Source organism: Bacteroidia bacterium, from assembly GCA_041391665.1.
Classification (GTDB): Bacteria; Bacteroidota; Bacteroidia; order J057; family J057; genus JAGQVA01.
Genome location: JAWKNO010000001.1, coordinates 1 through 57,671 on the forward strand (window position 1 = coordinate 1; position 57,671 = coordinate 57,671).

General features: G+C 46.1%; 50 protein-coding genes. 24 read left to right on the forward strand and 26 right to left on the reverse strand.

All coding sequences use genetic code 11. The features are described from left to right. A partial coding sequence (locus R3D00_00005; GenBank protein MEZ4771526.1) for a putative PEP-binding protein occupies positions 1-1,310 on the forward strand: 1,310 nt, incomplete at its 5' end. 96 nt (positions 1,311-1,406) lie between these two features. Here R3D00_00005 and R3D00_00010 read toward each other — a convergent pair. The 3 genes from R3D00_00010 to R3D00_00020 form a co-directional block, all read right to left on the reverse strand. Then, the gene (locus R3D00_00010) at positions 1,407-1,682 is read right to left on the reverse strand and encodes a hypothetical protein (protein ID MEZ4771527.1); all 276 of its coding nucleotides are present in this window, start codon (positions 1,680-1,682) and stop codon (positions 1,407-1,409) included. 13 nt (positions 1,683-1,695) lie between these two features. Further along, positions 1,696-2,070 (reverse strand): hypothetical protein, encoded by a 375-nt coding sequence (locus R3D00_00015; GenBank protein ID MEZ4771528.1) that lies wholly within the window; start codon positions 2,068-2,070, stop codon positions 1,696-1,698. An 81-nt stretch (positions 2,071-2,151) separates the two neighbouring features. Beyond that, positions 2,152-2,517: a hypothetical protein gene (locus tag R3D00_00020; protein MEZ4771529.1), complete on the reverse strand. Its 366-nt coding sequence runs from the start codon at positions 2,515-2,517 to the stop codon at positions 2,152-2,154. Between the two features lie 345 nt (positions 2,518-2,862). On the opposite strand from R3D00_00020, the gene htpG reads away from it, so the two are divergent. Continuing rightward, the gene (gene htpG / locus R3D00_00025; GenBank protein ID MEZ4771530.1) at positions 2,863-4,719 is read left to right on the forward strand and encodes a molecular chaperone HtpG; all 1,857 of its coding nucleotides are present in this window, start codon (positions 2,863-2,865) and stop codon (positions 4,717-4,719) included. Positions 4,720-4,780: 61 nt separating this feature from the next. Here the strand turns inward: htpG and R3D00_00030 are convergent, their stop codons facing one another. Next, positions 4,781-5,158 carry a gliding motility-associated C-terminal domain-containing protein gene (locus R3D00_00030; GenBank protein MEZ4771531.1) on the reverse strand — a complete coding sequence of 126 codons (378 nt, stop codon included), beginning with the start codon at positions 5,156-5,158 and terminating at the stop codon, positions 4,781-4,783. 145 nt (positions 5,159-5,303) lie between these two features. On the opposite strand from R3D00_00030, the gene R3D00_00035 reads away from it, so the two are divergent. Next, complete coding sequence (locus R3D00_00035; protein ID MEZ4771532.1) at positions 5,304-6,620, forward strand: FAD-binding oxidoreductase; 1,317 nt, start codon at positions 5,304-5,306, stop codon at positions 6,618-6,620. Positions 6,621-6,717: 97 nt separating this feature from the next. Here R3D00_00035 and R3D00_00040 read toward each other — a convergent pair whose 3' ends face one another. From R3D00_00040 to R3D00_00085, 10 genes are all read right to left on the reverse strand, one after another. Further along, the gene (locus R3D00_00040; protein MEZ4771533.1) at positions 6,718-7,692 is read right to left on the reverse strand and encodes a tetratricopeptide repeat protein; all 975 of its coding nucleotides are present in this window, start codon (positions 7,690-7,692) and stop codon (positions 6,718-6,720) included. A 183-nt stretch (positions 7,693-7,875) separates the two neighbouring features. Further along, positions 7,876-10,317 (reverse strand): tetratricopeptide repeat protein, encoded by a 2,442-nt coding sequence (locus R3D00_00045; GenBank protein ID MEZ4771534.1) that lies wholly within the window; start codon positions 10,315-10,317, stop codon positions 7,876-7,878. Between the two features lie 318 nt (positions 10,318-10,635). Continuing rightward, positions 10,636-11,214 (reverse strand): WG repeat-containing protein, encoded by a 579-nt coding sequence (locus R3D00_00050; GenBank protein ID MEZ4771535.1) that lies wholly within the window; start codon positions 11,212-11,214, stop codon positions 10,636-10,638. Positions 11,215-11,238: 24 nt separating this feature from the next. Then, on the reverse strand, positions 11,239-11,913 hold the full coding sequence (locus tag R3D00_00055) for a response regulator transcription factor (GenBank protein ID MEZ4771536.1): 675 nt from the start codon (positions 11,911-11,913) through the stop codon (positions 11,239-11,241). Positions 11,914-11,980: 67 nt separating this feature from the next. Further along, positions 11,981-12,769 carry a sensor histidine kinase gene (locus R3D00_00060; protein ID MEZ4771537.1) on the reverse strand — a complete coding sequence of 263 codons (789 nt, stop codon included), beginning with the start codon at positions 12,767-12,769 and terminating at the stop codon, positions 11,981-11,983. 45 nt (positions 12,770-12,814) lie between these two features. Next, positions 12,815-13,474 carry a hypothetical protein gene (locus R3D00_00065; GenBank protein MEZ4771538.1) on the reverse strand — a complete coding sequence of 220 codons (660 nt, stop codon included), beginning with the start codon at positions 13,472-13,474 and terminating at the stop codon, positions 12,815-12,817. 9 nt (positions 13,475-13,483) lie between these two features. After that, complete coding sequence (locus R3D00_00070) at positions 13,484-14,026, reverse strand: hypothetical protein (protein ID MEZ4771539.1); 543 nt, start codon at positions 14,024-14,026, stop codon at positions 13,484-13,486. 132 nt (positions 14,027-14,158) lie between these two features. Next, positions 14,159-14,785 carry a hypothetical protein gene (locus tag R3D00_00075; protein MEZ4771540.1) on the reverse strand — a complete coding sequence of 209 codons (627 nt, stop codon included), beginning with the start codon at positions 14,783-14,785 and terminating at the stop codon, positions 14,159-14,161. 5 nt (positions 14,786-14,790) lie between these two features. Then, positions 14,791-15,450 (reverse strand): DUF2461 domain-containing protein, encoded by a 660-nt coding sequence (locus tag R3D00_00080; protein ID MEZ4771541.1) that lies wholly within the window; start codon positions 15,448-15,450, stop codon positions 14,791-14,793. A 22-nt stretch (positions 15,451-15,472) separates the two neighbouring features. Beyond that, complete coding sequence (locus R3D00_00085) at positions 15,473-16,822, reverse strand: hypothetical protein (GenBank protein MEZ4771542.1); 1,350 nt, start codon at positions 16,820-16,822, stop codon at positions 15,473-15,475. 51 nt (positions 16,823-16,873) lie between these two features. On the opposite strand from R3D00_00085, the gene R3D00_00090 reads away from it, so the two are divergent. Beyond that, positions 16,874-17,542, forward strand: coding sequence for a DUF4159 domain-containing protein (locus R3D00_00090; protein MEZ4771543.1), 669 nt, complete (start codon positions 16,874-16,876; stop codon positions 17,540-17,542). Here R3D00_00090 and R3D00_00095 read toward each other — a convergent pair. From R3D00_00095 to R3D00_00120, 6 genes are all read right to left on the reverse strand, one after another. After that, entirely contained in the window at positions 17,536-18,837 is a 1,302-nt protein-coding gene (locus tag R3D00_00095) for a glycosyltransferase (protein MEZ4771544.1), read from the reverse strand. The genes R3D00_00090 and R3D00_00095 overlap by 7 nt on opposite strands. Positions 18,838-18,866: 29 nt before the next feature. Further along, entirely contained in the window at positions 18,867-19,325 is a 459-nt protein-coding gene (locus tag R3D00_00100; GenBank protein MEZ4771545.1) for a hypothetical protein, read from the reverse strand. A gap of 119 nt (positions 19,326-19,444) precedes the next feature. Beyond that, entirely contained in the window at positions 19,445-19,954 is a 510-nt protein-coding gene (locus tag R3D00_00105; protein ID MEZ4771546.1) for a YkgJ family cysteine cluster protein, read from the reverse strand. A gap of 328 nt (positions 19,955-20,282) precedes the next feature. Continuing rightward, complete coding sequence (locus R3D00_00110; GenBank protein MEZ4771547.1) at positions 20,283-20,723, reverse strand: hypothetical protein; 441 nt, start codon at positions 20,721-20,723, stop codon at positions 20,283-20,285. Between the two features lie 173 nt (positions 20,724-20,896). Beyond that, positions 20,897-22,918: an excinuclease ABC subunit UvrB gene (gene uvrB, locus R3D00_00115; protein ID MEZ4771548.1), complete on the reverse strand. Its 2,022-nt coding sequence runs from the start codon at positions 22,916-22,918 to the stop codon at positions 20,897-20,899. 80 nt (positions 22,919-22,998) lie between these two features. Beyond that, positions 22,999-24,081, reverse strand: a complete 1,083-nt coding sequence (locus tag R3D00_00120; GenBank protein MEZ4771549.1) for a trypsin-like peptidase domain-containing protein — start codon at positions 24,079-24,081, stop codon at positions 22,999-23,001. A gap of 195 nt (positions 24,082-24,276) precedes the next feature. Here R3D00_00120 and R3D00_00125 point away from each other — a divergent pair, with 195 nt between their 5' ends. The 12 genes from R3D00_00125 to R3D00_00180 all read left to right on the forward strand — a co-directional run bounded on the left by R3D00_00125 (position 24,277) and on the right by R3D00_00180 (position 36,618). Continuing rightward, positions 24,277-24,504 carry a hypothetical protein gene (locus tag R3D00_00125; protein MEZ4771550.1) on the forward strand — a complete coding sequence of 76 codons (228 nt, stop codon included), beginning with the start codon at positions 24,277-24,279 and terminating at the stop codon, positions 24,502-24,504. 140 nt (positions 24,505-24,644) lie between these two features. Continuing rightward, positions 24,645-26,579 (forward strand): tetratricopeptide repeat protein, encoded by a 1,935-nt coding sequence (locus tag R3D00_00130; protein ID MEZ4771551.1) that lies wholly within the window; start codon positions 24,645-24,647, stop codon positions 26,577-26,579. Next, positions 26,572-27,321, forward strand: coding sequence for a LytTR family DNA-binding domain-containing protein (locus tag R3D00_00135; protein ID MEZ4771552.1), 750 nt, complete (start codon positions 26,572-26,574; stop codon positions 27,319-27,321). The genes R3D00_00130 and R3D00_00135 overlap by 8 nt, the downstream gene beginning before the upstream one ends. Positions 27,322-27,400: 79 nt before the next feature. After that, positions 27,401-28,861, forward strand: coding sequence for a hypothetical protein (locus tag R3D00_00140; protein ID MEZ4771553.1), 1,461 nt, complete (start codon positions 27,401-27,403; stop codon positions 28,859-28,861). Next, positions 28,842-30,266, forward strand: coding sequence for a T9SS type A sorting domain-containing protein (locus R3D00_00145; GenBank protein ID MEZ4771554.1), 1,425 nt, complete (start codon positions 28,842-28,844; stop codon positions 30,264-30,266). Before R3D00_00140 ends, R3D00_00145 begins: the two co-directional genes overlap by 20 nt. Positions 30,267-30,503: 237 nt before the next feature. Beyond that, positions 30,504-31,388 (forward strand): Rpn family recombination-promoting nuclease/putative transposase, encoded by an 885-nt coding sequence (locus R3D00_00150; GenBank protein ID MEZ4771555.1) that lies wholly within the window; start codon positions 30,504-30,506, stop codon positions 31,386-31,388. Between the two features lie 177 nt (positions 31,389-31,565). Continuing rightward, positions 31,566-33,104 (forward strand): sodium:solute symporter family protein, encoded by a 1,539-nt coding sequence (locus R3D00_00155; GenBank protein ID MEZ4771556.1) that lies wholly within the window; start codon positions 31,566-31,568, stop codon positions 33,102-33,104. 1 nt (position 33,105) lies between these two features. Next, entirely contained in the window at positions 33,106-33,240 is a 135-nt protein-coding gene (locus R3D00_00160) for a hypothetical protein (protein ID MEZ4771557.1), read from the forward strand. A gap of 54 nt (positions 33,241-33,294) precedes the next feature. After that, positions 33,295-34,257, forward strand: coding sequence for a hypothetical protein (locus R3D00_00165; protein ID MEZ4771558.1), 963 nt, complete (start codon positions 33,295-33,297; stop codon positions 34,255-34,257). A 205-nt stretch (positions 34,258-34,462) separates the two neighbouring features. Further along, positions 34,463-34,813 (forward strand): YciI family protein, encoded by a 351-nt coding sequence (locus R3D00_00170; protein MEZ4771559.1) that lies wholly within the window; start codon positions 34,463-34,465, stop codon positions 34,811-34,813. 56 nt (positions 34,814-34,869) lie between these two features. Beyond that, positions 34,870-36,096: a sigma-70 family RNA polymerase sigma factor gene (locus R3D00_00175; GenBank protein ID MEZ4771560.1), complete on the forward strand. Its 1,227-nt coding sequence runs from the start codon at positions 34,870-34,872 to the stop codon at positions 36,094-36,096. 45 nt (positions 36,097-36,141) lie between these two features. Further along, on the forward strand, positions 36,142-36,618 hold the full coding sequence (locus R3D00_00180) for an acyl-CoA thioesterase (GenBank protein MEZ4771561.1): 477 nt from the start codon (positions 36,142-36,144) through the stop codon (positions 36,616-36,618). A 6-nt stretch (positions 36,619-36,624) separates the two neighbouring features. Here the strand turns inward: R3D00_00180 and R3D00_00185 are convergent, their stop codons facing one another. Continuing rightward, on the reverse strand, positions 36,625-38,130 hold the full coding sequence (locus tag R3D00_00185; GenBank protein MEZ4771562.1) for a tetratricopeptide repeat protein: 1,506 nt from the start codon (positions 38,128-38,130) through the stop codon (positions 36,625-36,627). Continuing rightward, entirely contained in the window at positions 38,120-39,475 is a 1,356-nt protein-coding gene (locus R3D00_00190; protein ID MEZ4771563.1) for a hypothetical protein, read from the reverse strand. The genes R3D00_00185 and R3D00_00190 overlap by 11 nt, the downstream gene beginning before the upstream one ends. A 72-nt stretch (positions 39,476-39,547) precedes the next feature. Here R3D00_00190 and R3D00_00195 point away from each other — a divergent pair, with 72 nt between their 5' ends. Next, positions 39,548-40,045 carry an SRPBCC family protein gene (locus tag R3D00_00195; protein MEZ4771564.1) on the forward strand — a complete coding sequence of 166 codons (498 nt, stop codon included), beginning with the start codon at positions 39,548-39,550 and terminating at the stop codon, positions 40,043-40,045. A gap of 18 nt (positions 40,046-40,063) precedes the next feature. Further along, positions 40,064-40,705 (forward strand): class I SAM-dependent methyltransferase, encoded by a 642-nt coding sequence (locus R3D00_00200; GenBank protein MEZ4771565.1) that lies wholly within the window; start codon positions 40,064-40,066, stop codon positions 40,703-40,705. A 12-nt stretch (positions 40,706-40,717) separates the two neighbouring features. On the opposite strand, the gene R3D00_00205 is transcribed toward R3D00_00200, so the two are convergent. Beyond that, positions 40,718-41,818 carry a VIT1/CCC1 transporter family protein gene (locus tag R3D00_00205; protein MEZ4771566.1) on the reverse strand — a complete coding sequence of 367 codons (1,101 nt, stop codon included), beginning with the start codon at positions 41,816-41,818 and terminating at the stop codon, positions 40,718-40,720. A gap of 32 nt (positions 41,819-41,850) precedes the next feature. Continuing rightward, positions 41,851-42,870 (reverse strand): metal-dependent hydrolase, encoded by a 1,020-nt coding sequence (locus R3D00_00210; GenBank protein MEZ4771567.1) that lies wholly within the window; start codon positions 42,868-42,870, stop codon positions 41,851-41,853. 225 nt (positions 42,871-43,095) lie between these two features. Here R3D00_00210 and R3D00_00215 point away from each other — a divergent pair, with 225 nt between their 5' ends. Continuing rightward, positions 43,096-48,837, forward strand: a complete 5,742-nt coding sequence (locus tag R3D00_00215) for a PKD domain-containing protein (protein MEZ4771568.1) — start codon at positions 43,096-43,098, stop codon at positions 48,835-48,837. On the opposite strand, the gene R3D00_00220 is transcribed toward R3D00_00215, so the two are convergent. Together R3D00_00220 and R3D00_00225 are read right to left on the reverse strand one after the other, a co-directional pair. Then, the gene (locus tag R3D00_00220) at positions 48,800-49,291 is read right to left on the reverse strand and encodes an NUDIX domain-containing protein (GenBank protein ID MEZ4771569.1); all 492 of its coding nucleotides are present in this window, start codon (positions 49,289-49,291) and stop codon (positions 48,800-48,802) included. The genes R3D00_00215 and R3D00_00220 overlap by 38 nt on opposite strands. Positions 49,292-49,448: 157 nt before the next feature. Next, positions 49,449-50,825 (reverse strand): MATE family efflux transporter, encoded by a 1,377-nt coding sequence (locus R3D00_00225; GenBank protein MEZ4771570.1) that lies wholly within the window; start codon positions 50,823-50,825, stop codon positions 49,449-49,451. Between the two features lie 174 nt (positions 50,826-50,999). Here R3D00_00225 and R3D00_00230 point away from each other — a divergent pair, with 174 nt between their 5' ends. The 5 genes from R3D00_00230 (at position 51,000) to R3D00_00250 (ending at position 57,640) form a co-directional block, all read left to right on the forward strand. Next, a complete protein-coding gene (locus R3D00_00230; GenBank protein ID MEZ4771571.1) occupies positions 51,000-51,485 on the forward strand; it encodes a hypothetical protein in 486 nt (161 codons plus the stop codon). Positions 51,486-51,528: 43 nt separating this feature from the next. Further along, a complete protein-coding gene (gene nusA / locus R3D00_00235) occupies positions 51,529-52,803 on the forward strand; it encodes a transcription termination factor NusA (protein ID MEZ4771572.1) in 1,275 nt (424 codons plus the stop codon). Between the two features lie 188 nt (positions 52,804-52,991). Then, the gene (gene infB, locus R3D00_00240) at positions 52,992-56,051 is read left to right on the forward strand and encodes a translation initiation factor IF-2 (GenBank protein MEZ4771573.1); all 3,060 of its coding nucleotides are present in this window, start codon (positions 52,992-52,994) and stop codon (positions 56,049-56,051) included. A 17-nt stretch (positions 56,052-56,068) separates the two neighbouring features. Continuing rightward, positions 56,069-56,857 carry a Nif3-like dinuclear metal center hexameric protein gene (locus tag R3D00_00245; GenBank protein MEZ4771574.1) on the forward strand — a complete coding sequence of 263 codons (789 nt, stop codon included), beginning with the start codon at positions 56,069-56,071 and terminating at the stop codon, positions 56,855-56,857. A gap of 21 nt (positions 56,858-56,878) precedes the next feature. Next, positions 56,879-57,640 (forward strand): C4-type zinc ribbon domain-containing protein, encoded by a 762-nt coding sequence (locus R3D00_00250; protein MEZ4771575.1) that lies wholly within the window; start codon positions 56,879-56,881, stop codon positions 57,638-57,640. The last annotated feature ends 31 nt before the right edge of the window (positions 57,641-57,671 follow it).

Here is a 57,671-nt window from a genome sequence, read left to right on the forward strand (position 1 = left end):
GCATTCTCACCACTCATGGTGGTATGACTTCTCACGCAGCGGTAGTTGCCCGCGGTATGGGCAAATGCTGTGTCTCCGGCGCAGGCGAATTGCACATTAGCTATAAAGACCGCACGCTCACGATCGGCAATCAGGTACTCAAAGAAGGCGACTGGATTTCCATCAATGGTACCGCGGGTCATGTCTATAACGGCCAAATCCGCACCAAAAAACCCGAACTAAGCGGAGATCTGGGTACGCTGATTACTATCGCCGAAAAATATTCCCGCATGGGTGTCTGGGCCAATGCCGATACCCCACACGACGCACAGGTTGCCCGCAGTTTTGGCGCGCAGGGTATTGGTCTCTGCCGCACAGAACATATGTTTTTCCAGGAAGACCGGATTATGCTCATCCGCGAGATGATTCTCGCCGATGATCTCAAAGGGCGACAGGAAGCCCTCCGGCAACTCCTGCCTATTCAGCGGGGCGATTTCGAAGGATTATTCGAAGCTATGAACGGGCTGCCGATTACCATTCGCCTCCTGGACCCACCGCTCCACGAATTCCTTCCTCATGAAGAAGAAAATCAGCGGGAAGTGGCAAAAGATATGGGCATTCCCTTTGAAAAAATTAAGGATAAAGTAGAGGCACTTTCCGAACTCAACCCGATGCTGGGACTTCGCGGATGCCGACTGGGAAATCTTTTCCCCGAAATCACCGAAATGCAATCGCGTGCCATTATCGAAGCCGCGCTGAATATCCAGGCTAAAGGCATAAAAGTGATTCCCGAAATCATGGTTCCGCTCGTAACCACAGGTCGCGAAATCGACATGCAGGCTGAAATCATTCACCGGGTAGCAAAAACTGTATTCGCAGAAAGAGGCGAAACCGTCAATTACCTCGTCGGTACGATGATCGAAACGCCACGCGCAGCCATCGTCGCCGATAAAATCGCCGAACATGCAGATTTCTTCTCCTTCGGTACCAATGACCTTACGCAAATGACCTTCGGATTTTCACGCGATGATATCGGAGAGTTCCTTCCATTTTATCTGAAAACCGGCATTCTTCGCGCTGACCCGTTCCAGTCTCTTGACGAATATGGCGTTGGTTATCTCATCGCAGAAGCGGTGAAAAAAGGGCGGGAAACAAAAGAACATCTCCGAATCGGTATTTGCGGAGAACACGGCGGCGACCCCAAATCTATCGAATTGTGTGAAAATATCGGTCTTTCCTATGTCAGTTGTTCCCCTTACCGGGTGCCCATTGCAAGGCTGGCCGCAGCACAGGCTGCTATCAAAGCAGAAAAGGTAAAGGCAGTAGTCTGATCACGATATCATTAGGATAACATAAAGTACGCGAATAAGGCACGAGGGACACAAAGGATTCTGATTTCTTTGTGTCCCTCGTGCCTTACTTAAATTTTATTCAATCAAAAGTGTAACGATGTCTCCTACTTTCAAAATGTTTACTATACCATTTTGCGACTCTTTTTTTGCTATTCTTTGCATTTCTTCATTAGTAATATCCAATGGAATGGGTAAACTATTTGCCCGTAATCGGATAGTTTGCGCAAAATTATTAGTTTTGTTTTCAGGAGATAATGGATTCACTTCTACAGTGAATGTAAATTTTCGCTCTGATAAATTATCAGATTTATATATCACTTCTCTATTTAAATACACTTTTGCACTTTTCATTTTGATAGATTTTTCAATTAGCACCGGGAAAAAACATATTTGAAACTTCTTTCAGGAAATTAGGAGAACTTAACAAAACTTTTTCGGGTGAAGCAGTTGTTTGAGTTCCGTTATCTCCGTCCACAATCAGAATATCAATTTTTACAGAACCAGCGATCTGAATATCTGGCCATTTCAGCATACCATCTCGCATGATTTGCTGAACAAGATTTAAGCCTATTTCCTGCTGGGACAATATACCTGAAGTGAGCGGAACCATTATATCCTCATTGATTTCTTTGCCTAAAATTGAAATATTCCCGATTTCTTCACTCGGGTAGTGATTCAGATTAATCAGAAGAAAACATTTTTTTAGTATTCTTACCCGATACAAAAAATTGTCGTTCATGAATATATCAAAAGCTATCATTATTGTAAAATGTTAAGTTTGAAAGAAATATGCTTATTGAGTTCTATTCTCTAAAATCCTTTATAGAGTGGGTTCAATTGACCGGCACACTAGTAAACAACTCTGGTAAATATCATAACAATATTCTGCTCCAATAAGAAGGCAAGCCAAATAACCAGCTGCACAAGCTACTTCACAAGCATTTATGTCCTCCGCATTATTTCCCAATGAATATCGCCCATTGATTCTTTGAAATCCATCTGTGCTTTCTATTAATCTGGTAATCTGTTCAGCATTCATCTGATCAAATGAATATTTCAATCTTAATACTTCAATTTCAGAAATGATTTCACTTTCCTCCAGTGGCACGCCTTGATATATTGAAAAACTTAGCTTATCCATTACTTGAAGGAACCCGGAATCTTTGATCAAACGGTCAGCACTCACGTCCGATTTTGCAATATCATGCAAAATGGGGGGGGGCAACATTGTCAACACTACATGAAAATGCAATAAAGACGATACTGAGGAGAATGGAATGAGATGAAAAAAGTGGGTTTTTCATAATCTTTAATTTAAGGTTAAAAAATCTGACGAGAACCCAATAAGCATATCTATCATCTAATATACGAAATATGAAATAAAATCAACTGACACGGTGAATAAAACTCCTACTTTTTATCAGTTAATTATTAATCCACCCTGCCACTTTGTCATAAAAATGCCGGAGGTATTAAATTTGCAATCAGTTCTGTGAACTGATTATTACAAACTTATACATCGTTTAGATTTATGGAAAGAGGCAATATATCCGTCAGTACCGAAAACATTTTCCCCATCATCAAAAAATCGCTGTACTCCGAACAGGAGATTTTTTTGCGTGAACTTATATCCAATGCTGTTGATGCTACCCAAAAACTGAAGTTTCTCTCCACCAAAGGAGAATTTCAGGGCGAACTGGGGGATCTGAAGATCAAAGTAAAACTGGACAAAGAAGCAAAAACCCTGACGGTAAGCGACGCCGGCCTTGGGATGACTGGTGATGAAGTAAAAAAATACCTCAATCAGGTAGCTTTCTCCGGAGCGGAAGAATTTTTGAAAAAATTTCAGGACGCCAAAGAGAAAGAAGATATCATCGGCCGGTTTGGCCTCGGTTTTTATTCGGCTTTTATGGTAGCCGCTCAGGTTGAAGTGGTTTCCAGATCATGGCAGGACGGGGCAGAAGCTGTACGCTGGGTATGCGATGGCACCACAGAGTTCACGCTTGACTCCGGAGAAAGAGAAACACGCGGAACCGATGTCATCCTTCACATCGCAGAAGGCGAAGAAGAATACCTCGAAACAGCCCGCATCAGCAATATCCTCGACCGGTTTTGCAAATTCCTCCCGATTGAGATTGAATTTGAAGATTCGGTCATCAACAATCCGCATCCCCTTTGGAAAAAAGCTCCTTCCGACCTCGAAGATAAAGACTACCAGGATTTCTTCCGCGAACTTTACCCCTATGCTGAAGAGCCATTGTTCTGGATTCATCTGAATGTGGATTATCCTTTTAACCTGACCGGGGTTCTCTATTTTCCTAAAATTCGTCAGGATATTGATCCGAGAAAAAACAATATTCAACTGTATTCCCGTCAGGTATTTATCACCGATGAGGTAAGCCAGATTGTTCCCGATTATCTGATGTTGCTGCAGGGGGTTATCGACTCGCCCGATATTCCGCTCAACGTTTCCCGGAGCTATTTGCAGGGAGATTCCAGCGTAAAACAAATCAGCAGCTATATCACCCGGAAAGTAGCAGACAAATTGCACGAAATCTATAAAGAAGACCGGGGTAAATTCGAAGAAAAATGGCGCGATATCTCTGTATTTGTCAAATACGGGATGATCACCGACGACAAATTCTACGAAAAAGCTGACAAGTTCTGCCTGCTGGAAAATGTAAATGGCAACCTTTATTCTCTGTCAGAATACAAAGACAAAATTTCGCCCAAACAGACAGACAAAGACGGAAATCTCGTATATCTCTACGCTACGGACAAACGCATTCAAGATATGTTTATCCACGCGGCAGAGGAAAAAGGATACGACATACTGCATATGAATGGTGTCATCGACGCTCATTTTATCCAGCAACTTGAGCGCAAGTTTGAGAAAACCCGCTGGGTCAGAGTGGATTCCGACACACTGGAAAAACTGATTCCAAAGGAAGTCGCAGATTCAGCAGAAGAAAAACCCAAAAAGGGCAAAAAGAAAGCTACCGATCGCATGCTTTCCGAGGATGAAGAGAAAAAAATCAAAGAAAGTTTTGAAAAAGCCGTTTCCGGAAAACAAGGACTGAACATTGTTACTGATCGGCTGGGAACAACACAACTGCCGGTGTTGATCACCCGCCCCGAGTTTATGCGGAGGATGAAAGAAATGGCGGCTGTAGGCGGAGGCGGTATGAGTTATTTTGGAGAAATGCCAGACTCGGTAAATGTAGTGGTAAATACCCAGCACCCGCTGGTACAGAGCATTGCCGACGCAGAAGAAGATTCGGGCATGGCAAAACAACTGCTCGATCTCGCTTTGCTCTCGCAAAATATGCTTGAAGGAAGAGAACTTACAGACTTCATCAAACGCAGCGTCGAAATGCTGCAAAAATAAAAAAAGAAACCCCGGCCTTCCAGTCGGGGTTTTTGCCTTAATGTAAGGATGTCAGGGAAGTTTAGCGCACCACGATAAATTCGCCGTGAATGGTTTCTTTCGATCCCGAACCAGCGGCTTCAAAGGATATCGTGTAAGAATAATGCCCTTCGGGTACAGGGTCTCCGTTAAAGGAACCGTCCCAACCCTTTTCAATTTCTTTGCTTTCGTGAAGGAGATGGCTCGCTTCATCGAAAATCTGCAAGGTGTAGTCCTTCAGTTCGCATTGCAGCTGAACTGTAAAATAATCATTGATCCCGTCTCCATTGGGGGAAATCGCCCTTGGAATATAGGTGAGACAGGAGCCGTGGTCTTCTCCAGGCGTTGCCGGCTGGGAAAGGATGGTATAGGAATTTAGGGAGCAAAGAACGAATAGCAGAGTCACTACTAATTTGTTCATCGTTTTTGTTTTGGTGAAAAGCGATAACACAAATATAATGTATGCTTAATATCATTCTTATATAACCCCGCTGAACGGGGAAAAATCCCGCATGAATGAACCATTTGTAACCATTAATGAATAGAGATTTTTTACCTTTGCCTGTGTGAAAAAAACTACAACCAATTGGGGTAAATATCCTGTGGCAGAAGGCCCGCTGATTTCATTCCGTGAGGGGATGAAACCGGTGGAAAGTCACTGGATAACCCGCGGAATGGGCAGGTGTTACGGAGATTCTTCGCTGGGGGAAACGATGTTTTCCAGCCTGAAAATGAATCGTTTTCTGGCCTTCGATCCGGAGGCGGGAATCCTCACGTGCGAGTCCGGCGTTACGTATGAAGACATTCTGGAAACCTTTGTCCCAAAGGGCTGGTTTCCGCCCGTCACACCCGGAACCAAGTTTGTCTCCATGGGCGGTGCACTCGCTTCTGATGTTCACGGCAAAAACCACCATCGCGAGGGCTCCATTTCCCGTTACATATCTTCCTTCGATCTTTTGTTGCATGACGGCAGGATCATCACCTGTTCCCGACAGCAAAATGCAGATATTTTCTATGCCACGGCAGGCGGCATGGGGCTGACCGGGATGATCCTCCGGCTTACCATTCAGCTAAAGCGCATCGAAACCTCCGCCATACGGATGGACTCGGTGAAAGCCGCCAATCTGGAGGAAATTCTCGGCATGTTTGACCGCTTTGAAGCGGACACCTACTCGATGGCGTGGATAGACTGCCTCTCCGGAGGAAAAAGGGTAGGGCGGAGCATCATGATGAAAGGAGAACACGCCAGCCAGGCAGAAGTCACAGGCACAGCCTGGGAAAAGACCCCTTTGTCCATTCCCAAAAAGTTGAAACTCACCGTGCCATTCGATTTCCCCGGATTTGTGCTCAACCGGTTTTCGATCCAGGCGTTCAACACCCTGTATTACCACAAACAACTGCGCAAAGAGCGGAGAATCATCACCGACTACGACACCTTCTTTTATCCACTTGACGCCATTCACCACTGGAACCGCATTTACGGGAAAAGAGGATTTACCCAGTACCAGTTGGTCATTCCCAAAGCCGCAGGCGAAAAAGGTATAAAACTCATCCTCGACACCTTGCGGCAGGCAGGTATGGGATCATTTCTCGCCGTATTAAAACTGCTGGGCAACAGCGAAGGGCTGATTTCCTTTCCGATGGAAGGATATACTTTGACGCTGGACTTCCCGATTGAGCAGCGGCTGTTTCCCTTCCTCGACCGGCTCGACCAGATTGTAATGGATTTTGGCGGACGGATATACCTCACCAAAGACGTGCGTATGCCCGCTGAGGTATTTGCAAAAACCTATCCGGCCCTGCCGGAGTTTCGCCGCATTGTGCGCGCACTCGACCCGGAGGGGAGAGTAAGGTCGTTGCAGTCGGAGAGGTTGGGGGTTTAGGACGAGACTGAGATTAAAGCCTATCAATTGAAAATTCTTCTCAGCATGGTTCTGATGAAAGAGGGTAAAGGAACCCTGGTATATCTGAGGTACTGGCTTAGGAGTCACTTATCCTATCCAGCCATTTTTTTACTGTGACAGTATTAGGATGACCGACTCCAAGCACATTTAAAAAGACTATATAAGCAGAAGAAAACAATTGTCGGGCTTCTTCTATTCTGCCCAGATCTAAATAGACGGTAGCCAGGTTGGAGCTACTTCTGGCCACATTCGGATGCGCCTCCCCAAAGTGCTTGCGATCCGATGCCAGGGCCGATTCCAGGAGGGCGGCAGCGGCCTCATACCGCCCCAGATCCTGATAGACGGTAGCCAGGTTGGAGCTCCTTATGGCCACAGTCGGATGTTCCTCCCCAAAGTGCTTGCGATCCGATGCCAGGGCCGCTTCCAGGAGGGCGGCAGCGGCCTCATACCGCCCCAGATCCTGATAGACTAAAGCCAGGTTGGAGCTCCTTATGGCCACAGTCGGATGCGCCTCCCCAAAGTGCTTGCGATCCGATGCCAGGGCCGCTTCCAGGAGGGCGGCAGCGGCCTCATACCGCCCCAGATCCTGATAGACTACAGCCAGGTTGGAGCTACTTATGGCCACATTCGGATGCGCCTCCCCAAAGTGCTTGCGATCCGATGCCAGGGCCGATTCCAAGAGGGCGGCAGCGGCCTCATACCGCCCCAGAGCCTGATAGACTAAAGCCAGGTTGGAGCTACTTATGGCCACATTCGGATGCGCCTCCCCAAAGTGCTTGCGAGCCGATGCCAGGGCCGATTCCAGGAGGGCGGCAGCGGCCTCATACCGCCCCAGAGCCTTATAGACTAAAGCCAGGTTGGAGCTCCTTCTGGCCACAGTCGGATGCGCCTCCCCAAAGTGCTTGCGATCCGATGCCAGGGCCGATTCCAGGAGGGCGGCAGCGGCCTCATACCGCCCCAGAGCCTTATAGACTAAAGCCAGGTTGGAGCTACTTCTGGCCACAGTCGGATGCGCCTCCCCAAAGTGCTTGCGAGCCGATGCCAGGCCGATTCCAGGAGGGCGGCAGCGCCTCTACGCCCAGAGCCTTATAGACTAAAGCCAGGTTGGAGCTCCTTCGGCCACAGTCGGATGCGCCTCCCAAAGTGCTTGCGATCCGATGCCAGGGCCGATTCCAGGAGGGCGGCAGCGGCCTCATACCGCCCCAGAGCCTTATAGACTAAAGCCAGGTTGGAGCTACTTCTGGCCACAGTCGGATGCGCCTCCCCAAAGTGCTTGCGAGCCGATGCCAGGGCCGATTCCAGGAGGGTGGCAGCGGCCTCGCCCCGTCTGATGACGGTAGCCAGGTTGAGCTGGCCATTCGGATGCTCCAAAGTGCTTGGATCGATGGCGTTCAGGCGGCAGCCCATACCGCCCCAGATCCTGATAGACTAAAGCCAGGTTGGAGCTCCTTATGGCCACAGTCGGATGCGCCTCCCCAAAGTGCTTGCGATCCGATGCCAGGGCCGATTCCAGGAGGGCGGCAGCGACCTCATACCGCCCCTGATCCTGATAGACTAACGCCAGGTTGGAGCTACTTATGGCCACAGTCGGATGTTCCTCCCCAAAGTGCTTGCGATCCGATGCCAGGGCCGATTCCAGGAGGGTGGCAGCGGCATCATACCGCCCCAGATCCTGATAGACTAAAGCCAGGTTGGAGCTACTTATGGCCACAGTCGGATGCGCCTCCCCAAAGTGCTTGCGATCCGATGCCAGGGCCGATTCCAGGAGGGCGGCAGCGGCATCATACCGCCCCAGAGCCTTATAGACTAAAGCCAGGTTGTTCTTTAATACATTTACCTCTTTCCCATAGGTTTGAATATGAGATAAGAGGGCTTCCCCGTACACAACCAGGGGAAATTTTTCGATGGGATTGTCTTTGCTTTGATCTATAGATAAGATGCTGCTTACTCCCTTGATGATGTCCCTACAGTTCTCCTCATCCGGAGAAAACTTATACCGGATAAGCTCCTGAATCATTTGGTGGCAGCGATACCTCCCAGTTTCCTTCTCCCGCGTGATCCATCCTTTTTTCCATAACCCACGCAAGGCTTTTTCAAAATCATCCTTCTTATCAGGATCTATATTAAATAGTTGGAGCATCGTTTCCCAGTCCACAAACACCGAGGGAAGTACCGCCCATTGGATTAGTTGCTGCTGCTCATCTTCTGTAAGTAAAGAAAGGGAGAAAGCCCCCATCAAATAGCTATATACCGCGATTTCCCGCTTGCTATGGTGGGACCAAACCGATTGAGAGAGTTGTTCAAACTGTTTGTCACTGAGCCGTTGTAGTATCCCGGCGGGACTGAGGGAAGGATATTCCATACAGAGCCTGGCCAGTAGTTCAATCGTTAAGGTGTGGCAACCAATATGCGTGAGGAGATCCTGTACATCCTGAGAGCAATTTTTCCCTTCGGGATACAACGTTGTAAAGAGCCTTTCTGCTTCTTCCAGGGAGAGTTCGTCCAGGTAGTGGGTGGAAAAAGGGGCCAGTTCTAAGCGAGAAGTTGTGAGAATTTTCCAACGTGGGGCTTTGGGAAGCGCATCATGAATGTCTAAGATCGATGCACCTACATTGTCGATCACCAGGAGATTGGGGCCTTCCTGTTTATTCATTTCTGCCACCACCAGCTCAAACCGGTCCTTCTCAGACATTTCCGTATCGAAGGCAAGTCCCAACTTGGCAAATAAGCTGGTGTTATTGGCTATGGATGAGTAAGCCGATCCGGAAGTCGGATCAGAAATATTGGGATCCTGAAGAACGTTTACCCAGGCAATATGTCGGTATTCATTCTGGTGTCGGTACACATATTCCTTGGCCAGGGTCGTTTTTCCGATTCCTCCGAGTCCATTTAAGAGCAATACCGAAGACTCTCTTTGGAGCAAATGCATCAGCGTACGAAGGTCTTGTTCCCGGCCTACAAACTCGCTGCGTTTCAACGCCCGGGGAACCTGACTACTTAGGTCTATCGCCCCTCCTTGCGGTACAGGCAAGCGCCACTGCCGGATTTCCGGATGAGATACAAATAAAGCCCATGGATTAAGAGAGAAATCATATCCCTGGTCACCCCATTTGAAGGTGGCACGGTAGTTTGTCCCAAGCTTGTTGGCGGGATCTACTACAGCGAGGGCCTTATCAAAAGCATCTCCCAGGGCCAACCCTTTGCCTATTCCCTGATACAAACGGATTCCAAATTTGTGAGCCAGATCATCATCTATCGGATAATGCGTGGCAATCACCGCAGGAATGCCTATGTCCTTTAGCACCTGAATCTGACCCGCTGTAGCGCAGGCATTCAGCACCACGAGCTGAAGTTTAGGCGCATTTTTTAACAAATCCCTGAGTCGTTCCCTATGCAAAGATGCCGCTTCATCGGATGAGTCTTCCAACTGAAGTCGGGTTCCATTGGCATGGCCGGAAAAATGAAAAATAGCCAGATCCTCGTGAAAGTGGATGAGATCTTCCATCATCCATTCGGGATGGGAAGAGGGAGCCGCGTACACAATTCCCCCCTCAGCAAAGAAGTTTCCCAAAGATTCCTGAATCCCCAGCTTTTCAGGCTCCAGGGCCTCAAGGAAACGATGGGGATGATGCAAGTCATTGGCAAAGGCCAAAAAGACGACAGGCGTTGAATTCATCAGATAGAGGTTTTGGGAGAAATATATCCTAACGTATTACTGCTAAAATTGAGTAGACACTCAAGGTAGAAATTTCCCCCGAATTAACAATCCCGGACTTGCCAGGAGCGGGTAGTCCCAGGCATTGGATTCCTCCCGGGGTTTCATTTAAATATCTTATATAGAATGCCCTGATAATAAGCGCTCTACCAAAATTTAATTCTCAAAATCCACAGATTTTTTATGTCTCAAAACCGAAGGTTTTCAAGGGATAGAAATAGTTTTTATGCCCACCCCTTTTTTATTTGGAGTGGTACTGTTTTGGATTAATAGAAACAGCTACCTGCTGCCCTCCCCCCTCAAAAATCGACTCACGTCTTTATTTTTCCATCTGCCGCCGGTGACGTTGCCGAAATAATCATAGGTTCCGCCGATGTTCACGCGGACCAGGCCGGTTGGGGTGGGGTTCTCCACATAGGCATATTTGGCTGGGATTACTACCTTCCCCGAGGTGGTGATCATGCCCCATTTGCCACCCGTCAACATGTCTTCTTCATCATATACGCCGCCTTTGTTTACACGGGCAAGTCCGTAAACAAAAACCTCCAGATATTCATACTTTGGTGTAAGGACTACGCGCCCATAGTCATCTATCAGGCCCCATTTGCCGCCGACAACGCCGATCTCTTCTTTATAGATGCTGCCAATATTCACCCGGGTCAGGCCATTTGCCAACATGGAGATATAGTCATATATGGGCGGAACGACTTCCCGGCCGGTCTGATCTGCCATACCCCATTTATAGTCGCGGAAAAACCAGGTCAGCTCAGACGAATCACGCTGGGCAAAGCTATTTCCCGGTGCTGCAAACAGAAGAAAGAACGGGGCTATCAGGAGTAGAAATTTTATTTTTACCATTGAAGGATTTTACAAACAGCGTTTTTACTTACCTTCCAAAAAGGTATTGGGAGAAATATCCACCAGTTCATTTTGTATGGCACACACGACCAACCCGGCAGTATTGCGGCAGTTGAGTTTTTGCAAAAGATTGTTGCGATGACCATCTACGGTGCGTATGCTGATGAATAATTTATCCGCAATTTCTGCGGCAGTGTATTGTTCACAGATCAATTGAAGCACCTCTTTTTCCCTTTCCGACAAATCTGCAGTAAACGAAATTTTCGGCTTTGATCTTTTCACCATACTATCCCGCATGACTTCGAGCACCTTGTCATTATAGGCAAAACCTTTTGAATAAACTTCCCTGATAGCGGTTTCTACTGCTTCGGGCATACTGTTTTTGGGCAGATATCCCGAAGCCCCAATCTCGATCATATTGAGGATAAATGCCTTCGTAAAGAAGGATGAAAGCACAATGATTCTGATCTCCGGATACCGATGACTAAGAGCTTTTGCTGTTTCCACGCCGTTCATCTCAGGCATATTCAGATCAAGCAGCAATATATCAGGCAGAGAATTCAAAGTCGCCAATTGTGCCAGCAATTCTTTCCCATTGCCTGCTTCCAGAATAATTTTCATTCCATCAAAACTCTCAATAAGTATTCGCATCCCTTTGCGGAAAAGGGTTTCATCATCAGCAAGTGCTATTTGTATCATATCGACAGGGGTTCGTATGGACTTGCAGCTAAAATAGCTAATTCATAAGGAATCAACAATAATACCATTATCCCGGGCTTAGTTTCACTTCGACCCTGACTTTTACCCCCTCCCCCAAAGCCGTTTGCAGATGCCAGGTTCCGCCGATCATTTGTAAACGGCTTTCTACATTTTTCATTCCCAGACCTTTCTGGTTTTCCATGGCCTTCTCATCAAATCCGCGCCCGTTGTCGCGATATTCCAGTAAAAGTTTTTCCGGGCTTTGGATGAGGTGGATATTGATTTCGCTTGCCTGAGCATATTTGAGGGTATTGCTCAGGAGTTCCTGCAGGATACGAAACAGATTTAGTTCTGTCATTTGAGGAATGTTTTCCGGGCGAGTACCTTCAGATTCAAAATTTACACTCAGTGTATGAGACTGCCGAAACCGGTCGCAAAACTCCTCAATGGCGGAAGCCAGCCCAAAACTCTCCAGCGTAGGGGGGAGTAGATCGTGAGAAATTCGGCGGGAGGTGTTAATGGTATCGTTGAGGACTTCGGCGACCTCATCAATATTTGCCCGTACATCAGGCGCTTTTTTTGCGATCTGATGCATAAAGAGATGAATCACATTCAACTTGGACCCTACCTCATCGTGTAAATCCTTCGCAATCCGCTTGCGCTCTTCTTCCTGCGTCCGGAGGGTGCTGTGCAGGAGTTTTTCCTGATATTCCAGTTTCGTCTGCTGGGCTTTTATCTGTTCCTGACGAAGTTTATTTTGTGAGAAACTAAAAAACAGCACAAAGGTAACGGCAAGTATCAGCATCATGCCGACGCCGACAGCGACAAGTAGGAGAAGCTCATTGGGGGATTCCATATATTCCGGCAGGTTTTATTCCCTGTAGGCAGGTATTTCGACTGGTTATTTATTCCGTTGAAATATGATTTTTGAAATAGCAATAAGAACAATCATCTGAAAAATAGACGTAAGACAACCATTCACAATCCAGAAAAGCCGGTAACCTTCCAGGCTTTCTTTTGTGATAAATTGACTGAACATAAAGATAAATAAACTACCGGCATAACAAAGCAAAACCGCAAAACAAATAAAACTAATTGCCTGCTCTTCCTTTTTGGAAAAATCCACACGTCCGAATGCATCAAAAAAATAGAGGATAACATATCCAATCAGAAAACCATGCGTCAGCGATGAGGCGTTGCTGTTGAGATCAGATAATGGTTCCCAAAAAATTGCATTATAGACAAGGAAAAGGGTCATCCCCTCCAATATTATATTGAAATATTTTTTAAAGAAACGCATATCGATATACACCTCCCTGAAGAAAAGCGAGAAAAATATAAATTCCAGCAGGGTATTGAGATGGAGGAGTGGGAGGTTGTTCAGGCTTTTTTCCCATAAATAGCCTGCTACTACCTGAATCAGTAGATTGGATGCGAGGTAATAGCCCAATAGCTGAATAGCTCTGGGGATTCTACGATAATAGAACCCCCAGAGAATGACACTTGAGATCAGAAACAGTAAGCCTAAATTGGTAATCCAGGCCAGTATATCGGTAAGCATGTCTATTGATTATTCCTGGCCCGGGCAAGAAGGAGGGCAGGGTCTTGGAAAATCGGCATAATCGTCAAGTATGTATGGCTCTGCATGGCTGGTGACGAGAACTGCGCCATCCTTTCCCTTGATTTGCAGATATACATCCAGATATTTAATCGGAGAGTCCATATCCCTCCGATGTTGGACTGATTGAGGATCCTTGTTGATTGCAAACATCAGATAAATGGAAGAGTCTCCTTTGGCTCTGGCCGAATCAACCATTGCCCCCATCTCATCGAGGCTAAACCGATACCCTCGTAAGGTAAACATCTCCGTAGCAATAGAATCATCAGGACTGGTTGTTGTTCTCAAGCGGGATATCTCCTCATCGTATGAAGAGATCTGGTCAATGATATCCTTGCATGGCCCTGAAGAGGCAGAACCGGGAGGACAAGACTGGATATTTCCCCCGTCAGATTTGGAAACCGGAAGCTGCCCGGGCTGCTGGGCACAGTTTGTAACAAGAAAGACTGTGATTAAAAATGTGGCCAAGAGGCCAAATCGGCGTATATTTTTCATAGTACAACTTTTTGAAAGGTTAAACAATCCGAACCTTCCAACAAGATAGTATCTATGTAAAAAGGAAACAATCGAACTATACAAAAACAGGTAAAAACACCTGTATAAACAGGCATTTTTACTTATTACCGCCTAATTATTTACCACTGCAATAATGACCGTAATCCACAATGCCTGAACAGCCATGCCCAAACCAAAACCCTTGGCGGTATTGCGGAGTTTGATCTTATGCGCTTCCCGTATAAATCCATCGCGGTAGTCCAGACTCGAATGAAATTTATCGGGGTTGGGAACTATCGATGGGTTTATATCGGGGGGTATGGCAGCGATAATGCCGCCGGTAATCACACCTGTAAATATACCGCCCAGCGGATAAAAAGCCGTAGCGCCAAAAGTTCCCCACAAAGGGCCTGGCTTGTGGTAATACATTTCGGCATCTGCTACCCCCTGATAATACATATCTGCCGGTGAAGCGGATTGCATATCACCGTCAGAAACCGGCGGCAAATACACTTCTCCGTTTTCTATCTGAAAGTATTGCTTCATTCCCCCCTCATACTCAATCACCAGAATCTCGCGCTTAGCCAAACTTTGCGTTTCGCTATCCGGGTTGTCAAACTCTCTGAACAATACCTTCTGCTTCTGTATTTCCAGTACCCGGGCTGAAATTTCCTCGTTTGTGGTTTTCACAATCAAATCCTGCGCAGATACGGTCGAAGCATAACAGACAAACAGCAGAAAAATGGTTTGGATTTTCATAAACATTAATGATCAATGGCGTCGTTGAGATACTGGTTTAGCGGATACATTGTTTCAAAAATATCCAGCAGGGCCTCTGTAAAATTTTCACTCATCACCAGGCTATCTTCGAGCTGTTTTCCCACAAAGAAGTCTTTTCTGCGGATCAGATCAATATCGGGATGTTGTTTATCATATCCCGCCGGAGCAGATTTCAGCTCTTCGCCCTGCAAACTGCCAAATGTTTCCACAAACTTCTTATCAGACGTTATTTCCCGCAACTCCGCTGCCGAAATTTCAATATATGCACGGATTTTTTTCAACTCCGGTGCCGGTGGCTGATAACAACCGCCGCCCACAAAACAAGCACCCGGCTCCAGATGAATATAATAACCCGCGTAATAGGACTGCTTACCGCCTTTAGTCATAAAGGCGCCCATATTGGTTTTGTAAGGGCTTTTGTTTTTGGAAAAACGAATGTCACGGTTGATCCGAAACAGACATTTTTTGGCTTCAAGGCCTTCCACACTGTGATCAAACTCAACAATTCCTTCCAGCACCTGATCAACCTGTGTGATGAGATTTTCACGGGCATGTTGATAGCGGTCGCGGTTGGCATCAAACCATTCTTTATGGTTATTTTCTTTGAGTTCGGAGAGAAACGCTAAGGTGGATGGATCAATCATAGGTATAAATTTAAAGTAAAAATCACTGTTGCAGGGGAGAACCCCCATCGGCTGCTGCGTTCCATCGGTCCATGTTCATTTCCTGCAATAAAAATAACGATAAAAACAAAGGAGTAATAAATAAATAGAAAAAAGGAACCTGAATGAAGGCATAAAATATGCCCAGATATATTTTTAAAGTGAAAAGAAAATAATACCGGGGCGGAATCCTCACTACGGGTAATAGATAAATAACGCCAATCAGAATGGCGGTCCCTAGCGAAACAGATAAATGTATTTTCTGAATAAGACGGATTTTACCTGCAATTTCACCCTTTGCATACAAAAACATATAACTCGCAATCCCCACCTGATCGCGCATGACGTGAGGGACTATTTTCCCACTTTCACGGTCTGCCTCACTCAAATACCAGGACGCCTTCGCGGCACTCATATACGCTTCCTCTCCCTTTTGAATTGCCTGCCAATCGTGAGATAAAAAGGGGATTACAAAAAATATCAATAACCCACCGCCAATGATCACAGCAAGCGAAACCGCATATTTTTTATTTTCCTTTATAAATACCCCCAATAGATAAAACGGCAACCAGAAAACAATAGAAAGTCGGGAAAGTAAGACAACAACTATACTCAACCCCGACAAAATGACCTTTCCTTCTGCGAGAAAAACAAACAACATCAGGTAATAACCCAAATCCAGCAATTCTACCGTATAGGCAATATTCCAGGGCATATGGAGGTGGTAGTATAATAAAATCAGGTAGGGGGCAACTGCCAGTAAAATCAGCAAACCCAGGGGATGATTTCGCCGGATAAGATTCCTTTGATAACACGCAAGCCCGAGGGAAACCACTCCCAGCGGCAGCCAACGATAGTCAATACCCAGAATTTCGGGGATGACAAAAGGGAGCCATTTGAAAGGAAAATAATTGGGATAATGCGCGTAGGGAAACTCCGTAATTTCTGCGTACACAGGCTCACCATTCAGAAATCGCCTGACACATACCTGAATGGTGGGGATAATATCCGACTTGTCAATATCAATCGGATAGGTTTGCAGAATATGATGATACAGCGGAATCAGAGTCGCTATTCCCGCAACAAATATTCCCCAGACAATCCATCGCTTATTTCCGGGTGAAAATACATTTACAGAAGGCCGCTCGTCTCTGTGAAAATGATTTTTCCAGAGCGGATAAAACGAAATCAGAAAAGCCAGAATCACCAGCGCAATGGGCCCAAAATACAAACCCAGTTCCCGCCGCCAGAAAGTCAACAATGCGGTTTCCACAGCAACCAGCCCCACCATCACATACAGATAATGTCTGGCAAAAAACGCTGAGGGACCTTTTTGATACATTTTGCGTTTCATGTAGGAATGAGTTCAGAATCACATAATCCGAAAGATTGCGTATATTTAGGTATGAAAAAAATACTTCTGATTTTACTGCCATTTACCTTCTGGTTTTCCACGATTTACAGCCAGGGGACCGAAAGATACAACTTTAAAATCGGCAAACTCAAATACGAGGGCGGCGGCGACTGGTATTCCAATCCGACCTCTTTGCCCAATCTGATTGAGTATATCAACCAAAATACCAATACCAAAATTTTCCCGATGGAAGAGGTAGTGGAGCCTGGCGGTTCGCAGATTTTTCAATATCCTTATGTATATCTCACCGGCCATGGAAATGTTTCCTTTTCCGACGCGGAAGTCAAAAACCTACGGGCGTATTTGATTTCCGGTGGATTTCTGCATATCGATGACAACTACGGGATTGACAAATACATCCGCAAAGAGATGAAAAAAGTTTTCCCGGAGCTTGAATTTGTCGATTTGCCTTATAACCACGAAATCTACCGGACACATTTTGTATTTCCCAAAGGCCTTCCCAAAATCCACGAACACGACAATAAACCCCCACAGGGTATGGCACTGATCTATGAGGGACGAATTGTTTGTTATTATACCTACGAAACCGATCTTGGAGACGGTTGGGAAGATCAGAGTGTACACAACGACCCGGAGCCATTGCGCCAGCAGGCATTACAGATGGGCACCAATGTTGTGCTTTACGCAGTGGATCACTGAGTCAGTTTGTCTAATACCGTTGCCATTTGCCTTGTCGCTTCGCGCCGGGTAAATCGTTCCACCGGACCTTCGGGGTTGCGGAGTTCGCCTTTTTTATATCGCCGGTAATACTGGAATATCACCCGTTTCATTTTTTCGAGATCGTCAAATCCGCATACTTCGCCGGAATTGGTCTCGCGTATTACCCGCGCAAAATCTGCATCCTCGGGCCCGATCGCAAGAACCGGCCTTCTTGAGCCGATGTATTCGTAGGTTTTTCCCGGAATATGTCCCATGACATTGGGGACATTATTGACCAGCAGCAATAATAACTGTGTATTCCGTGTATATTTTAGCACCTCATTGTGAGGCAGATAATCGATTTTTTCGACGTTGTCCATCAGATCATTTTGCGCGAGCTGGGCAAAGGTGATGGCATCGGTTTTTCCGATAAAACGAAGTACGAGGTCATTTTTTACAGAAGGGACTTCTTTACAGATTTCTCCGAAAGCCTGCCATAAAGCTGCGTTATTTCGGTCGCGGTTGAGGTAGCCGATATGTGAACAGACAAATTTTTCTTCCAGTGCAGGCAGCGGAGAAACCGAAAGATCTTCGTGGTCAAAGCCATTGGTAATGACATTCACTGACTTTGCGCCGATCACTTCAAACTCTTTTGCCCATACCCAGCTTACGGTTACCAGTTGGTCGGCAGTTGTCACTACCGATTTTTCCATTTTGTGGTGTTGCCGATCTGCCCAACGGGTGAGCATAAGCTGGTCGTAAAAATCAATATTTGTCCACGGATCGCGGAAATCAGCCACCCAGGGAATCCCTGTATTTTCTTTCACGCCTTTCGCAATCAGATGAACGGTATGTGGCGGGCCGCTGGAAAGGATGACATCTACAGGATGGGTTTTCAGGTATTCCGTCAGCCGTTTGACCGAAGGTTTGATCCAGAAACGGCGGGCATCGGGAATAAAAAAATTACCTCTGATCCAGACAGACAATTTTTGTGTGAATGAGGGTTTTTTATCCTCTGAGAGAAACCCTGAGTACACTCTTTCTTTTTTTCCCTGGCCGGTGAAGGTTTTATAAAGTTCGTAAGGTTCCCATACCGGTTCGCGCAGTACTTCCTGTCCTTGCGGAACGTCGGCGAGCAGTGATTCATCGATGATCGGGTAAGCGGGATTCTCCGGCGCAAATACTACCGGTTCCCATCCGAAATCGCGAAAATATTTTACAAGTTTCAATACACGCTGTACGCCTGCTCCGCCGCTGGGCGGCCAGTAGTATGTGATTAGCAGAACTTTTTTCATTCACCTTTTGTGTGAGACAAAAGTAGGAATTATTCCCACACACAATTACAGATGACGCGGCGGTTTTCCAGTGTTGCATCATCCTGCCCGCGCGAGCGCCCGGAGTACGCCCAAACCCAGGCTTCAAAATCCTCCTTTATGAATCGGTTTCCGTCTATTCCGTAAAGTCTTTGCAGAGCTTCGGAAATAATTTCCACGCGGGTCTGGTTGATAAACTTGCGGTTTTTGTCAAACCGCGAGGTCGCACCGTCAGCCCGAAGGCTGAGTTTCATCCCGGGATTAGACCTGAGTACATAAGCCAGGTACCGGAGATCCGTTTTGGATTCATCCAGAATGGCCGTCGTGTTAGATTCGAAGTAAATAAACGGGAGATAGCAGGACTTTTTTGCTGAAAGCGTATCCACATGATACACATCAAACATCATCTGACCATGGGCAGACAGAGAAAAAGCCAGAAAAAACAACACAAACAGGGGATAACGATTCATGAGCTTTCCAGAATAAATAATCTCAGCCAACACTGAGGTTGGTAATACTGGTGTAAGAAAAAGCGCTGATTTGTTCAGTAATATACGGTTTTTTCAGATTTTTAGTATCGATTCGCGTATTATCTGTCCAGCAATTCACGCAATTTTTCCACAATCCGGAAGGTAGCCGGGCAGATTTCGGCATTTTTTTCGGTAAGGCGCAGCACCTGGTGAAATTTTTTCTGGTTGGTGTGGGGATATTCGCGGCAGGCTTTAGGTCTTTCATCGTAAATGCTGCAATAATTGTCATACCCCAGAAAGGGGCAGGGCGCGACGTTGAGCACATAGTCATTGTCCTCATCGATATGCAGATATTCTTCGACAAACTGGGAGGGGTTCATCCGCATAGACCGGGCGATCCGGTCAATGTCGCGGTCAGTAAAAATGGGGCTGGTAGTTTTGCAGCAGTTGGCGCATTGGAGGCAGTCGGTTTCGGCAAAAACCTCATCGTGAATCGGATGGACAATCGAATCAAGGTTAGGCGGATTTTGCCGGCGGAGGCGGCGGAGAAAATCCTGCGTTTTTTTGCGTTTGTCTTTGGCCGTTTGCAGAATAGAATCAATTTCCGTTTCCTGATCGGGTTCTTTCATGAGGTTTTATGTTCACACTTCTGATTTTTCGTTGAAAATGTCCCGGCATCCCTTCGACACAAAAATGGGAGAGTCTCAGGCAGGCATAAATGTACTGAGTTTTTTTCTATTGGGAAACGTGATGAGGGTCGGCTTATTCAGGTGGTTGTAAGCAATCGAAGAAATGCCCTTGTTGAGGTCTTGTTTGAGGTTGCCGGGGTTGTCCCTTCGACGATCGCTCAGGGCAGGCTACAAGATAATCGGTGTTGGAGGTATTGCCGTCCACGAAGTGCTCCAAAAATATTCAACATCCTCCATATATTTCATTGAAACTTCTCAAATAGAAAAACTACAGTTTGTGCATTTTTCGGGCTTTTTGATACAAACCTGATATATCTGCCGAATGAGGATGCAATTGAGCCACCAAGCTGTGTTCTCTAAAAATTTGAATTTGGTTAGCTACTCCCGAATAGACGAGAGAGTCTCCCTTTTCAATCTGATAAGGATGCGCAATTATCTCAGCCAAGCTATCTTTTATCACACAAAAATAGACATCCTCGATTCCTCTGGGATCATATTCTTTGACAGAGGAATTTTTCAAAACAACTTCCACTAATGCATAACGTGATGTAATTAACCTTTTATCCATTACGATTCCCCCAAACTCCAGATTTAAGCTTGAATAGTAGGCATTTGCTTTTTCGTGTTTATTCCAAATTTTTATAATCTGGATGATTCCAAAAATCAAAAACATACCCAGAGAGATAAGGTAGTATTTTAAATGATTCATTGCCGTTGGCTGTTTAAGTTGATTTGAAGGGGTCTGAAATTCGAACTTTTAAGGGGAGATTGTCCAATGTAATCCTTGAAATAACCATGAGTATTGTCATACTGAGTAGGAGTGTCCACTCATATCCTGCTCGGATTCCATGTTTTACCACGGTATCTTACCATATATTTTCTCTACCTCCGCTCCTTCAGCAAAGCCTGAAAAGCAAACATCTCGTCGCGCAAGCGGGCTGCTTCCACAAAGTTCAGTTCCTTTGAAGCGGCTTCCATCTCTTTGCGGATATTGGATATTTTTTTCTTCAACTCTTCCTCCGAAAGGTATTCTGCCACGGCCTCCGCTGCCATATCCACTCTCGCTTCAAATTCTTCGTACGTTTTGGCTCTGCTGCCCAGCTTGTCCTGGAAAATATCTTTATTACTTCTTTTTATGGTCGTTGGGGTGATGCCGTGTTCTTCGTTGTAAGCGATCTGTTTGGCCCGGCGGTATTCGGTTTCATCCAGCAGACGCTGCATCGATTTGGTGATTTTATCTGCATAGAGGATCACCCTTCCTTCTGAGTGCCTTGCTGCGCGACCGGCAGTCTGAATCAGCGATTGGCCGGAACGCAAAAATCCCTCCTTGTCTGCATCCAGTATCGCTACAAGTGTAACTTCCGGAAGGTCCAGCCCTTCTCTCAGGAGATTGACTCCCACCAGTACATCAAATGTCCCTTCCCGCAATTGTCTTAATATCTCCACCCTGTCAAGCGCATCAACGTCGGAATGGATGTACCGCGATTTAATTCCCAAATCGGTGAGGTATTTGGTCAGTTCCTCGGCCATTCGTTTGGTGAGGGTCGTAACCAGTACACGGTTGCCTTTTTTGACGGTTTCGTCAACTTCATCCAGCAGGTCATCGACCTGATTGCTACATGGACGTATTTCACAAGGGGGATCGAGCAAACCGGTTGGTCTGACAATTTGCTCCACAACAACTCCATTACTGACTTCCAGTTCGTAGTCAGAGGGGGTTGCGCTCATATAGACCATTTGGTTGACGAGCGAATTAAATTCCTCAAATTTCTGCGGGCGGTTGTCAAGCGCAGAGGGCAGGCGGAATCCATGTTCCACAAGGGTAAATTTCCTTGAGCGGTCACCGTGATACATGCCTCTGATCTGGGGAATGGTAACGTGACTTTCGTCCAAAATGACCAGAAAGTCGTCGGGAAAATAGTCCAGCAGGCAATAAGGCCGGCTACCCGGTTCGCGCTGGGAGAGGTAGCGGGAATAGTTTTCGATCCCCGAACAATACCCCAGTTCGCGCATCATTTCGAGGTCGTACTCCGTGCGTTCCTTCAGCCGGTTGGCTTCCAGAAACATGCCCTGCGCTTCAAAATATTCGACCTGCTTCATCAGGTCTTTCTGAATTTCAAAAATAGACTCATTGACCGTCTCCCGACGGGTAACAAAAAGATTGGCAGGGTACATGGTGTAGTCCCGCAGGTCTTCGACCCGTTTTCCCGACTCGATTTCAAACCGCTGAATCTTTTCGATTTCATCCCCAAAAAAGATAAACCGCACGCCAAAATCATCATACGGCGGATATACATCGACAGTATCGCCTTTTACGCGAAACTTTCCCGCCTCAAGCACCGTCTGCGTACGGCTGTAAAAAAGGCGTACCAGTTTGTCGAGAAATGTATTCTGACTAATGACACGCCCCATCGCGCAATAGAAAATATTCGCCTCAAAATCTTCAGGCCGGCCAATACCATAAATGCAGGAAACCGAAGCCACCACAATGACATCCCGCCGGTCCATACACAGCGAAGTCGTAGCGCGCAGGCGAAGTTTTTCAATATCCTGATTGATGGAAAGATCTTTTTCGATATAAGTATTCGTAGCAGCCACATAAGCTTCCGGCTGATAATAATCGTAGTAAGAGATAAAATACTCAACCAGATTATTCGGAAAAAACTCTTTAAACTCACCGTAAAGCTGGGCGGCAAGCGTCTTGTTGTGGCTCATGATCAGGGTAGGGCGGTTAAGCTCCTTGATCACATTGGCGATAGTGAAGGTTTTCCCGGAACCCGTAACGCCAAGCAAGACCTGATGTTTTTCGCCACTTTCAATACCCTCCAGCAACTGCTTAATGGCAGCCGGCTGATCTCCCGCCGGAGTGTAGGGTGCAACCAGTTCGAATTTTTTATCTGACATACCCAAATTTACGAAATGAAATGACGAATCGTAAGTCTTATTAGCTAAAATTTTTAGCTACAAAAAGTTATTTCATTCCTTTACGTCAACTTCGAATAATTGGTCATCTCACAGCCAAATTTTTCCACAAAAAAATTGTCCATTTCATCTGCTTTCAGGGCCATGTGGGTGAGATTGTATTTGATCTCTTCGGCTCTTGAAGAAAAAATTTCGGTGATATGTACGCGGTAAGAAATGTAAATATGGTTTTCGTAAATCGCCAGTGAGTAGGGTTGAACCGGATCGCTCAGCAAATAGGTGTACAGTGCTTCGAGGTTATTGCCGGAGAGGCTGTTGAGCGGAGAAGTGGCGTAGAGGTAATTCTGGTTAAAAACGAATATCCGTATCAGCGAGCTTCCCTGGTGGAATACCCAAAAATCATATCCTGCGCGGGCGAGGATCGGATTCATATTCAGGCCACTGAGCGAACCCTCCACAAATTTTGCAAACTGTGTCAGTTCGGTTTCGTCAAATAATGTATCGTCGATATTGGCACCGCAGTTAGGGCAATATTCCGTCTTCTGGAAAATGAGTGTTTTGCAGGATTGGCATTTGACGGAGAATACCCGTTCGGGGTTTTGTTCGAGCGAAGTAAGTTCCTGCTGCAAGACTTCGAGCGGGATAGCAAAGCCCACATTGTCGGCATTGGCAAATTTGGCGGTAGTGACACCGACGATTGCGCCGTTGGCGTTGACGACAGGCCCGCCGCTGTTACCGGGGTTGACTGCCGCATCCGTCTGGATGTAGTGGCGGCCCTCCATGAGCTGGCGCACGTTGGAAACGATGCCTTCTGTAATGGTGTAAGGCAATCCAAAGGGGAAACCCAATACAAAAACTTTGCTCCCACTGGTGAGGTCTGTACCTGATACGATATCCAGTTCGGGAGAATCGAGCGCAACTTCCGGGACGAGGAAGGCGAGGTCAGCTTCGGGATTGACGAAAACCACATCGGCGAGGTAGCGGTTTTGCTGCTGGTCTTCAATAGCCACGGCTTTATTGCCCGCTACCACATGGTAATTGGTAACCATGATCCCTTTTTCCTTCAGGTAAAAGCCCGTTCCGCTTCCGGAGGAAGTATTGATTTTAAAAACAGCTTTGGCAAGCGTAGTGTGCAGGTCAGTCATGCAGAGATGATTTGCTGCCCTATTTACTAATTTCTTTTGCGAAACTCAAATTTGATAATACAGACGGAGGTCTGTCAGCGGGAATCGCCCTGCACAAAAACGGCGTGGCATTGTACTTCTGCGGGAGGTTGCGTTCGGTGGTATAATTGCAAAAATCCGTACCTTTCTCCATTATAAAAACAAAGACAGAATCGAATGGCGAAAGTAATATTAAAAAGCTGGCGGAATGGATCGCAAAAAATCGCACTGGTAAAACTACAGGTGGATATTTTGGGAAAATCGCTCAGAGAGGCTAAAACGAATGTGGATCTTCTTTTAAGTGATAACAAAGTTATCGTTGAAATCAACGATGTAGCATTGGCAAAGAAGTTTTTGGAAGAGGCCGAAAACCTTGGAGTTTACTGTAAACTGGAAGTGGAGTAATGGGCGGACGTTTCCCATCCCATTCCCAACCTACACCTTACGGCAACCACCCCAAAATCCCGCCACTTCCTCATCTTCTCCTGCCGCTTTCTCATTGGTATTGGAAAGGATGATAGCCGGAGGTTATATTTACAAGGTATATGAATTACAGGTGCTTTATACGGATTTACTTGCTCCTGCTTTGTCCTGTGACCTGCCTGCTGCCTCAACTGGTTGCACAGCATCCTACGCCGCTCGCTGACAGCCTTGCTTTGCGCCTTGACTCTGTTTCTGCTCCGGCAGAGCGGATGCAGTTGCTCAATGACATGGCTTGGGAGTATGTCGATTATGATGTTGTCATTGCCGGTTCGTATGCCTGGCAGGCATGGGCAATAGCAGTCGACCTCAACGATAAAAGTCAGCAGGGGCAAGCGATGAAAGCACTGGGCATGGCTGCACATAATGCAGACATCCTCGACGATTCGGAATGTTATTTTCTGGAGGCGATATCCCTCTTCAGGGAAGTAAAAGACACTACCGGATTGGTAGCAGTTTTCAACAACGCCGGCCTCATGTACAGGCGACAGGCCAAATGCGAACAGGCCAGTAAAATGTATCTGGAAGGCATGGCTATGGCACGAATTACCGGCGCAATACAAAAAGAGGGAATCCTGTGGTATAACTATTTCTCTACCCTGATTGCCTGCCATTCTTTCGAAAGCGCTTTTGAGACTGCAGACTCGCTCATGGCTTTTACTTTCAAACACAATAATATTTTCCTGCGGGCACACCTGCTTACCCAATTGGGTTATATGAACTACCGGGAAGAGAATGATTCGCTCGCATTAAAACAACTGCTTCAGGCCAAAGTGCTCGCAGACTCACTCGGCAATACAGAGCTGACTTCCAATGTGCTCAACAACCTGGGAAATGTATATGAGGGACTGAAAGATTATCAGAAGGCCTACGACTACTATATGGCAAGCTTTAATATGGATAAAGAAATGCCCGTAGCGCAAACCGTGGACAACAGCTATCACAATATCGGATTGGTACTATCTCAAATGGGGCGATACCACGAGGCCATTCCCTATATCGAACACGCGCTCAAACAGAATATCGCCAGAGGAAATGATGCTTTTCTTCAGGAAAGTTATTACAGCCTGGGCATTGCTTATGACAAAACAGGAAGGAGCAAAGAAGCCGTTCAGGCTTTTATCAAGTACATTGACATTCAGGATAGTATGTTTAGCGAGAATGTGCAACGCTCGCTACAGGAAGTCAAACAACAGTACGAAACAGAAAAAGTTGAAAGAGACCTTGCCGATACCCGACTCAAAATGGAACAACAGCAAAACCAAAACGCTCGTCTCATCGCGTGGCTGATTGCCGGGCTTGCTGTGGTACTGGGAATGGCAGGATTGATCATCATGAGCATAAGAAGGCGGCGACTGGAATTGGAAAAACGGAAAATCGAACTCGAATACCAGGTGCTCCGCGCTCAGATGAATCCTCATTTTATTTTTAATGCGCTCAACTCGATTCAGGCATATTTCTCCGAACGGGAATTTGCTCAGGGAAATGAATACCTCGGCGCTTTTGGCCAACTGATGCGCCGGGTACTCGAACATTCGCGGAAAAGTTCTATTTCACTGGCAGAAGAACTGGAAACCCTGCACCTCTACCTGCAGTTGGAACAGGCGAGGCTCAGGGATAAATTTCACTACACCATTGATCTGCTCGAAGATTTGGACGAATCGATGATTTATATACCACCATTAATTTTACAGCCTTTTGTCGAAAACGCCATCTGGCATGGGATTGCACCCAAATCCAGTCCCGGACTGATCCGGATCCGTTGTTCGATGCCCCACGACAGCGACGATTTGTTGCGCGTAGAGATCAGCGACGACGGAATCGGTCTTCAGTCCGCAGCCCGGCACAATCATGAAAAACATAATACTTCCAGAGGTATATCTATCATACGCGAGCGCCTGGGCAAAAAGGGCAGTATCCGTATTGAAGAAATTGTGGATGCCCACGATCTGGTGAAAGGAACCCGTGTTTTACTAGAAATTCCTCTTTCCGATGATTAGAAGTGTAATCATAGACGACGAATCACAGGCGCGGACTGTTCTGAGAAACCTGCTGTCAAGCGATTTCCCCCACATAGAAGTGGTCGGAGAAGGAGACGATATCGATACAGGAATGGAAGCTATCCGCATCTGGCAGCCTGACCTTGTATTTCTCGACATACAGCTCAAAAGCGGGACAGGTTTCGAGCTGCTTACCCGCCTGGGAGATGAAAATGTGGAAGTGATTTTTGTAACGGCCTATGACAATTATGCCCTGACGGCATTCCAGTTTGCGGCTTTTGGCTATCTGCTAAAACCCCTTCGGATCAGTGAATTGCAACGTGTATTGCAGCGATTTGAAGAACAACAAATACTCAAACAACAGGCGAGACAGGAACGCCTCAAAGTACTGATCGAAAGTTATGAAGACAACGGCCAGGTAAAAAAACTGATTGTACAGCATATGAATGGCTTCCAGGTGTTGCCGCTGCACGAAATTATTTACCTGAAAGGCGAAGACAATTACACCCGTTTTATTCTCGAAAAAGGCGAACAGACACTCGTAAGTAAAACCCTGAAAGACTATGAACAATTACTCACTGATTTTGGATTTTACCGGATACATCAGTCTTATGTTGTCAACCTTCGGCACATCCGCGAATATGCCAAAGGAGAAGGCGGGACTGTGACCATGCACAACCACGACGAACTGCCGGTTTCCCGGCGAAAGAAAGCGGGTTTCCTGAAAAAATTTCTCGGCTGACGGACTTTTCCCCAACACACACAACTTTCTGATAATCAACCTTAACCTATGCATTAACCCTTAACTTCTGATAGCAAACATGAGTCAGTTTTCAATTTATCGCATGGGCGTAAGCCTGTGGGTCAGCCTTGCTTTGTTTATTTTTTTCACCTCCGGCACATTTGCCCAGGGAGTCGCCATCAACGACAACGGTGCCTTGCCCGATGCTTCGGCAATGCTGGACGTACAGTCAACATCCCGCGGATTACTCATTCCCAGAATGAGCAGTTCGCAGCGGCGGGCGATTACTTCACCTGCCGAGGGACTTAATGTTTACGACACAGATACGCATTCGCAGTGGACCTATACTCAAGGTGCATGGACACAGCTCGCACCTGTACCGTCGGGTTCGCTTACACTACGCAATGACCGCAATGATTTGCTCATGAGCAATGCCGGTTACAGTTTTATCTGGCCAATGGTTTTGTCCAACGGTCAGTCTTCACTTGCCTGGTCAGTACCTTCTCCAACCACCACCAACGCCCCTGCAGCACGTTACAACCATGTTTCTGTCTGGACCGGAACCGAACTCATCGTTTGGGGAGGTCAGGACGCTATCGTCTTTGGCGATGGAGGCCGTTACAATCCCACTACAGATACCTGGACCACAATCTCCACAACCAATGCGCCCACACCACGCGAAAGTACCACCGCCGTGTGGACAGGCAGCAAAATGATCGTTTGGGGTGGCTACGACGCAGGCACCACCAACACCGGAGGCATATACGACCCGGCAACTGATACATGGGTGGCAATGAGCACCGTCAACGCACCCGTAGCACGTTACCGTCATACAGCTATTTGGACGGGCAGTAAAATGATTGTATGGGGAGGATCGCCCAATTTTGGCAATCTCAATACCGGCGGTGTATATGACCCGGCAACCGATACATGGACAACTACTTCTATGACAAATGCACCTGCCGGACGCACTTATCATACAGCGGTCTGGACAGGCACCCACATGATCGTATGGGGAGGACAAGGAGGTTTTTTTACATTCTACAACAACGGCGGAATGTATAACCCCGACACCGATACATGGACAGCCATCCCTTCCACAGGCGCACCCGGCGCACGATATGAATGTCCGGCCATATGGACCGGAAGTAAAATGATCATATGGGGAGGAATTGGGGCAACCGACGCAGGACTTTTTGACCCGGTCACCATGACCTGGACTTCCATGTCGCTGGTCAATGCACCTTCAACCCGGCAGCAGCATACCGCTGTGTGGACGGGTAGCGAATTTGTCGTATTTGGCGGTACGATATCAGGTAGCATAGCCAATACAGGTGGCATTTACAATCCTGCGACCGACAGTTGGACAACCATTTCCACTACCAACGGCCCTACAGCCCGCCGCTATCATACAGCAGTATGGACCGGAGCCGCCATGTTTGTCTGGGGCGGACAAGGTACGGGTAATATACAACAACAGGACGGAGGAAAGCTCAGTGTCCCAGTAACCCATACCTATTATGTCTATCAAAAAAATTAAAGATATGCACCGGCAAATTATAGGTATATGTATGGCCCTGCTCGCTTGTTCTTCACTTCAAAGCCAGGCGCACCTGAAAGCAGAAAATGGATCATTTATCCGCGCTGACGGGCAGGTAAAACTGGTGCTGGAAGATACACGCTGGGAGCAGGAAGGCACATTTATTCCTGATCAGAGTACCGTCAGGGTAGTGGGAGATGCTCTGCCCGCAGATTGCGCATTCGCTTCCACCACAGGCATTACCCTGTATCAGATTGACCTCAAGAAAAATACCCATAACCTGCAGCTCGAAACGCCGCTGAATATCACCGGCAAACTTAACTTTTTCCAGGGAAACCTTGATCTTAACGGTTATTTACTCGACCTTGGTACTACCGGATTTCTCATTGATGAAACCGAAATACACAGGGTTCTGGATCAAACAGGTGGTGGCGCTATACATGTTACTTCCACGATTAATTCGCCCAATCAACTCAATCCGGGTAACATAGGACTGGCCCTTAGCTCAAGCGCCAACTGGGGCGTCACCACCCTGATCCGTCGTCACGACCCCTACAACCTCGGAGGCGGCAACAGCATCTTGCGCTCATTTGAAATCAACCCGACCAACAACAGCGGACTGAACGCCACTTTGCGCTTTGACTACTTTGACGCGGAGCTCAACGGCGTTCCGGAAAGTGGATTTCAGTTATTCCACAGCACCAATAATGGGCTAAACTGGGCAGTCGGAGGCATTGCTACACACAACACTACCAGCAACTGGGTAGAAGTAAGCGGGATCAATACATTTTCCCTTTGGACCACTGCGCCACTTTCGAGTTTCCCGCTCACATGGCTCGGTTTTACAGCAAGGTGGTCGCAGCAAAGCGAACAGCGCGTAGCCCTGCTGGAATGGCAGACCGCCCATGAGCAGGCAACCGATTACTTTCAGATTATGCGAAAAGAAGACCAGACAGGAGCCATCTGGCAGGTAGTGGGAGAAACAGCTGCCGCAGGATTTAGCAGCGGAATCCTCAGCTACGACTTTGTCGATGCACAAATTCCCCAAAACCCGGAGCCGGTCACCTACCAGTACCGCATCCGGCAGGTGGACCTTGACGGGCAGTTTAGCTTTAGCCAGACCGTACTGCTTACAACAGAAGCGCAGTATGCAGACCAGCTGAGCATATGGCCCAACCCTGCAAATGAAGTAATAAACATTGCAGGTACAATTACCCGTGGCAACGAAGCGCTAAGTCTTTCGCTTATCGATTCAGGAGGAAGAAAAATCAGAAATACACGATTTTCGGGAGAGACACAATTTGTACAGGAATGGTCACTCGCCGGCCTGTCGGAAGGCCTGTATCAAATTGTGCTCGAAACCCGCAATGGCCTGACCAGCCGGAGGATACAGATACATCATTAATTATTTAGTACACAGGACTCGATTAGTTTTTTAACGGTGTCTGCCTTTAGCAGATGCCGTTTTTTGCAAATGTACCCACACCTGCCGTTGGTTGTATTTAACAAATGAGCCAGGAAGCTAAGGCGTTTATGTACAACTATACCGGGCAATCTATAGTAAAATAACTACTCCGGGATTTGAGAAATGATTATCTTTACAGAGTAAAATCGATGATTATTTGATCATAAAACATTGAGAATGGGCGTGATAAGAGAGCGATATGTTAATCCGCTGACCGATTTTGGATTCAAGAAATTGTTTGGTACAGAACCGAACAAGAGTTTGTTAATTGATTTTCTAAATCAGATTTTACCATCGCGGCATCAGATTAAAGACCTAAGTTATTCCAACACAGAGCAGTTAGGATCCCTTGATCTGGATCGGAAAGCTATTTTTGACCTATATTGTATAGGAGAATCCGGGGAGCGTTTTATTGTAGAAATTCAAAAGGCCAAGCAGAACTTTTTTAAGGATCGGAGCCTTTATTATTCATCCTTTCCGATTCAGGAACAGGCAAAGAAAGGAGATTGGGATTATCGCCTGGATCCGGTATATACAGTCGGGATATTGGATTTTATTTTTGATGATCATAAAAAAGAAGCTGAACTACTTCATATTGTAGAATTAAAAAACCAGCGATGTGAAGTGTTTTATGACAAGTTGAAGTTTATTTATATAGAGTTGCCAAAATTCACCAAAAATGAATCAGAGTTATCTTCTCATTTTGATAAATGGCTGTATGTATTTCGGCATTTAGCGAATTTGAATAATCGCCCCCAGGCCTTACAGGAAAAAGTATTTGGGAAATTATTTGAAGCAGCAGAGATAGCCCGGTTTACCCCTGAAGAGAAGGATGCCTATGAGGAGAGCTTAAAATACTATCGAGATTTGAAGAATGTCGTTGATACCTCTCGGGCAGAAGGTCTTTTGGAGGGAATGGAAAAAGGAATGGAGAAAGGAATTGAAAAAGGAATGGAGAAAGGGAAAATTTCAGTAGCGATAGAGTTAAAGAAGAATCAGGTTCCCATTGAAATAATCATGAAGTCAACAGGGCTTTCCCGTGAAGAAATTGAAAAACTTTAAAAAATAAACGAAATTTGCCAACCTGTATTACCTCGGATTTTTTAAACCACAGGGGAGATTTTCTTATTCATTATCATTTTTACCTCCCCCACACCACAAGCAAAGTAACCTGGCAATTCAGACAATAGACCCTCTTCGTTCAATCTTGTTACCTTCTGAGCCCATTAACTCACTGCGATGAATCCAGCGCTTTTCCAGACTCAGTTTTCACTCCTCGACTGGATCATTGTGGCCGTATACCTGGTCATCGTGGGGATTGCCGGTGTTTTGGTCAATACCTACATCAGCAATGTGAAAGACTATATGATCGGGGGTGCATCTACGGGGCTTGCCTTAAATACTGCCAGTTATATCGGAACAGAATTGGGGCTGGTAACCATCATGTACGCTTCGATCGAGGCATTTACCCGTGGGTTTTCCTACCTCATGGTTCCTCTGCTTGCCCTGATCGCCGGATTATTTCTGGGAAAAACAGGGTTTGTAATCAGCCGGTTGCGGGAAATGAAGCTTGTGACGATCCCGGAGTATTACGAACAGCGATTCGGCAGAAATATCCGTGTCATTTCTGCAATTATGATGGCACTGGCAGGAATTCTAAATATGGGCCTGTTTCCCAAAATGGGAGCCACATTCATAACTTACGCCACAGGCCTGGCAACTACTCCTGATGCCGAAACGCTGGTAAATATCGTGATGACCGGCCTCATTGTCCTGGTGGTAGTGTACACTGTTTTTGGTGGAATGGTTGCCGTAATTGTAACCGATTACCTGCAGTTTGTAATCCTGAGTATCAGCTTACTGCTGGGGTTAGGTTGGATGCTGACAAGCGATGGCCTGGATTGGGGAAATCTGGTCAAAACCATTGTTGAAAACAAAGGGGTTGCGGGTTTTAATCCCGTTCACACAGACAGTTACGGCTGGAGTTATATTATATGGATGCTGGTCGTATATATGACTGTCGGGTTTACCTGGGGACCAAGTGCTTCCCGCGCCCTGACAGCAGAAAATCCCAAAGTAGCAAGACAAACACACCTTCTTGCCTCACCCGGGCAATTTATCCGTCTGGCCATTCCTGCTATGTTTGCTTTTGGCGCTTTTACATGGTTTGTCGGGCATGAAGAATTTCGCAGCTACTTTTTCCCCGCGGGAATTGCAGCAACTGCCGCCCATACCGCCGAAGCCATGCCAATATTCCTTGGGAAATTGTTGCCTACAGGGTTGCTGGGCATCATGGTAGCAGGATTGCTGGCGGCATTTATGTCCACCCATGACTCGTATTTCCTGAGTTGGGCCTCAGTTATTTCTCGTGACATCATTTCCCCATTCAGAAAAAAAGCCACTACCGACCAACAGGAAATTCGCATTGCCCGTATTGCCGTAATCGCCATCGGTGTATTTCTTATGGTCTGGGGTTTGTGGTACAAATTGCCGGATAGCGTATGGACCTATATGGCCATTACCGGAAATATCTACCTTACCGGCGCCACGGCAACTATGATCGGGGGACTGTACTGGAAAAAAGCCTCCAGAGCAGGCGCCTTAGCCGCGTTATTGGGCGGATTGGTGTCGTTGGTGGGGATATTCCCTGAAACCCTCCAGCACATCGCGCCATGGCTGACGATAGGCGTGCTGGGGCTCGGCAATTATGTTTTGTGCATGGTATTAATGGTGGTATTCTCCCTGTGGTTTCCCGATAACTCTGCAAAAAATAGCTGATATGGAATACTGGATAACCTTCTGGACGATTGTATGTGTAACTGGTTTTGTCAGTTTTGCAATTACGGTTTTTGCTATTATTCCACTGGGGTTTCGGGATATTTTCCGGTTATTCAGAAAGTTACGTGAACGGTGACTATTTTGAAAATTTTCATTCGTACATTCAACGAAACAAATAAGCAGGCCACCTATGAATAATCGAACGACCCGAACCATCCTGATTGCTCTTGCTATTCCGACAATTTACGCAGTGGGTTTGCGGCTTTTTTACGGGGTCAAGACGTGGAATGAGCTCTTTTCCGTAATGTCAGTTTCCTTTCTGCTCTGCCTGCCGACGATCATTGGTGCATTGGCAGTATATCTGTCTCCTGAAGAAAAGGCCAAAAATATCGCCTACAGGATTTTTGTGCCGTGGATTCCTATTTTCCTCTTTTTGATCATTACCCTGGGATTTGCTCTCGAAGGCTGGGCCTGCTGGCTGATGATTTTACCTGTTTTTCTGGTTGCGGCTTCTCTTGGCGGTCTTCTCGGCGGTTATCTCAAATTCCGTAAACCCAACAGCAATCTGAATCTTTCCCTGATGTTGCTTTTCCCCCTGCTGGTTTCCCCTATCGAAAGTTTTATCGGCGCTATCCCCGGCACCTACAAGGCATACACATCAATTGATATCGAAGCGCCCGCCGAAAAAATCTGGGACAATGTGACCCGGGTAAAAGAAATTTCCGATCAGGATGACAGCGGATATCTGAACCATTTCCTGGGATTTCCCAGACCTGTACGAGCTGAACTCAACTTTGAAGGTGAAGGCGCATACCGGGAAGCGGTTTTCACCAATGGGCTTGTTTTCCACGAAACCGTAACCGAATACATCGACAATGAAAAAATGGTGTTTTCGATTAAAGCCAATCCCTTCGAAATTCCATCCACTACGCTCGACGAGCATGTACTCATCGGCGGTGATTATTTTGACGTGTTGAGTGGAACCTATGAACTGGAAAAACTGGAAAACGGAAAATACAGACTCCATTTGTACAGCCAGTTTAAAATGAATACAACCTTCAATTTTTATGCAGGGTGGTGGGGAAAATGGATTATGAAAGACATTCAGAACAACATCCTCAGAATCCAGAAAAAGCGAGCGGAAGCTATATAAACATTCCATTTGAAATACATCATTGCGATAAAACCTCCTCTGCAAAACTGCCTGTCTGCCCTTGCAGCTGCGTGGTACTTTGCGGAACGCTGCGTTTAATTACAAAAAACATATCTCCGATATACAGAAAAATATTTCTGATTCAGTCCAAAATCGCCAAATTCGTTTGTCTTCAGGGTGTAGTTAATATCTAAAACATTACAAAATGGACGAATTTATTCTGATTTTCAGACACGAAGACGGCGGCAAACTCGCCTCTCCCGAGCAAATGCAGATGTGGATGAAACAAACGATGGACTGGATTGGCGGCATTGCTGCACAAAACAAATATGTATCCGGCACCGGACTGCCCTTTGAAGATGCCCGCGTCGTGACGGCAACCAGCACCGACAAAGTAGTGACCAACGGCCCCTTCGGAGACATCAAAGAAACCATCGGCGGATTTATCATTGTAAAAGCAGAATCAGCAGAGGAAGCCGTTGAATTTGCCAAAGGATCTCCCGTTTTGCAGGGCGAAGGCAATAGCATCGAAGTGAGGAAAATCGCCAAAAATTAGTGCGGGCGGCAATAGCGTTTATTGCCCCTGCATAACAGCGGGGGCCTTCTCCACTTATGAACTCACCCGATCTCATACCGCATTTATTCCGAACCGAGTTCCGGAAAATCACCGCAGTGCTTTGCCGGCATATGGGGATTGAACATCTCGAAGCGGCAGAGGACATCACCAGCGAAACATTTTTATCCGCCATGGAAATCTGGCCCTACAAAGGTATGCCCGAAAACCCAAAGGCGTGGCTCTATACCGTAGCAAAAAATAAAGCCCGCAATCATCTCCACCGCAGCCAGATTTTCTCCGAAAAAGTAGTAAATCATTTCAAGTCTTCTGTTTCCGAACATTTGCCAACAGAGATTGACCTCTCAGACCAGAACATTAGCGACAGCCAGTTGCAGATGTTGTTTGCCATTTGCCACCCGTCGTTGTCCGCAGAAGCACAAATCGGCCTTTCACTGCGGATTCTTTGCGGATTTGGGATTGAAGAAATCGCCAATGCATTTTTGACAGGCAAAGACACCATTAACAAACGCCTGTACCGGGCGAAAGAAAAGTTGCGGCAGGAAAAAGTACAGATAGCGTTTCCCGCCGAAAATGAGATCAACCAAAGACTGGAAACAGTAATGGCGACCCTGTATTTGCTGTACAATGAGGGATATTATTCGGAAAGCCAGGATGTGGTGCTGCGGGAAGACCTTTGTCTGGAAGCTATGCGACTGACTTACCTGCTGATCGAAAATGAAAAAACCAATCTGCCCTCAGTCAATGCCTTACTCGCATTGATGTGTTTTCACAGCTCGAGGTTTCCTGCGAGGAAAAACCAAAACGGAGAAATCATCCTGTACCAAGACCAGGATGAAAGCCTGTGGAATCAGGAATTGATAGCCAAAGGCGCATTTCATCTTCAGCAGGCATCGCAGGGAAATACCCTTTCCAAATATCATCTGGAGGCGGGGATTGCCTGGTGGCATACACAAAAAGCTGACACAAAAGAGAAGTGGGAACATATTCTGCAACTATACAACCGCCTGCTACAGATGGAATATTCGCCCATCGCTGCGCTCAACCGGACCTACGCACTTTCCAAAGCCAATGGCAACACAGAAGCCATTTGCGAAGCCGAAAAATTACAACTGACGGAAAACCACTACTACTATACCCTGCTCGGCGAACTCTACAAAAATATAGACGAAAAAAAATCGAGGCAAAATTTCCAGATTGCCTTATCCATGGCCCGCACGCAGGCAGACAAGCAAACCATCAGAAAAAAACTGGGCAATTTTTGAAAGCGCCTCACCTCGTGTTACTTTTACCCAAACTCATCCCAAACCATGACCAGCGATCACAAAATCACCTTTCAGTTTATCAGCGAACCAGCAGATGTAAATTTTGGCGGAAAAGTACACGGCGGTGTAGTGATGAAATGGATCGACCAGACCGCCTACACCTGTGCGAGAAACTGGTCGGAAAGTTATTGCGTAACCGTGTATGTAGGGGGAATCAGGTTTTATAAACCCATCAACATTGGCGAAGTGATCAGGATAGAGTCCACGGTCATCTATACCGGCAATTCCAGTATCCATATAGCGGTGGATGTTTTTTCCAGGAATTTTTCTCAGACTCAGTTTCAAAAGAAAACCCACTGTGTCATTGTCTTTGTTTCCGTCGATGAAAACGGCGATCCTATCCCCACGAAAAAATGGCAGCCCCGCACCGAAAAAGAAAAAAAGCTGGAAGAATACGCCCGCAAGCTCAAAGCCCTGCGCGAGCATATTGAGAATGAGATGAGACCATTTTTGGAGGAGTAGGGGGGGTTATAGGTTCTGCTGATTTACAATCTCCTGAAAGCGGGCTTCGCCGATTTGGGTACGGATTTGGTGGAGGTAGTTTTCGGGAGATTTCATATTAGGGGAACCGATTTTTCGGAAGATAGACTGAGCTTCAAGAAAAAATGGAAGTGCTTTTTCGGGGCTTTTTTGGTTTTCTAAAATAATTCCGCCCAAATTACTTAAGGTTACTGCCGTTCCATTTATATCGCCTATTTCACGTCTTAGCGATAGACTTTGCTCCAAATACTTAGATGCAGAATCCGAGTCTCCTTTTGCCCTGTATATCTGACCGAGGTTATTTAAAGTTGTACCTTCTCCTGACTTATCACCTATTTTCCTTTGTATTGACAGGCTTTCTTCAAGATACTTTAAGGTTACAGAAGTAAATTCATCTCCTTTTATCATATAAATACCTCCAATATTATTCAGAGTCCGTGCTTCTCCTAAATGGTATCCTATTTTACGAACGATAGAAAGGCTTTCTAATAAATACTTTTGTGCCAACCTATAGTCACCAAGGTCTTTATATACTTGACCAATATTATTTAGAATTGTGCCTTCAATTATCTTGTCTCCGATTTCCCGACTTATCTTCAGACTTTCTTCCAGATACCAGAGTGCAGTTTTATAGTCCCCACGCGCAGCATAGATTTGGCTAATTGTATTAAGAGATTCTCCCTCCCCCGATTTATCCCCAATCTCGCGGCTAATGCTCAGGCTTTTTTCCAGATATTCCCGAGCCCTTTCTAATTCTCCCTGATAATAATGCACATCCCCTAATTCGGCTAATGCAACTGCCTCTGCCTGTGAGCTTTGTGTTTCTCTCGCAATCTCCAACGCTAACTGGAAGGCTTTTTCCGCCAATTTGTACTCACTAAGTTGTAGATGTATTTTGCCAATCCGGTTATGAAGTGTTGCAAGCAGGTTTCGGCTTCCGGGCAAGGTATCAATGTCGTTAATACGTTTTTGCAATACGTCCAGTTCATACCGAGCCTCTTCCAGACTCGCAAAACCGGCATACCGCTTCCCATTATCCGTTATAAATGTTATATCTGATATTTCCTGTGGTTCAACATCTAACTCTGCCACCAGATTACGCAGCGACCAAAGATCGGGCATTGTACGTGCCAACCGATGCAGGTAATCTCCGCCTATAGGTAAAAGAAGAATCAATCCAAACTGGTATTTTGATAATCCATCCCGGCGCTGGTTGAAACTTCGGGTAAAGCTGATATCATTCAACAATTCCACTATATGTTGAATCACTAAAAATCCAGATGGAGGCTCCTGAAGAAACTGCAATATCCCTGCTGAACCGTCTTTTAATGCGTCTAGTTCGTAGAGATTGCGGGTCGGAAAAACTGTTTTCAATCGTAACCTCAACTCATCGATAGCACTATGATGGTTATACTGCACGATTATAAGGCGAAATTGCTCCGCACGCAATGCCCTTTCGATAAGGCTCAGTTCCGTTTCCAGTTTATTTTCCAAGTACTCTTTGTTGGTATAGATCAGATAGTTCGACAACAGGGTTTACGCGCTTGTATGAACCATCGTTATACTCCATTAGTATAATATCTTCCAGCATTTCTCCGACGAGATCATCAAAAGGACTGGATCGCCCTGCCAGGTTATCCTCATGTATTTCCTTTAATCTGTCCAGTTTTTCCTGTGTAAGATACTGGGCGGTTTGGTTTGCCAGACGTTTTAAAGCTTCCTGAAAACAGGTTTCATCCAAAATACCTTTACTTTCGTCTGCAAAAAAAGCTGCAGCCTCAAGAATCCGAAGCAGCTCTCTGGGGGATCCTCCGCCAAAGCGAATAAATTTTCGCACCAGTTCTTTGCTCTCAAACAAACTTAAATCAATTCGCTTGCTGATAAACTCTTCAAATACAAGAAAAGCCATTTCTACATCATTTCCCTGACGTTCAATAATTTTTACATACGGAAATGACTCTACAGTACTAAACTGATTGATTTTCTGTCTTTCTTTCATCAGTTCAATGGGTAGGGTAAAAATGGTATAGGCTTTGATTTGCCGTAACCGGTTGGATTCATCAATAACCAGCTTACGACGCATTTCAGCACTCATTGTCTTTTCCAATCCATCAATGATATATAAAATTTCCTGACCTTTCCCAGCTTGTCTCAAAGAAAGATTTGCCTCTTCGATATATTGGTTGAAGAGATTGGCAAAGTCGGGAAATCTGTTTTTAAGGCTACTTCGAATGGTTGTTGCGCGCTCTTTACTACCTTGCAACCCCACCTTAATTTGCCCAAAAATATTCAGAATTGTTTTTAGCAAGGGAGGTGATTCTACATTTACTCCTAGTTCAAACCCCAACTCTCCTTTAAGGGCCGCACGGATTTCAGTCTCACGTTGCTGAAACCATGCCTGCATCCTTTTGATAATTCCCTTATCTACTGGTACATAAGCCTGATCAAGCTCATAAGTAAGACGCTCAAGTTGAAAAATGAGCACATCCATATACTCGACATCATTCATGTCAAGGGCTTCCTCAATGTTGCAGGTAACCACAAAATAACATTCCGGTCTGTGAAGATTCCTTGCATACTTAGTCAGTTCGGATGTTTTCCCTGATCCTTTCATCCCACCAAGGAAAAAGAGTTTCTTCTCACCACTATTCAGATCTGCATCAAAAGAAAAACCACCATCACTTGTTTTTACATTCAGAATCCTATACACAACCTTTTCCCTGAAATCGCCACGTACATGACTAAAATCTGTATAAAACGGGTGATCAGGGTAAACCGGTTCATTAAATTTTACTGCCTGATCAATTTCATCAAGGGTAAATGCTTTAGATGATTGCATATAGAAATCTTGCGTTTACTCAAAGATAATCATTCCTTTGAAAACAAGCATCTATCATTGTTAATTACCCCCATGCCCATCATCACTCTTAATACCACCATTGAAGCTCCGGTCAAAATGTGTTTTGACCTGTCGAGGAGTATTGATCTTCATAAAATCAGTACACAAAAGACAAATGAAGAAGCCATTGAAGGGAAAATCACCGGGCTGATCGGACTGAATGAAACCGTCAAATGGCGGGCGAGGCATTTTGGGGTTATGCAGACGCTGACGGTCAGAATTACAGAATACCATCCGCCGCATCATTTCCGCGATGAGATGATACAGGGGATTTTTAAGTCTTTTGTCCACAATCATACATTTGGTGCCATCAACCCCAACCGTACCCTGATGACCGATGAACTACACTTCCGGGCGCCGCTGGGGATACTGGGCAAAATCGCGGAAACAGTCGTGCTCAAAACATACCTTTCGCGATTCCTGGCGATCAGAAATCAGGTGATAAAAGATTTTGCGGAATCAGAGAAATGGAAGTTGATTCCGGGAATGAAAGAATCGCAGGAGGCATAAACTTTTACCATTCTCCCCATGAACACCGACCTCATCACCTACTACCGCAAAAGGGCAAAGGAATACGAGAAGATTTACGATAAACCGGAGCGCCAGGCTGACCTTGTCGAAGCGACTACGTTTTTGCAGGATTGTTTTGCGGGGAAAAGTGTGCTGGAAATTGCCTGCGGCACGGGATATTGGACGGAGCGGATTGCCGCGACTGCCACTTCGGTGCTTGCCACTGACGTCAATGCGACGGTGATTGATGTGGCGAAAAACAAAACCTTCCCCCGCCACAATGTGGCTTTTGAGGTTGCGGATCTGTACCAGTTCCAGCCTGCTGAAAAATACGATGCGGTATTCGGCGGGTTTATATGGAGCCATATTTTGCTGGAAGATTTGGACGAATTTATCCGCACGGTAAACAACCTCGTTAAGCCCGGAGGCCAGGTGGTTTTTATGGATAATCGTTATGTTTCCGGCAGTAGTACACCGATTACTTCGACCGATGTCAATGGCAATACTTTTCAAACCCGCAAACTGGAAAACGGCGACACATGGCAAGTGCTGAAAAACTTTCCTTCAGTAGATTTTTTGAAAAACACACTCAGAAGTCAGTCAATACGGGTAGCAGTAAAGACCCTTGAATATTACTGGATTGCGGTAGGGGGAAAGTGATGTCTCCATACTTTACCCCACAATCGAAACTCCCACAAGCTTTCCGATTCCGAAGGTAACTGCTGCTGCAGCTAAACCAAAAAGCACCTGCCGGAAACCCGAATACCAAATGCTTTTTCCGGTAAAAAGGGTGATCGAACTGCCTATTAAAAATAACCCTACTGCGCTTAAGGCTGTGCTGATAATGATCGCCGTCATTCCTTCTGTGAAGAAAAACGGTATAACCGGAATAACAGCTCCCACCGCAAACAGTATAAACGATGTAACCGCGGCCTCCATGGCTGAACCTTTCAAATCTTCGCTGTTTATCCCGAGTTCCTCTTTGATCAGCACCTCGTGCGCATGATCTTTATCTGCCATGATTTCTTTTGCCATTTCGCGTGCCTGCTCTGCCGGAATTCCCTTCGATTGATAGATTAATGCCAGTTCTTTCTCCTCTCCCTCCGGATTGGTTTCCAGTTCTTCCATCTCCAGTTGCATCTGATTTTCGTACAATTCCTGCGAACTTTTTACTGAAATCCATTCGCCCAAAGCCATAGACAAAGCCCCTGCCAGCAATCCGGAAAGTCCTGCCAGCAAAATCCCACTGCCTCCACTGGTAGCACCGGCAATTCCCATGACCAGACTAAAGTTGGAAACCAACCCGTCATTCCCGCCCAAAACGGCTGCCCGCAGCGCATTTCCCCCTACAGATCTATGTCTTTTTTCAAATCTGGCAAGATTAGCGCCTGAGATTTTCCGGGGGGAATTCAGCAGGTTTTTTAAAACCGTAACATGCGCCGTATCCGAAATCGAATGGGTTGACTTACTTTTATTTCTCGTGGTACGGATATTTGCGGATATGCTTTTTTCTGTGTCGAGCAACACCCCCAGTACATAGTCATAGCCGAAAACTTTGCCTATGAATTTCAGTATTTTAGCTCTCCGTGATGGTTTAGGTAAAATGGCAATATCCAGATTGCGTTTTGCCATAAAAGCCAGCGCATGCCCATGTTCGATCTCGCTCATCTGTCGAAACACATCGGCGACACTCGGATCTTCTTCATTTTCAGCAAGCACCTGATACAGAAATGCTGCATCAACTTCGGTTTGAATGTTCTTTAAGTTTTCCATAGCGATATATTGGCCGGATGTGTTTAATGTTCTTACTTCCCCCACATTTTATCCCAGAATTCTTTCAACTCCTTCTTGCCCAATCGGCTGATATCGGGATTTGCCTGGATGATACCGTCATATTCCCCCTCCTTCTGATATACCTCAAAGGTGAATACATACTCAGGGTCGCTGGCGGGATCCCAGCCGTTGAGCAATCCAAACCGCAAATCGTGCCACAAAAGGGTATCATTTCGCGACTCCAGGGCATAATAACCTTTGCTCACCCAGTTAAGCCGGTCGATGACATAGTTTTCTTCTTTTCCCTTTATCAACTGGTGGTTATGGGGAATATGTATAAATGAAATACCCTGAGGATTGCCCAAAAGGGAATAATAGCCAATGTCAAATCCAAATGGTTCTTCCGCCACACAATACCAAAGCAGGTTGTTGAGCGGGGTAGGGTAGGTGGAAATGCGGGTAACGCTTTTTCCCTGCTGATGAAGCGCGTTGGTAAATACTGCCTCCACTTCCATTTTGTTGGCGAGTGTCAGTATCATATAAAAACTGCTGACCAGCAGCCCTGTAGTATTCCATATTCGCCGCCACCGGCTTTCTTTCCGTAATGTCATCGCCACAATCAGAAAGATCATAAAGGGCACAGTGTACATTGGGTCAACCACAAATATATTATTGAGCGCCACCCGGTAGTCACTGAAAGGATAAAACAACTGCGTCCCCCACGTAGTAAAACAGTCCAGCAAAGGATGGGTAATCAGCGACCAAAAAGCCATTTTCGACCACTCATTTTGTGTACCCCATTTACCTTTGTAGATCCGGTAAATGAGAAATCCCATCACCGGAGCCATCGCGACACTAAACACAATAGAATGGGTAATTCCTCTGTGTGCAATAAGGGCACCCAATGGATCCATGAAAAAATTAGCAGAAACATCAAGGTCGGGAATGGTGCCACATATCGCGCCCCAGAGTGGTGCCCGGTTACCAACCTTCTTACCTAACACAGCCTCACCGACCGCAGCGCCAAGTACTACTTGTGTGATTGAATCCATAAAATCAAAACCTTACCTTTTGTTATTTGTTAATACTCTATGAATTGTTGGCTTAACAATAAATCTGCCTGAGATTGTTTCCCCTTTTTTGAATTCCCGCAATAACGAACTATTTTGTTATGGTTGGGAGGTGAAAATCGGGGTTAATCTTCATTTTTCCCAGTCAACCACGTTGAAAAACACAATTATTGGGAATTTCTGCCATAAACCTCTGCATCGAACTCCATGAAACATCTCTCCTTTCTCTGTGTGTGGTTTTTGACCCTTCTTACTTTTATTTTTGCCGCAAAACCTGTCTTTTCTCAAATTGACTTCACGGCAAATGTCACTTCCGGATGCAGTCCTATGGTGGTGAATTTCACGCCTACAGCTCCGGGTGCCATCTCTTATAGCTGGAATCTCGGAAATGGAACCATGTCTTCCCTCCAAAATCCAGGTGCCACCTATACCACAGCCGGGCAGTTTACCGTAACCCTATCTGTTGCCTATGCAAATGGAACAACACAATCTGTTACAAAGCCCGGATTTATCACCATTTTCGCAAACCCCACCTCAAATTTCTCTGCCAATATACTCAACATCTGTCAGGGGGAAAGTGTTCAATTTACTGATCTCTCCACACCCGGCTCAAACCCCATCACTTCATGGCTATGGGACTTTGGAGACGGATATACGAGCACGCAGATCAATCCCAATCATACTTTTACGGTTCCGGGTGTTTTTCCAATCACACTTGTAACCAGTGATGTCAACGGGTGTCAGAATATTCTCCTTAAACCTGGATATATTCTTGTCAACCCTACACCCAACGCCAATTTTACTGTGAATAATGCACTGGGATGTACGGCACCCCATAGTGTAACTTTTACCAGTTCGCCCAATGGCCCTTCAGTATCGCATGCATGGACACTTGGCAACGGCGCCACCCCTACAACGGCAAATCCGAGCACTACATATACCGCTCCGGGCTCCTATACAGTCACACATATTGTTACCGATACGCTGGGTTGTGCCGATACAGTTGTAAAAACCAACCTGATCAGTGTAGGACAAAATACGGTAAATATTCAAGCCAGTGATTATCTGGTTTGTCCGGATGAGGTAGTGAATTTTTTTTGTAATTCACCGGTAGGTTCGCTGGTAAGCTGGAATTTTGGCGTGCCCGGGCCAGGCTCTACAGCGTGTAACCCCACATTCTCGTATAATCAACCCGGCTCATATATTGTGTCAGCAACCATTACCAGCGGGAGTGGATGTACATTTACCGGATCGACCATTATCACAGTCAGTGCACCACCTGTTGTGGATTACGCTGTCTCGGATACACTCTTCTGCGATCCGCCCTTTTCTGTCACCTTTACCAATAATACTACGGGCGCCACTACTTATTTCTGGGAGTTTGGCGACGGAGCAACCTCTGCGGCGGCAAATCCTTCCCACACTTATCCGACGCTGCCGGTGTTTAGTCCTACCGGGCAACCATATTATTATGACGTAACCCTTACCGCAACTAATGCCGTCGGCTGCTCAACCGCAATCGAAAAGCCTCTTTATGTGGTTACCGGACAAACAGGCGCTTTTTTTGACGCAATTATCCGCGATGGATGCGCGCCACTGGATGTGGATTTTGTTTCACTCAGTTATTCCCCGTCTCCCGTCATCAGCTATTTCTGGGATTTTGGTAATGGCCAAACTGATACCGTAGCAAACCCTACGACAACGTACCTTGATACCGGGGCTTATGACGTAACCCTTATTATAGAAACGCTTCATGGATGCCGTGATACGCTATCGGCATCAGGCTATATCGAAGTGGGCGAGCAACCTATTGCAGACTTTATCGCAGACACTACCTATTCCTGTGCTTCAGGCGCTATTCAGTTTACCAATCTAAGCCAGAATGCAGACAGTGCCTACTGGTATTTTGGCGATGGCGGTCAATCAGGTATATGGAGTCCTTCACATCAGTTTCAGGACACCGGATATATGGATGTGATGCTAATTGTCTTTGACAGGGGTTGTCCCGACACCCTTATTAAACCCGCATATATCTATATCGATCCCCCTCTTGCACTGTTTTTGCCTTTGCAGCCATTTATTTGCCATGCACCCGATACGATACAGTTTACGGACTTTTCCATAGGCGCACAACACTGGCTCTGGGACTTTGGCGACAATACCCCTACTTCGACGTTGCAGAGTCCTGAGCATATTTACACTCAGGAGGGGACATATGTTGTTACATTGATTGTCCAAAATGACTCCACACAATGTGGCGATACGACCAATACCGTGATAACCATAAAAGAGGTGGAAGCTGATTTTGTAACTGATACCACCTTCGGCTGCCGGCCTTTGACAGTAAACTTTACCGACTCGTCCTACAATGCAGTCAATTGGTTCTGGAACTTCGGAGATGGAAATACATCCGTCACACAAAATCCTACCCATACTTATCAGAACTCGGGCGTATATACAGTATCGCTATTTGTGCTAAACTCGATATTCTGTCCAGATGATACCGTGATACTGCAACATATAAAAGTATATGAACCAAAGGTCGATTTTGGTGTACCTGATCCTACCGGTTGTGCTCCGTATTCCGTTACCTTCAACAATTTAACCACCTCTCTTGGGCCTGTGACTACGTGGAACTGGAGTTTTGGCCCTGCAGGTGCCACTTCCGGTTTACAAACACCTACTTACACATATACCAATCCCGGCCCTTATACAGTTACCCTTACAGCTACAGACTCTATTGGCTGCAGCAGTTCCAAAACCATTCCCAACTATATATTTGTTACAGAACCTGTTCCGTTTTTTACTGTAAGCAATCAGGTTCACTGCATCAATAACCCCATTACTTTTACCAACCTCTCCACTGGTTTTGGCATTACCAGTTACCTGTGGGATTTTGGTGACAATACCACATCCAACGCACAAAACCCTGTTCATACCTATCTCGCAAATGGCATTTACAATGCCAGTCTCACAATCACAGATATCAACGGGTGTGACAGTACCTACACGGTACCCATAACCATTGCCACCCCACAGGTCAATTTTGTTGCGGATACCACTTTTGCAACCTGTCCGCCCCTGCTGGTAAATTTCACGACTTCTGTTTTTTCTCCTCATACCTTTACCAGTTGGCAATGGAGTTTTGGCGACCTGAGTTCTTCTGTAGGCCAAAATCCCTCTCACGTATATGCAGTACCCGGTGATTTTGATGTTACCCTCATCGCGACCACTGCAGGAGGATGTAAAGACACCGTAACCATTCCATCGATGATCAATGTCGGCGGCCCCTACGGTTCGTTTTCCTTCACGCCACTGCAAATATGTCCGGGGTTACCTGTCAGCTTTTCTGCCCTTGGTACGCCGAATGTTGCACAATTTAACTGGGATCTGGATGGCGGGAATCTCGCATCAGGACAAAATATTTCTTTTGCCTACACCAATCCGGGTATTTACCATCCGCTGTTGATTGTAGAAGATAGTGCAGGCTGTCAGGTGCTTATTGAATCGCCGGATAGTATTCTGGTATTTCCAAAGCCTGTGGCAAATTTCTCCGCAACAGCCCCCTTATTATGCGATTCCGGTGCGGTAAGTTTTACCAATTTAAGTACCCCTGCTGCGCTGGTCAACCAGTGGAGCTGGGACTTTGGCGACAATATCGGCATTTCTGCGATTGCCAGCCCCAGCTATTTTTACGGTCAGCCCGGAACGTATGATGTAACGCTGACTGTTACAACCGTGAATGGCTGTAAAGACACGCTGCTGATTCCGGCTGCTGCGACTGTAAATGAATCTCCCATAGCGGCCATAGCTGTTACTGATTCTGTGGGTTGTATGCCCCTGAGTGTAACTTTCAGCGACATCTCTCCGGTCAACAGTTCCCCGACTGCGAGCTGGCAATGGAATTCAGGAATCACCGGAATAGGAGCCACGACACAGACCTATCCATTTACCTATCAAAACCCTGGATTTTACACGGCGACACTTACCATTACAGATAGCCAGGGGTGCACAGGCAGTGACAGCCAGGACATTGAAGTATGGGCCTTGCCAGAACCCAATTTTGTCGCGGACGACAGTTTTGGTTGCGCCCCAAAAATTGTACAATTTACCGATCTCACCCCTACGGCTATAGATTGGAGATGGCGGTTTGGCGATGCATCGTTAGGAAGTCAGCTGGAAGATCCCCAGCATATTTATCAGGCAGACGGAATCTATACAGTATCACTTCGGGTATGGGATCTAAACGGCTGTACGGATTCCCTTACGAAGCCCAACTACATCGTCCTGAATCACCCGGACGCCGCATTTACGGTCAGCGATCGTATTGTTTGTCCTTCTGTACCCGTCAGCTTCACAGATATCAGCCAGTCTGATACGCTCATCTCAGGATGGCTTTGGGATTTTGGGGATAATACAACCAGTACGCAGCAAAATCCGATTCATACTTACCAAAACCCGGGAATATATACCATCACGCTTACCGTCACAGACGTATTTGGCTGTACCGATGCAGTAACCCTTCCTGAGCATATTCAGGTATTGGTCGATGAAGAACCAGTTGTACCCAATATCCGGTATGTCACCGTAACCAGCAATATCGCTACGGAGATTTCATTTGACCCCTACGACAATTTCCGCAACGACTTTGACCGCTATGAAGTCTTCCGACAGGACCCCTCCGGTACATGGCAAATGATATTTACCACTACAGACATCACAGAAACCACCATTACAGATGCAGGGCTAGACACGCGGAATAACGTTTACTGCTACAGAATACAAGTGGTAAATTACTGCGAACGGCGGTCAGATATCGGAGATTCAGAAGTCCATTGTACCATTTTGCTGACGACTACCGCGCAGACAGATCAGATTTTACTCGACTGGACACCATATCTGGGGTGGAATGAAATAGAAGAATACCGGATTTACCGGGTAAACGGATACGCCACAACAGGAATGAACCTGATTGCGACAGTTCCCGGTAACGTCACGACATTTACCGATACCGATATGTTTTGTTATGACGCTTATACCTACCGGATTGAAGCTAAAGAGACAGGAAACAGTACCCTTTCGCGGAGTAATATTAATAAAAATACCCCTATTCACTTTGGCCCGCCCAACCCGATGCATATGATACGGGCGACAGTGGAGGACAATATTTTTGTAAAAATAGAATGGGAAGATATACCAGCAGGAGAGGATCTGGTGCGGGTCGAAATTGAGCGAAATGCTGGCAATGGATTTCAGAATCTTCTAAGTCAGCCCGTTTCGAGTCCGGTGCGGATGTATGAAGACAGAGATGTTTCGGTGAATACAAAATACTATCAGTACCGGGCAGTTGTAGTCGATACTTGTGGAGACAGAACACCTTTAGGCCGATGGGCTACCAGTATTCTCCTTGAGGCAGAAAGAGTGAGAGGGGTGGTTTATCTGAACTGGAACCCCTATGAAACCTGGGCTTTTGGTGTAGACCGTTATGAAATCGAAGTATTTGATGAAACCAGCCTTCAATACCTGCAAGTAGCAACCGTCCCGGGCAGCGCAAATACTTATGCAGACGAAAAAACCGACCTGGCGCAGGGGAGCTATTGTTATCGGGTAATCGCCTGGGAAGCGGGCGGAAACGGGCAAACCAGCCTTTCAAATGAAACCTGTGTGGTCGTGGATCCCCTGTTGTATTTCCCCAATGCCTTTACCCCCAACTTCGATTTGGTCAATGACAGGTTTATTATTCCGGGTGCGTTTATCAGTCAGTTTCGGATGGAGATATACAACCGGTGGGGGCAAAAGATATTTGAAACCGACTCACAGGAAGACGGGTGGGATGGCACTTCACAGGGGATAGCCGTTCCTGAAGGTGTGTATGTATTTAAAGTAAGCGGAACAGGATATTCGGGAGAGGTTATTCAGCGATCCGGGACTGTAACCCTGCTTCGGTAGCCGGAGTTGCAAATGCATCCGATTTTCCGGGAATGGGATCAATAAGCTGGTGGAGAAAATCAGTCTGTCCTTTGGCCAAAGTTTTCCGGGCCTCCGCCACAGATATCCACTGAAACTCATAGACATGCCCATCATCTTTTCCAAAGGAATTTACACGGTGCACCCAGTGCTGTGCGGGCGATTCCAGCGATTCTACCTGAAAGAAGTGCCAGGTTTCTCTTCTCAGTGGCTTTCGGTAAATGGTACGGCCAAGTTTACCGACAAACCGAAGATGAACAAGACCTGATTCTTCCTCAATCTCACGATACAAAGTTTCTTCTTCTTTTTCACCAGGCTCAACCGTGCCTCCGGGAACCTGAATACCCAAATCTGGGAAGTGACGGTTACTATACACCAGAATTTGCCGGACTCCATCACTCATCCGAGTGATATAAGCGAATACTTTATTTTTCATGAAACCGTTTTGGCTGCCAGGGAAACTAAGCTCAGTCAACAATATCTGCTAATATTGGTCCCGGTTGGGTCACAAGCACATTACTGCAATTATACAATATAAGCAGGATGCATGAGTAATCCAAGTATTCGCATACCGAAATATCCGAAAATAAAAACTAAATAAGGGAGGATTCGTCCCGGATTTGGGAGTTGGTCAGCGTCCAGAAGCGGTAAACCAGCGCCAACGCCGCGATCCCCAATCCCACAACAAAACCATACCAGAGCCCGTCAATGCCGTATCCCAGTTTAAAACCCATGACATAACCGATAGGCAGGGCAAGCACCCAATAGGCCACAAAAGTAATGAGCGTAGGGACCCGCACATCCTGAATACCGCGAAGAATTCCAATTCCAACAGCCTGAATGCCATCAAAAAGCTGGAAAAAAGCAGCAATAATCATCAAACGGGAAGCGACTTCCAGCACCTGTGTATTTTCTACATATTGATGAGGAAACCAGTGGCGCCCAATGACAAGCGCAAGTGAAAAAAACATCATTAAAACGGCGCCGAGATAAACCCCGGCCATACCGGCCTGGCGCATTCCCGGAAGGTCTCTCCGCCCCAGCGAAGTGCCGACCCTTATCGCTGCCCCGGCAGAAATTCCCGATACAACCATATAGGTAACGGAAGACAGATTAATCACAATCTGATGGGCAGACCGATCCACCGGCCCCAGCCACCCGGCCATTATCACGGCACCGCCAAAGGCACCTACTTCAAAAAAGTACTGCATACCCGAAGGGAGTCCGATGGAGACAATTTTCCGGATAACGTTTATCTGCATCTCTTTCCACCGGAATGCAGGGTGATAGTTGGCAAACCTTTTGGATCGAACGATATATCCGGCCATCAGCAAAAACATCAGGATGCGACTGGAAAGCGTGGCGACACCCGCACCGTTTAGTTCCCAGCGGGGAAATCCCCAATAACCATTGATAAGCACCCAATTGGCGACTGTATTAAACGCCAGCCCGATCAGAGTAATATACATAGCCGGCCGGGTAAGCGAAAGTCCGTCAGAAAACTGTTTATATACAAGAAACAGCAGCATGGGAAGAACGGAGATATTCAGTATATGCAGATAAGGAGTTGCGAGGCGGACATCTTCCTCCGGTTGATCCAGAAAAGGCATAAGCAAAGTACCGCCAAACATAAGCAGGCCGATCACAAATGCAGTAGCAATACCCACCCACACCCCCTGTCGGAGATAGCGGCCACATGCGTCAGGGTTTTGGCTGGCCTCGGCTTCAGCTACAAGAGGCGAAATGGCAAACGTCATTCCCATACCCAGGACTACCAGGATAAAAAAAATGCTGTTGGCCAGGGAAGCGGCGGAAAGAAACCGATACCCGAGATCACCAATCATGACATTATCCACTACCCCCATCAACACTACCCCCAACTGCCCGATGATCACGGGAGCCGAGAGTTTGATGGTTTCACGCATGTGATCCCCATAACGAATCAGAAAACGCAGGATCGACCTTTTCATTATAAGCTTGAGTGTTGGCAGACAAAGTTGAGACAAATAATTGAATCCACAATACCGATGCAAGAGAAACAAAGCTTTTGATCACCCGTTGGATTTGTAAATAAAAAGTTTTACCTTTGTTTTCGTAACACTTATTAAGGCTGGAAGGGAGTACAACTCCCTTATTTTTTTGCTATGCTGACAGATTCTCTTCGAGAGGTTATTATCCAAAATATTGCTGCTACCAACCCCCACGCGTTTGTTGTGGATCTTCGCTTGAAAAGGGGAAAGCAGAGTGTATTAAGCATAAAAGTTGATACAGATAAAGGGATTAGCCTGTCAGAATGCGCAGAAATCAGCCGGAAACTGGGTATGTTACTGGAGAATTCGGAGGAGATGAATTTCCCGTTTAACCTGGAGGTATCTTCTCCGGGTGTAGGTTACCCTCTGATGCTTCACCGGCAATATGTAAATAATATTGGCAGACATCTTCAGGTTATTAAAATAAGTGATAATACAGAGGTTAAAGGAAAGCTGGTAGCAGTAGAAGAGGAATATCTGGAGTTGGAAGCTTTGGCGCAAAAGAAAAAGAAAAAAACGACAGAGCCGGAAGAAGAAGCGGCAAACATCCAGATTCTTTTTACCGATATTAAAGAAGCAAAAGTGATTATTATATTCTGAAACGAAGGTTCCCGGCACAGGCCGGAAGTCAATTTCAAAAACCATGGCAGCAAGAAAAGTTGTAGATCAGAAAATAAACCTGGTTGACGCGTTTACAGAGTTCTCGCGGTTTAAAAACATTGACCGGGCTACCCTGATGGGCGTACTTGAAGAAGTTTTTCGCACCATGATCCGGAAAGAATACGGATCAGACGAGAACTTCGAAATCATTGTCAATGTTGACAAAGGGGATATTCAGGGATTCCGGGAAAGGGTTGTAGTGGAAGACTTCGAGCTGGAAGACGAAACCCAGCAGATACCGCTTAGTGAAGCCCTCAGGATTGATGCGGACTATGAAGTCGGTGATGACCTTGCTGAAGAAATCAACTTTTTCTCTTTTGGCCGAAAAATCATTCAGACGGCTAAACAGACGCTTACTCAGAAAATCAGAGATCTGGAAAAAGCAACAATCGTAGAGCAGTATGAAGATCTGAAAGGCACAATCATAGTAGGAGAAGTATATCAGGTATGGAGAAATGAAATCCTTATCTTACATGAAGGAAATGAGCTGACGCTTCCCCGTACCGAACAAATACCCAAAGATCGTTTTCGCAAGGGAGACACCCTTCGCGCTGTGATCATGGAAGTGAATATGAAAAATAATAATCCCCGGATTATTATTTCACGCTCTTCCCCGCTGTTTCTCGAAAAATTATTTGAACAGGAAGTTCCTGAAATATTTGACGGCCTGATCAATATCCGTGGTATCATTCGTGAACCCGGAGAGCGGGCCAAAGTAGCCGTGGAGAGTTATGACGACAGGATTGACCCCGTAGGTGCCTGTGTAGGTATGAAAGGAAGCCGTATTCACGGGATTGTCCGTGAACTACGGAACGAAAATATAGATGTGATCAGCTATACGTCCAACGACGTACTGTATATCCAACGTTCTTTGAGTCCGGCCAAAATTTCATCTATTAAACTGGATGAAGAAACCCGGACAGCCCAGGTTTATCTGAAACCCGACCAGATTTCGCTGGCCATTGGTAAAAATGGTTTAAATATCAAATTAGCAGGAAAACTGACTGGTTATCAGATAGATGTTTACCGGGAAATTGATCCGGATGAAGAAGATATTGATCTCGACGAATTCAATGACGAAATCGAAGAATGGATCATTGAAGAGCTCAAGCGTATCGGTTGTGATACCGCGATGAGTGTCCTTGATCTTTCTAAGGAAGAACTCGCGAGAAGATCAGATCTTGATGAGGAGACGATTGTACAAGTGTTAAAAGTCCTCCGTGCAGAGTTTGATGCCGAGGAAGAGGAAGAAGAATAATCCGAAGTAAAACTTAAAATTAACCTCATGAAGCGTTAAATCTAGGTTCGGAATACCGGTCTTCCGTGTACAAGTGTTGCCTTATGAAGGAAATACTTCCCTGGGAAGGGCTTAGGCTCTTCCTGGTTTCTTATTTTTTTTAGAATAGTAGTATATTTACCAAAATATTTGCGGTATAATTAGTTAGCATGGAGGGAAATAAGCAAATCTACCGGTTATTCAAAGTAGCCAAAGAACTAAATGTGGCGACGGGTATGCTTGTCGATCACCTGCAGGGTAAAGGTTTTGACGTGGAGAACTCCCCCAATACCAAACTCTCCGGTGAGCAGTATGATCTATTACTCAAAGAGTACGCTTCAGAAAAGCTCATGAGAGAGCGTGCCGAGCAACTCTCCGAAAAACGTAAAGAGGATGTACGGTCTGTAAGTACCAAACTGCCGTCCACAACCAAAGAGGAAGATCCCGAAAATGATCTGATTTCTCCGGAACAACTCCGCAATACGATTCATACCAAAACTCCCCAGAAAACTGAGCCGGAGAAAAAGACTGAATCTACGCCCGTAGCAAAAACAGAAATCAACCCGACCCCGGTTGTTGAAGAGTCGCATGAACCGCCGGTAGTCGAGAAAGAAGAGGTAAAACTTCCGGAACCCCCGAGGACAGAACCCGACATCCGGGAATCAGGCCTTAAAGTTGTTGGTAAAATCGACCTCGACGCTCTGAAAAAACCTAAACACAAAGTAGAAAAACCTGAACCACCGGTAGTTGAAAACGAACCTGAAGAAGAAAAACCTGAACCACCGGTAGAACCTATACAAGAAAAACCTGTTGTCGCTGAAGTAATAGAACCGAAGCCCGAAGTTGTAGTTGAAAAAACCGAACCTCCGGTAGTCGAAATACCTGAACCCCCTAAAGTGGAAAAAATGCCAGAGACTGTCGTTACCGAAGTCCCTGTAGCAAAAATCGAAATTGAAAAACCTGAGGTGAAGGAAGAGAACGAAAATAAAGTAATCCGGGCTGGAGACCGTACGCCTCAGCTTTCGGGATTAAAAGTGATCGACAAGATTGAACTTCCCGGCAACAGACGTTCCAAGAAGCGGAAATCCAACGATGATACTCCTGCTAAACAGGAACCGGCAAAACCGGTAGAGCCACCCAAAGCAAAAACTGAGGCTGAATCTGCCGAAGATGGGGATAAAAAACGCCGCCGCCGCCGTAAGCGCAAACGCAAAACTGTTGGTGAAGGCGAAACCCAAACAACCGGAGGTGGAGATTCCAAAGATCCTAAAAAGGCAGCCGCAACCGCAGGGAATGCTGCCCAGAAAAAAGGGAAAAAAGAGAAACCTACCAACAAAGAGGTGGGGGACTCGATCCGTACCACTCTTTCCCAAATGGGAAAAGGTGCTTCCCGAAGCCGGCAGAGACTTCGCCGTGCAAAACGCGACGCCGATGCTCTCCGCAGAGAGCAAATCGAACAACAGGCGCAGGATGATGCACATATTCTCGAACTCACCGAATTCATCACTGCCAATGAATTTGCGAACCTGATCAATGTTCCGGTTACAGATATTATTACCAAATCCTTCCAGCTGGGTATGATGATCTCTATCAACCAGCGTCTGGATGCGGAACTACTGACCATCATCGCCGAAGAATATGGTTTTGAAACCAACTTTGTCGATGTAACCGAAAAAGAATTCGATGAGGAGCAGGAGGAAGATTCTCCGGAGTTGCTCGAAACCCGAAACCCGATCATCACGGTTATGGGACACGTCGACCACGGTAAAACTACCCTGCTTGACTTCCTCCGTAAAACCAGCGTCACCTCGCAGGAGGCCGGTGGTATTACCCAGCACATTGGTGCTTACGAAGTAAAACTCCAAAGTGGTCGCCTCGTAACATTCCTCGATACACCGGGTCACGAAGCCTTTACCGCTATGCGTGCCCGTGGTGCAAAATCTACTGACCTTGCAATCATCGTGATTGCTGCTGATGATGCCGTCATGCCGCAGACGCGTGAAGCCATCAACCATGCACAGGCGGCAGGCGTACCAATGGTGTTTGCCATTAATAAAATGGATAAGCCCGGCGCCGATCCTGAAAGAATCAAAGGCCAACTGGCAGAAATGAACCTTCTGGTCGAAGACTGGGGGGGCAAATTCCAGTCGCAGGAAATCTCTGCACTGAAAGGTACCAATGTGGACGAACTCCTCGAAAAGGTAATCCTCGAAGCAGATATGCTTGACCTGAAAGCAAACCCCGCCAAAGAAGCCAGTGGGGTAGTCATTGAATCACGCCTCGATAAAGGTCGTGGAAACGTGGCAACCATACTTGTCCAAAATGGAACCCTGGAAGTGGGAGATGAAATGGTAGCCGGTATTCACTATGGCAAGGTACGGGCGCTTATCAATCAAAACGGAGAGCGTATTAAAAAGGCAGGGCCTTCCACCCCGGTTCAAATGCTGGGGCTTTCGGGTCAGCCTCAGGCTGGTGATAAATTCCAGGTATTCTCTGACGATGGAAAAGCAAAAGAAATCGGGCAAAAACGCTCCGAGCTCTTCCGCGAACAGCAATTCCGCCAGACAAAACGCATTACACTCGAAGAAATCGGGCGTCGCCGTGCTATCGGTAACTTCAAAGAACTTAATATCATCATCCGTGGTGATGTGGATGGTTCGGTAGAAGCCCTCTCCGGTGCATTGCTGAAACTTTCGACCGGTGAAGTTCAGGTGAATATTGTATTCAAAGCGGTAGGTGCTATCTCTGAGGCCGACGTCAACCTGGCTATTGCTTCCGACGCGATCGTTATGGCCTTTAATGTTCGCCCTAACGCCCAGGCTCGTTCACTCGCCGAAAGAGAAGAGGTCGATATCCGTACCTATAGTGTGATCTACGATGCGATCAATGATGTGAGAGATGCGCTTGAAGGCCTCCTTTCACCGGAAATCAAGGAAGAAATCGTGGGAACCGCAGAAGTCCGGGATGTATTCAACATTACCAAAGTAGGTAATGTCGCAGGTGCACTCGCGATGACAGGGAAAATCAAACGAGATGATCCCGTGCGGATTATACGTGAAGGTGTGGTTATATATAACTCCAAACTTGCTTCACTCAAACGCTTCAAAGATGATGCAAAAGAAGTGATCAGCGGTATGGAATTTGGCTTTATGGTCGAAAACTATAACGATATTAAGCCAGGGGACGTATTAGAATCATATCGTATCAACGAAATTAAACGTAAACTCTGATCCGCATTTGAGTATTTATGAAAATCAGGGACATTGCGGAGGTATTGGAAGAATGGGCGCCGCTGCCGGTTGCAGAATCCTATGACAATGTAGGTTTACTGGTCGGCAATGAGCATGCAGAAGTTACCGGGGTACTTGTCAGCCTCGATGTAACGGAGGCCGTAGTGAATGAAGCCGCAATGCTGGGGATCAATCTGATTGTCGCACACCATCCAATCTGGTTTTCAGCCCGAAAACGGTTAAATGGTGAAGACTATGTGAGCAGGACCATTATTTCAGCGATAAAAAAAGATATCGCTATTTATGCCTGCCACACCAATCTTGACCATGTGCACTCAGGGGTAAATCAGAAAATATGCGACCGGCTTGACCTTCGCGATACCCGTTTTCTTCAAAAGAAAACTGTTTTTAACGAAGAATCTTACGGCGCCGGTATGATCGGAAACCTGGCAGAACCCCTGTCAAAAACAGATTTTCTGGCCAAAGTCAAATCTGCTTTTCATTGCGGAGGAATCAGATATGCAGATACAGATAAAACATTTATCGGAAAAGTAGCCGTTTGCGGGGGCGCCGGAAGTTTCCTGACCCAGGAAGCCATCAGGCAGAATGCAGATGCACTGGTAACCGCAGATATTACTTATCACAAGTTTTTCGACAACGAGGAAAAAATTCTGTTGCTAGATATAGGACATTATGAGTCAGAACAATATACTTCGGTTTTGATTCGTGATTATTTATCAGAAAAATTTATTAATTTTGCGATCCGTTTATCCGAAGTAATAACCAATCCGGTAAGGTATTTTTAATAACCATTAATTACCCATTCTATGGACAACCCTTTAGCGGAAAGATTGCGCACACTTACTCGTCTCCAGGTTTTTGATTCAAAACTTGATGAGATTCACCGACTCAGAGGGAGCCTTCCTGAAGAAGTAAGCGACCTTGAGGATGATCTCGAAGGTCTTGTTACCCGTAAGTCGCGAATAGAAGAAGAAATCGACCGCCTGAAAAAGGACATTACAGACAAGAAGAACAAGATTGAGGAGTTCACCAATCAGATTAAAAAGTACGAAGATCAGATGACGAATGTGAAAAACAATCGTGAATTTGAAGCGCTTCGTAAAGAAATTGAATACGCCAATCTTGAGATTCTCACTTCCGAAAAGAAAATTCGTCAGTTTCAGGAGCAAATAGAGCAAAAAGAAGATTTGTTTACTCAAACTTCCAAAAGGGTAGATGACAAAAGAGCGGAGCTGGAAGATAAGAAAAAGGAACTCGATAAAATCATCGAGGATACCCGGGTAGAAGAACGCAAACTTCGCGATGCCATTGAAAAAGCTTCCGAAGGCGTAGATCACCGGATCCTCAATGGCTATACCAAAATTCGCAATAATATGCGCAATGGTCTGGCCGTTGTAAACACAGACCGCGATGCCTGTGGTGGATGTTTCTCCATTATTCCTCCCCAGATTCATATAGAATTGAAACAGCGAAGAAAACTCATTCACTGTGAAAATTGTGGCCGTATCCTGGTAGATGAAGGCTTCTTCGAAGAAGTCAGAAATCAGGTTATTGAGATAATCAGCTAGCGATTCTCCCGGAGGGGGATTCTGGCGCTTT

What these genes read in the sequence shown, in the direction of transcription:
- R3D00_00145 (MEZ4771554.1), top strand. Translation starts at nt 28,842, where the DNA reads ATGTCTATCAAAAAAATTAAAGATATGCACCGGCAAATTATAGGTATA.
- nusA (MEZ4771572.1), top strand. Translation starts at nt 51,529, where the DNA reads ATGGCAGCAAGAAAAGTTGTAGATCAGAAAATAAACCTGGTTGACGCG.
- R3D00_00060 (MEZ4771537.1), bottom strand. Translation starts at nt 12,769, where the DNA reads ATGGAATCCCCCAATGAGCTTCTCCTACTTGTCGCTGTCGGCGTCGGC.
- R3D00_00105 (MEZ4771546.1), bottom strand. Translation starts at nt 19,954, where the DNA reads ATGAAAGAACCCGATCAGGAAACGGAAATTGATTCTATTCTGCAAACG.
- R3D00_00140 (MEZ4771553.1), top strand. Translation starts at nt 27,401, where the DNA reads ATGAGTCAGTTTTCAATTTATCGCATGGGCGTAAGCCTGTGGGTCAGC.
- R3D00_00210 (MEZ4771567.1), bottom strand. Translation starts at nt 42,870, where the DNA reads ATGGATTCAATCACACAAGTAGTACTTGGCGCTGCGGTCGGTGAGGCT.
- R3D00_00200 (MEZ4771565.1), top strand. Translation starts at nt 40,064, where the DNA reads ATGAACACCGACCTCATCACCTACTACCGCAAAAGGGCAAAGGAATAC.
- R3D00_00065 (MEZ4771538.1), bottom strand. Translation starts at nt 13,474, where the DNA reads ATGCTTACCGATATACTGGCCTGGATTACCAATTTAGGCTTACTGTTT.
- R3D00_00100 (MEZ4771545.1), bottom strand. Translation starts at nt 19,325, where the DNA reads ATGAATCGTTATCCCCTGTTTGTGTTGTTTTTTCTGGCTTTTTCTCTG.
- uvrB (MEZ4771548.1), bottom strand. Translation starts at nt 22,918, where the DNA reads ATGTCAGATAAAAAATTCGAACTGGTTGCACCCTACACTCCGGCGGGA.
- R3D00_00010 (MEZ4771527.1), bottom strand. Translation starts at nt 1,682, where the DNA reads ATGAAAAGTGCAAAAGTGTATTTAAATAGAGAAGTGATATATAAATCT.
- R3D00_00195 (MEZ4771564.1), top strand. Translation starts at nt 39,548, where the DNA reads ATGCCCATCATCACTCTTAATACCACCATTGAAGCTCCGGTCAAAATG.
- R3D00_00095 (MEZ4771544.1), bottom strand. Translation starts at nt 18,837, where the DNA reads ATGAAAAAAGTTCTGCTAATCACATACTACTGGCCGCCCAGCGGCGGA.
- R3D00_00225 (MEZ4771570.1), bottom strand. Translation starts at nt 50,825, where the DNA reads ATGAAAAGGTCGATCCTGCGTTTTCTGATTCGTTATGGGGATCACATG.
- R3D00_00015 (MEZ4771528.1), bottom strand. Translation starts at nt 2,070, where the DNA reads ATGAACGACAATTTTTTGTATCGGGTAAGAATACTAAAAAAATGTTTT.
- R3D00_00155 (MEZ4771556.1), top strand. Translation starts at nt 31,566, where the DNA reads ATGAATCCAGCGCTTTTCCAGACTCAGTTTTCACTCCTCGACTGGATC.
- htpG (MEZ4771530.1), top strand. Translation starts at nt 2,863, where the DNA reads ATGGAAAGAGGCAATATATCCGTCAGTACCGAAAACATTTTCCCCATC.
- R3D00_00160 (MEZ4771557.1), top strand. Translation starts at nt 33,106, where the DNA reads ATGGAATACTGGATAACCTTCTGGACGATTGTATGTGTAACTGGTTTT.
- R3D00_00180 (MEZ4771561.1), top strand. Translation starts at nt 36,142, where the DNA reads ATGACCAGCGATCACAAAATCACCTTTCAGTTTATCAGCGAACCAGCA.
- R3D00_00125 (MEZ4771550.1), top strand. Translation starts at nt 24,277, where the DNA reads ATGGCGAAAGTAATATTAAAAAGCTGGCGGAATGGATCGCAAAAAATC.
- R3D00_00085 (MEZ4771542.1), bottom strand. Translation starts at nt 16,822, where the DNA reads ATGAAACGCAAAATGTATCAAAAAGGTCCCTCAGCGTTTTTTGCCAGA.
- R3D00_00205 (MEZ4771566.1), bottom strand. Translation starts at nt 41,818, where the DNA reads ATGGAAAACTTAAAGAACATTCAAACCGAAGTTGATGCAGCATTTCTG.
- R3D00_00250 (MEZ4771575.1), top strand. Translation starts at nt 56,879, where the DNA reads ATGGACAACCCTTTAGCGGAAAGATTGCGCACACTTACTCGTCTCCAG.
- R3D00_00055 (MEZ4771536.1), bottom strand. Translation starts at nt 11,913, where the DNA reads ATGATACAAATAGCACTTGCTGATGATGAAACCCTTTTCCGCAAAGGG.
- R3D00_00220 (MEZ4771569.1), bottom strand. Translation starts at nt 49,291, where the DNA reads ATGAAAAATAAAGTATTCGCTTATATCACTCGGATGAGTGATGGAGTC.
- R3D00_00230 (MEZ4771571.1), top strand. Translation starts at nt 51,000, where the DNA reads ATGCTGACAGATTCTCTTCGAGAGGTTATTATCCAAAATATTGCTGCT.
- R3D00_00150 (MEZ4771555.1), top strand. Translation starts at nt 30,504, where the DNA reads ATGGGCGTGATAAGAGAGCGATATGTTAATCCGCTGACCGATTTTGGA.
- R3D00_00070 (MEZ4771539.1), bottom strand. Translation starts at nt 14,026, where the DNA reads ATGAAAAATATACGCCGATTTGGCCTCTTGGCCACATTTTTAATCACA.
- R3D00_00045 (MEZ4771534.1), bottom strand. Translation starts at nt 10,317, where the DNA reads ATGAATTCAACGCCTGTCGTCTTTTTGGCCTTTGCCAATGACTTGCAT.
- R3D00_00050 (MEZ4771535.1), bottom strand. Translation starts at nt 11,214, where the DNA reads ATGGTAAAAATAAAATTTCTACTCCTGATAGCCCCGTTCTTTCTTCTG.
- R3D00_00170 (MEZ4771559.1), top strand. Translation starts at nt 34,463, where the DNA reads ATGGACGAATTTATTCTGATTTTCAGACACGAAGACGGCGGCAAACTC.
- R3D00_00190 (MEZ4771563.1), bottom strand. Translation starts at nt 39,475, where the DNA reads ATGCAATCATCTAAAGCATTTACCCTTGATGAAATTGATCAGGCAGTA.
- R3D00_00175 (MEZ4771560.1), top strand. Translation starts at nt 34,870, where the DNA reads ATGAACTCACCCGATCTCATACCGCATTTATTCCGAACCGAGTTCCGG.
- infB (MEZ4771573.1), top strand. Translation starts at nt 52,992, where the DNA reads ATGGAGGGAAATAAGCAAATCTACCGGTTATTCAAAGTAGCCAAAGAA.
- R3D00_00120 (MEZ4771549.1), bottom strand. Translation starts at nt 24,081, where the DNA reads ATGACTGACCTGCACACTACGCTTGCCAAAGCTGTTTTTAAAATCAAT.
- R3D00_00080 (MEZ4771541.1), bottom strand. Translation starts at nt 15,450, where the DNA reads ATGATTGATCCATCCACCTTAGCGTTTCTCTCCGAACTCAAAGAAAAT.
- R3D00_00245 (MEZ4771574.1), top strand. Translation starts at nt 56,069, where the DNA reads ATGAAAATCAGGGACATTGCGGAGGTATTGGAAGAATGGGCGCCGCTG.
- R3D00_00030 (MEZ4771531.1), bottom strand. Translation starts at nt 5,158, where the DNA reads ATGAACAAATTAGTAGTGACTCTGCTATTCGTTCTTTGCTCCCTAAAT.
- R3D00_00075 (MEZ4771540.1), bottom strand. Translation starts at nt 14,785, where the DNA reads ATGAAAATCCAAACCATTTTTCTGCTGTTTGTCTGTTATGCTTCGACC.
- R3D00_00130 (MEZ4771551.1), top strand. Translation starts at nt 24,645, where the DNA reads ATGAATTACAGGTGCTTTATACGGATTTACTTGCTCCTGCTTTGTCCT.
- R3D00_00110 (MEZ4771547.1), bottom strand. Translation starts at nt 20,723, where the DNA reads ATGAATCATTTAAAATACTACCTTATCTCTCTGGGTATGTTTTTGATT.
- R3D00_00215 (MEZ4771568.1), top strand. Translation starts at nt 43,096, where the DNA reads ATGAAACATCTCTCCTTTCTCTGTGTGTGGTTTTTGACCCTTCTTACT.
- R3D00_00090 (MEZ4771543.1), top strand. Translation starts at nt 16,874, where the DNA reads ATGAAAAAAATACTTCTGATTTTACTGCCATTTACCTTCTGGTTTTCC.
- R3D00_00165 (MEZ4771558.1), top strand. Translation starts at nt 33,295, where the DNA reads ATGAATAATCGAACGACCCGAACCATCCTGATTGCTCTTGCTATTCCG.
- R3D00_00135 (MEZ4771552.1), top strand. Translation starts at nt 26,572, where the DNA reads ATGATTAGAAGTGTAATCATAGACGACGAATCACAGGCGCGGACTGTT.